At 71.7% G+C, this 54,202-nt stretch carries 46 protein-coding genes, 1 pseudogene and 1 riboswitch; of the genes and pseudogenes, 19 read left to right on the forward strand and 28 right to left on the reverse strand.

Going from position 1 to position 54,202, the window contains the following annotated elements; all coding sequences use genetic code 11:
* The 5 genes from QSK32_RS43165 to QSK32_RS43185 all read right to left on the reverse strand — a co-directional run.
* Positions 1–205 (reverse strand): hypothetical protein (locus tag QSK32_RS43165; RefSeq protein ID WP_285475308.1); only part of this gene is annotated, 205 nt, incomplete at its 3' end.
* A gap of 157 nt (positions 206–362) precedes the next feature.
* Positions 363–1,742 (reverse strand): AAA family ATPase, encoded by a 1,380-nt coding sequence (locus tag QSK32_RS43170; protein WP_285475309.1) that lies wholly within the window; start codon positions 1,740–1,742, stop codon positions 363–365.
* Positions 1,743–1,956: 214 nt separating this feature from the next.
* Positions 1,957–2,949 carry a C40 family peptidase gene (locus tag QSK32_RS43175; protein WP_052721318.1) on the reverse strand — a complete coding sequence of 331 codons (993 nt, stop codon included), beginning with the start codon at positions 2,947–2,949 and terminating at the stop codon, positions 1,957–1,959.
* A gap of 16 nt (positions 2,950–2,965) precedes the next feature.
* Positions 2,966–3,098, reverse strand: a riboswitch (cyclic di-AMP (ydaO/yuaA leader).
* Between the two features lie 119 nt (positions 3,099–3,217).
* The gene (locus tag QSK32_RS43180) at positions 3,218–4,126 is read right to left on the reverse strand and encodes a M56 family metallopeptidase (RefSeq protein WP_045748470.1); all 909 of its coding nucleotides are present in this window, start codon (positions 4,124–4,126) and stop codon (positions 3,218–3,220) included.
* Positions 4,123–4,479: a BlaI/MecI/CopY family transcriptional regulator gene (locus QSK32_RS43185; RefSeq protein WP_045748471.1), complete on the reverse strand. Its 357-nt coding sequence runs from the start codon at positions 4,477–4,479 to the stop codon at positions 4,123–4,125. Before QSK32_RS43185 ends, QSK32_RS43180 begins: the two co-directional genes overlap by 4 nt.
* 80 nt (positions 4,480–4,559) lie before the next feature.
* Here QSK32_RS43185 and QSK32_RS43190 point away from each other — a divergent pair, with 80 nt between their 5' ends.
* Positions 4,560–5,975, forward strand: coding sequence for a cytochrome ubiquinol oxidase subunit I (locus tag QSK32_RS43190; RefSeq protein WP_045748472.1), 1,416 nt, complete (start codon positions 4,560–4,562; stop codon positions 5,973–5,975).
* Between the two features lie 11 nt (positions 5,976–5,986).
* Positions 5,987–6,967: a cytochrome d ubiquinol oxidase subunit II gene (gene cydB, locus QSK32_RS43195; RefSeq protein WP_045748473.1), complete on the forward strand. Its 981-nt coding sequence runs from the start codon at positions 5,987–5,989 to the stop codon at positions 6,965–6,967.
* 163 nt (positions 6,968–7,130) lie between these two features.
* Here the strand turns inward: cydB and QSK32_RS43200 are convergent, their stop codons facing one another.
* Positions 7,131–7,307, reverse strand: a complete 177-nt coding sequence (locus tag QSK32_RS43200) for a hypothetical protein (protein ID WP_285475310.1) — start codon at positions 7,305–7,307, stop codon at positions 7,131–7,133.
* 31 nt (positions 7,308–7,338) lie between these two features.
* Between QSK32_RS43200 and cydC the strand changes: the two genes are divergently transcribed.
* The 5 genes and pseudogenes from cydC (at position 7,339) to QSK32_RS43220 (ending at position 13,772) form a co-directional block, all read left to right on the forward strand.
* Positions 7,339–10,695, forward strand: a complete 3,357-nt coding sequence (cydC, locus tag QSK32_RS43205) for a thiol reductant ABC exporter subunit CydC (RefSeq protein WP_285475311.1) — start codon at positions 7,339–7,341, stop codon at positions 10,693–10,695.
* A gap of 22 nt (positions 10,696–10,717) precedes the next feature.
* Complete coding sequence (locus QSK32_RS43210; protein WP_045748475.1) at positions 10,718–11,272, forward strand: TetR/AcrR family transcriptional regulator; 555 nt, start codon at positions 10,718–10,720, stop codon at positions 11,270–11,272.
* A gap of 212 nt (positions 11,273–11,484) precedes the next feature.
* Positions 11,485–12,432, forward strand: a pseudogene (locus QSK32_RS45800) (GAF domain-containing protein); the annotation flags it as partial.
* A gap of 75 nt (positions 12,433–12,507) precedes the next feature.
* Complete coding sequence (locus QSK32_RS45805) at positions 12,508–12,939, forward strand: methyl-accepting chemotaxis protein (RefSeq protein ID WP_425394702.1); 432 nt, start codon at positions 12,508–12,510, stop codon at positions 12,937–12,939.
* 152 nt (positions 12,940–13,091) lie between these two features.
* Complete coding sequence (locus QSK32_RS43220) at positions 13,092–13,772, forward strand: carbonic anhydrase (protein WP_281179164.1); 681 nt, start codon at positions 13,092–13,094, stop codon at positions 13,770–13,772.
* Positions 13,773–15,026: 1,254 nt separating this feature from the next.
* On the opposite strand, the gene QSK32_RS43225 is transcribed toward QSK32_RS43220, so the two are convergent.
* Together QSK32_RS43225 and QSK32_RS43230 are read right to left on the reverse strand one after the other, a co-directional pair.
* A complete protein-coding gene (locus QSK32_RS43225) occupies positions 15,027–16,193 on the reverse strand; it encodes a glycosyltransferase family 9 protein (RefSeq protein ID WP_285475312.1) in 1,167 nt (388 codons plus the stop codon).
* 77 nt (positions 16,194–16,270) lie between these two features.
* Positions 16,271–17,218, reverse strand: coding sequence for a TIGR03557 family F420-dependent LLM class oxidoreductase (locus QSK32_RS43230; RefSeq protein WP_045744817.1), 948 nt, complete (start codon positions 17,216–17,218; stop codon positions 16,271–16,273).
* A 124-nt stretch (positions 17,219–17,342) separates the two neighbouring features.
* Here QSK32_RS43230 and folP point away from each other — a divergent pair, with 124 nt between their 5' ends.
* The gene (gene folP / locus QSK32_RS43235) at positions 17,343–18,143 is read left to right on the forward strand and encodes a dihydropteroate synthase (protein WP_245674112.1); all 801 of its coding nucleotides are present in this window, start codon (positions 17,343–17,345) and stop codon (positions 18,141–18,143) included.
* A 3-nt stretch (positions 18,144–18,146) separates the two neighbouring features.
* Here folP and QSK32_RS43240 read toward each other — a convergent pair whose 3' ends face one another.
* The 3 genes from QSK32_RS43240 to QSK32_RS43250 all read right to left on the reverse strand — a co-directional run bounded on the left by QSK32_RS43240 (position 18,147) and on the right by QSK32_RS43250 (position 22,247).
* The gene (locus QSK32_RS43240; protein ID WP_245674111.1) at positions 18,147–19,946 is read right to left on the reverse strand and encodes a LamG domain-containing protein; all 1,800 of its coding nucleotides are present in this window, start codon (positions 19,944–19,946) and stop codon (positions 18,147–18,149) included.
* Positions 19,947–20,011: 65 nt separating this feature from the next.
* Positions 20,012–20,974, reverse strand: coding sequence for an NAD-dependent epimerase/dehydratase family protein (locus QSK32_RS43245; protein WP_045744815.1), 963 nt, complete (start codon positions 20,972–20,974; stop codon positions 20,012–20,014).
* A 13-nt stretch (positions 20,975–20,987) separates the two neighbouring features.
* Positions 20,988–22,247 (reverse strand): nucleotide sugar dehydrogenase, encoded by a 1,260-nt coding sequence (locus QSK32_RS43250; protein ID WP_045744814.1) that lies wholly within the window; start codon positions 22,245–22,247, stop codon positions 20,988–20,990.
* Positions 22,248–22,687: 440 nt separating this feature from the next.
* Here QSK32_RS43250 and QSK32_RS43255 point away from each other — a divergent pair, with 440 nt between their 5' ends.
* The 6 genes from QSK32_RS43255 (at position 22,688) to QSK32_RS43280 (ending at position 27,853) form a co-directional block, all read left to right on the forward strand.
* Entirely contained in the window at positions 22,688–24,259 is a 1,572-nt protein-coding gene (locus QSK32_RS43255) for an AMP-binding protein (RefSeq protein ID WP_285475313.1), read from the forward strand.
* Positions 24,240–24,518 (forward strand): phosphopantetheine-binding protein, encoded by a 279-nt coding sequence (locus QSK32_RS43260; protein ID WP_045744812.1) that lies wholly within the window; start codon positions 24,240–24,242, stop codon positions 24,516–24,518. The genes QSK32_RS43255 and QSK32_RS43260 overlap by 20 nt, the downstream gene beginning before the upstream one ends.
* Positions 24,508–25,332, forward strand: a complete 825-nt coding sequence (locus QSK32_RS43265) for a class I SAM-dependent methyltransferase (RefSeq protein WP_052720826.1) — start codon at positions 24,508–24,510, stop codon at positions 25,330–25,332. The genes QSK32_RS43260 and QSK32_RS43265 overlap by 11 nt, the downstream gene beginning before the upstream one ends.
* A gap of 11 nt (positions 25,333–25,343) precedes the next feature.
* Positions 25,344–26,351, forward strand: a complete 1,008-nt coding sequence (locus QSK32_RS43270; protein ID WP_285475314.1) for a hypothetical protein — start codon at positions 25,344–25,346, stop codon at positions 26,349–26,351.
* A 108-nt stretch (positions 26,352–26,459) separates the two neighbouring features.
* A complete protein-coding gene (locus QSK32_RS43275) occupies positions 26,460–27,149 on the forward strand; it encodes an ATP-binding cassette domain-containing protein (RefSeq protein ID WP_052720825.1) in 690 nt (229 codons plus the stop codon).
* On the forward strand, positions 27,146–27,853 hold the full coding sequence (locus QSK32_RS43280) for an ABC transporter permease (protein ID WP_045744810.1): 708 nt from the start codon (positions 27,146–27,148) through the stop codon (positions 27,851–27,853). Before QSK32_RS43275 ends, QSK32_RS43280 begins: the two co-directional genes overlap by 4 nt.
* A 33-nt stretch (positions 27,854–27,886) precedes the next feature.
* Here QSK32_RS43280 and QSK32_RS43285 read toward each other — a convergent pair whose 3' ends face one another.
* The 14 genes from QSK32_RS43285 to QSK32_RS43350 all read right to left on the reverse strand — a co-directional run bounded on the left by QSK32_RS43285 (position 27,887) and on the right by QSK32_RS43350 (position 45,408).
* Complete coding sequence (locus QSK32_RS43285) at positions 27,887–28,975, reverse strand: polyprenyl synthetase family protein (RefSeq protein WP_052720824.1); 1,089 nt, start codon at positions 28,973–28,975, stop codon at positions 27,887–27,889.
* A gap of 39 nt (positions 28,976–29,014) precedes the next feature.
* Positions 29,015–30,385, reverse strand: coding sequence for a glycosyltransferase (locus tag QSK32_RS43290; protein WP_285475315.1), 1,371 nt, complete (start codon positions 30,383–30,385; stop codon positions 29,015–29,017).
* The gene (locus tag QSK32_RS43295) at positions 30,385–31,164 is read right to left on the reverse strand and encodes a glycosyltransferase family 2 protein (protein ID WP_211275452.1); all 780 of its coding nucleotides are present in this window, start codon (positions 31,162–31,164) and stop codon (positions 30,385–30,387) included. Before QSK32_RS43295 ends, QSK32_RS43290 begins: the two co-directional genes overlap by 1 nt.
* The gene (gene asnB / locus QSK32_RS43300) at positions 31,158–33,083 is read right to left on the reverse strand and encodes an asparagine synthase (glutamine-hydrolyzing) (RefSeq protein ID WP_285475316.1); all 1,926 of its coding nucleotides are present in this window, start codon (positions 33,081–33,083) and stop codon (positions 31,158–31,160) included. The genes QSK32_RS43295 and asnB (QSK32_RS43300) overlap by 7 nt, the downstream gene beginning before the upstream one ends.
* Positions 33,083–33,955 carry a hypothetical protein gene (locus QSK32_RS43305; RefSeq protein ID WP_052720821.1) on the reverse strand — a complete coding sequence of 291 codons (873 nt, stop codon included), beginning with the start codon at positions 33,953–33,955 and terminating at the stop codon, positions 33,083–33,085. The genes asnB (QSK32_RS43300) and QSK32_RS43305 overlap by 1 nt, the downstream gene beginning before the upstream one ends.
* The gene (locus tag QSK32_RS43310) at positions 33,952–35,541 is read right to left on the reverse strand and encodes a carbamoyltransferase C-terminal domain-containing protein (protein WP_285475317.1); all 1,590 of its coding nucleotides are present in this window, start codon (positions 35,539–35,541) and stop codon (positions 33,952–33,954) included. The genes QSK32_RS43305 and QSK32_RS43310 overlap by 4 nt, the downstream gene beginning before the upstream one ends.
* Positions 35,538–36,704 (reverse strand): glycosyltransferase family 2 protein, encoded by a 1,167-nt coding sequence (locus QSK32_RS43315; RefSeq protein WP_285475318.1) that lies wholly within the window; start codon positions 36,702–36,704, stop codon positions 35,538–35,540. The genes QSK32_RS43310 and QSK32_RS43315 overlap by 4 nt, the downstream gene beginning before the upstream one ends.
* The gene (locus QSK32_RS43320; protein WP_285475319.1) at positions 36,691–37,866 is read right to left on the reverse strand and encodes a glycosyltransferase family protein; all 1,176 of its coding nucleotides are present in this window, start codon (positions 37,864–37,866) and stop codon (positions 36,691–36,693) included. Before QSK32_RS43320 ends, QSK32_RS43315 begins: the two co-directional genes overlap by 14 nt.
* A complete protein-coding gene (locus QSK32_RS43325) occupies positions 37,856–39,367 on the reverse strand; it encodes a B12-binding domain-containing radical SAM protein (protein ID WP_285475320.1) in 1,512 nt (503 codons plus the stop codon). The genes QSK32_RS43320 and QSK32_RS43325 overlap by 11 nt, the downstream gene beginning before the upstream one ends.
* Positions 39,368–39,377: 10 nt before the next feature.
* Positions 39,378–40,163: a geranylgeranylglyceryl/heptaprenylglyceryl phosphate synthase gene (locus tag QSK32_RS43330; protein ID WP_063775547.1), complete on the reverse strand. Its 786-nt coding sequence runs from the start codon at positions 40,161–40,163 to the stop codon at positions 39,378–39,380.
* On the reverse strand, positions 40,160–41,200 hold the full coding sequence (locus QSK32_RS43335) for a prenyltransferase/squalene oxidase repeat-containing protein (RefSeq protein WP_045744805.1): 1,041 nt from the start codon (positions 41,198–41,200) through the stop codon (positions 40,160–40,162). The genes QSK32_RS43330 and QSK32_RS43335 overlap by 4 nt, the downstream gene beginning before the upstream one ends.
* Positions 41,197–42,447, reverse strand: a complete 1,251-nt coding sequence (locus QSK32_RS43340) for a glycosyltransferase family 28 protein (protein WP_045744804.1) — start codon at positions 42,445–42,447, stop codon at positions 41,197–41,199. Before QSK32_RS43340 ends, QSK32_RS43335 begins: the two co-directional genes overlap by 4 nt.
* Entirely contained in the window at positions 42,444–44,372 is a 1,929-nt protein-coding gene (gene asnB, locus QSK32_RS43345; RefSeq protein ID WP_045744803.1) for an asparagine synthase (glutamine-hydrolyzing), read from the reverse strand. The genes QSK32_RS43340 and asnB (QSK32_RS43345) overlap by 4 nt, the downstream gene beginning before the upstream one ends.
* A gap of 91 nt (positions 44,373–44,463) precedes the next feature.
* On the reverse strand, positions 44,464–45,408 hold the full coding sequence (locus tag QSK32_RS43350) for an NAD-dependent epimerase/dehydratase family protein (protein WP_211275450.1): 945 nt from the start codon (positions 45,406–45,408) through the stop codon (positions 44,464–44,466).
* A 521-nt stretch (positions 45,409–45,929) separates the two neighbouring features.
* Between QSK32_RS43350 and QSK32_RS43355 the strand changes: the two genes are divergently transcribed.
* The gene (locus QSK32_RS43355) at positions 45,930–47,729 is read left to right on the forward strand and encodes an ABC transporter ATP-binding protein (RefSeq protein WP_052720820.1); all 1,800 of its coding nucleotides are present in this window, start codon (positions 45,930–45,932) and stop codon (positions 47,727–47,729) included.
* On the forward strand, positions 47,726–49,474 hold the full coding sequence (locus tag QSK32_RS43360) for an ABC transporter ATP-binding protein (protein ID WP_052720819.1): 1,749 nt from the start codon (positions 47,726–47,728) through the stop codon (positions 49,472–49,474). Before QSK32_RS43355 ends, QSK32_RS43360 begins: the two co-directional genes overlap by 4 nt.
* Here QSK32_RS43360 and QSK32_RS43365 read toward each other — a convergent pair.
* Genes QSK32_RS43365 through QSK32_RS43375 form a run of 3 tightly spaced genes read right to left on the reverse strand, consistent with a single transcriptional unit; the run spans position 49,453 to position 51,719 of the window.
* On the reverse strand, positions 49,453–50,211 hold the full coding sequence (locus tag QSK32_RS43365; RefSeq protein WP_083449287.1) for a polysaccharide deacetylase family protein: 759 nt from the start codon (positions 50,209–50,211) through the stop codon (positions 49,453–49,455). The two genes, QSK32_RS43360 and QSK32_RS43365, sit on opposite strands and share 22 nt — an antisense overlap.
* A gap of 36 nt (positions 50,212–50,247) precedes the next feature.
* On the reverse strand, positions 50,248–50,850 hold the full coding sequence (locus QSK32_RS43370) for a hypothetical protein (RefSeq protein WP_045744801.1): 603 nt from the start codon (positions 50,848–50,850) through the stop codon (positions 50,248–50,250).
* Positions 50,847–51,719, reverse strand: coding sequence for an ABC transporter ATP-binding protein (locus tag QSK32_RS43375; protein WP_045744830.1), 873 nt, complete (start codon positions 51,717–51,719; stop codon positions 50,847–50,849). The genes QSK32_RS43370 and QSK32_RS43375 overlap by 4 nt, the downstream gene beginning before the upstream one ends.
* 95 nt (positions 51,720–51,814) lie before the next feature.
* On the opposite strand from QSK32_RS43375, the gene QSK32_RS43380 reads away from it, so the two are divergent.
* The 3 genes from QSK32_RS43380 to QSK32_RS43390 all read left to right on the forward strand — a co-directional run bounded on the left by QSK32_RS43380 (position 51,815) and on the right by QSK32_RS43390 (position 54,081).
* On the forward strand, positions 51,815–52,474 hold the full coding sequence (locus QSK32_RS43380; protein ID WP_285475321.1) for a PIG-L deacetylase family protein: 660 nt from the start codon (positions 51,815–51,817) through the stop codon (positions 52,472–52,474).
* 29 nt (positions 52,475–52,503) lie between these two features.
* Positions 52,504–53,571 carry an NAD-dependent epimerase/dehydratase family protein gene (locus tag QSK32_RS43385; RefSeq protein ID WP_169792490.1) on the forward strand — a complete coding sequence of 356 codons (1,068 nt, stop codon included), beginning with the start codon at positions 52,504–52,506 and terminating at the stop codon, positions 53,569–53,571.
* Positions 53,572–53,664: 93 nt separating this feature from the next.
* Positions 53,665–54,081 carry a hypothetical protein gene (locus QSK32_RS43390; RefSeq protein ID WP_285475322.1) on the forward strand — a complete coding sequence of 139 codons (417 nt, stop codon included), beginning with the start codon at positions 53,665–53,667 and terminating at the stop codon, positions 54,079–54,081.
* Positions 54,082–54,202 lie beyond the last annotated feature (121 nt).

Genomic DNA, 54,202 nt, shown 5'->3' on the forward strand with positions numbered 1-54,202 from the left:
CACCGATGGGGGTGTGGTGAATACGGGCGCGCTGGACACCCCAATTCACCACACCGATGGGGGTGTGGTGAATACGGGCGCGCTGGACACCCCAATTCACCACACCGATGGGGGTGTGGTGAATACGGGCGCGCTGGACACCCCAATTCACCACACCGATGGGGGTGTGGTGAATACGGGTGGTCAGCGCGCCCGAAGTCACCACGCAGGCGGACCCTGACTGCGAATGTGGCTAGTCCGGTGTGCGCCGGCGTCTGCTGGGGCGGCTCGGCTGCCGGGCCGGCGGTGACGGTGGCGCCTGGCTCGGGCCGCATTGGTGGGCACCGGGCCGGGTCAACGGATTTTGCGCTTCTTCAAGCGGGTCAACGGATTTTGCGCTTCTTCAAGTAGGCGGCCAGGTCGTCGTATTCGCCGCTCTCGTTGGCGAACATGGCCACGTTGCGGGCGGTGGCGAACCAGCTGTCCGTGGACGGGCGGACCTCGCGGGCGGCGGCCAGCATGTCCGCCTGGCTGATCATGCGGACTTCGCCGGTGGCGATGGAGTCGCGCATGGCGTACTCGGCGGCGGTCTCGCACAGGTGGGCCAGGTCCGCGCCCGAGTAGTGGTCGGTGGCGGCGGCCACCGCGTCGAGGTCGATGCCGGCCACCGGGCGGTCCCGGAGGTGGTACTCCAGGATCGCGGCGCGGGCGGGGCCGTCCGGCGGCAGCACCAGCACGGTGCGGTCCAGGCGGCCGGGGCGGCGCAGGGCCGCGTCCACGTCCCATGGTGCGTTCGTCGCGGCCAGGACGAACACACCGTCGTTGCCGCCGTCCACGCCGTCGAGTTCGGTGAGGAGCTGATTCACCACGGTACGCATGGACGACTGCAACTGGCTGCGTTTGTGCCCGAGGGCGTCGATCTCGTCCAGGAACAGTACGCACGGGGCGTGGCCGCGCGCCGATTCGAACAGGTCGTGGAGGTTGCGTTCCGAACTGCCGATCCACATGTTCAGTACGTCGGTGATGCTCAGCGAAATGAACGAGGCGCCCATCTCGCCTGCCACCGCGCGCGCCAGGAACGTCTTGCCACAGCCGGGCGGGCCGTAGAGCAGCAGACCACCGCGCAGGCTCTTACCGAACAGGGTCCGCAGTTTCGGGTTCCGCAGCGGGCCGAGGAACGACACCTCGAGACGCTTCTTGACGTCGGCCATGCCGCCGACGTCGGCGAGGGTGACGCCGGAGCGTTCCACGTCGAAGGAACGGTCGGCGTGGCCGCGGACCGGGTCGACGCCATCACCGGACGACGAGCTTTCCGGCCGGGAGAAACGCGGCGGAACCACATCGCCGAACTGCTGTTCCATCGCCGCCCAGTCGATACCTGACGGCGGAATCGGACCACCGGGCCCGGAAGGAGATGCAGTCTCGGAAGGAGATGCGGTCTCGGAAGGGAATGCAGGCGCGGAGGGGGATGCAGGCGCGGAGGGGGATGCAGGCGCGGGAGGAGATGCAGGCGCGGAGGACGGAGCGGAAGGGGCTGTCGGCACGGGAGGCGACGGCGGGACGGGGTTGCCCAGTGCCCGGGCCATCAACTGCTGTGCTCCGACGTTCGCGGGATCCTGGGCCAGGGCCTGCGCGACGTGCCCGATCGCCTCGGCGCCACGGCCCGCGGCCACCAGCATCTCGGCCAGGTGCAACCGCAGTGGCAGGTCGTCCGGCTGGGCCTGCACCGCCGCGGCGAGGCTATTGATCAAGGCATCGCTCATGACAGGCGATTATGCCCGCGCCGGTGGCCGGCCTGCTCACGGCAAGCCGGGGCCGCGCTCGCTCGACGCCGGGTTGAGACCTGAAACACCGGATGGCGACGGTACGGGCTCAGGCCGTACCCCCGAGAAGGCCGGCCTGAAGGGGAGAGAAGGTGGAAGGCCGCCCACACCGAAGTGTGAGCGGCCTTCCGGAGAACAGCGGAACAGGAGCCGATCAGGCCGGCCGCCGGTATCCGGCGATCGAACCCGGACTTTCGATCTTCGCCATCCGCACGTAGTCGCCCGTGTGCGGGGCGTGCACCATCATGCCGCCGCCCACATAGATGGAGACGTGGTGCAGATCGGAGCCGTAGAAGATCAGGTCACCCGGCTGCAGTTCGCTGCGGCTGACCGACTTCGTGGTGCTCCACTGGGTCTTCGTGTAGTGGTAGAGACTGACGCCGACCGATCCCCACGCCTCTTTCGTCAGGCCGGAGCAGTCGTAGCTGCTCGGACCCTCCGCGCCGAAGACGTAGGGTTTGCCGATCAGGTCGCACGCCTTCTGGGCCGCGCGACCTCCCCGGTCGTTGGTGTAGTCGACCGGGCACGGACCGATCTTGAGTCCGCTCTTCGAGACCGTGGCGCTGCCGTAGGCTTCGATCCGGAGGTCCTGGAGCTCCTCGACCTTCGCCTCGATCGTCGTCTTCTTGGCCGAGAGGTCCTTGTCCCGGACGGCGATCTCGGCTGCCATCTTGTCGACGTCAGCCTTGTCGGCGGCGTACTTGTCCCGCAGTTTCGCCACTTCGGTGATGGACGCCTCCTGCCGGGAGGCGATCTGGTCGAGGAGTGTCAGCTTGTCCACCAGGCCGGTCGGCGAACCGGTCACCAGCATCGCGTTCATCGCGCTGGGTGGCCCCTGGATGTAGGCGTCCACCGCCAGGCCACGGACCTGCACCATGGCGGCATCGACCTTCTTCTGCAACGGCGCGAGGGTCGCGGCAAGCTCTTTCTGCTGTTTCTTCAGCTCTTTGAGCTTGCTGTGCACGTCGTTGTACTCCTCGATGACGGGCTCCAGCTTGTTCCACTGCTCGTCGATCTGATCTTCGATCTTCGAGGGGTTGGGTGCCGCGTGGGCGGCTGCCGGGCCCGTGACAACAACTCCGGCCGCCGCGACGGCACAGAGCACGATGCGCAGAAAACCGACGCGACGCGCGCCTATCCGCTTCACGTGGGTGTGTTGTCCTTTCTTCCTACTCAGCCGCCGACCGGGTTAGCTGACGGGTTCGAGCGGGAAGCACGCCCGGCCGCGTTTCCGCGGCTTCACCCCATGAACCTGGGTTCCCGGCTCGCACGAGGGCGATTAGGCGGTGGTCCGTCAGATCGGCCGGTTGGACGATGGGGGACTGCCGAACCGGGGACAACCGTACTCGGATCATGCGGGCAAATGAAGCGCGCATCGTACCGGAAACCCTGCGCACCTGCAGTAATACCGAGGGTTACCGAAATGGCCATGCGTCGAGGGCCCGAGCCAGCCAGGGCACCACGAGCACTACGGTCGGTAACACCAGCAGGCCGATCGCGGCGGCCGTGGCGAGCACGGTGAGGGGCCGCGACGAGCGTGCCGGGCCGGCCATCCGATCGAGCCTCCGCCGCGTCTCGGCGGCCGGGTCGGCGGGCGCCGCCTCACCGAGGGGCGCCGGGTGGGCGAGCCGGGACAACGCGGCCCGCAGCGGTTCCGGCCCGGTGCGGCGGCGTGCGGCGTCGTCCGCCACCATCTCCAGCAGCAGGTGTACGGCGTCAAGCGACGCCCGGCTGCGCAGTGGTGCCGGGACCGCCTGGTAGAACGCGGTGAACGACTCCATCACGAGTTCATGCCGGTGCCGCAGGTGGGCCCGTTCGTGGGCCAGCACGGCGTCGACCTGTTCCGGGTCCAGGACCTGCAGCACGGCCCCGCTGAGCACGACGCGCGGCGACCGTCCGGGCACGCAGTACGCCAGGGGCAGCGCGCCGTCCAGCACGCGCACCTCGGCGCCGCTGAAGGTGCGGCGCTGCTCGGCCCGGTCGAGCAGGTCGACGAGCATCCGGTGCCGCGCGCGCCGGGCCCGGGCGCGGTAGCTCACCCGGACCAGGGAGATCAGCAGCCGGATCACGATGAGGGCCGCGACCGCCAGCGAGAATCCGAGGGCCACCACCGTCTCCGGGTGCCGGGCGCCGGCCGCCCGGGACAGCTCCTCCGGGGCGGCGAGCACCACGCCGAGCGCGCAGAGGACGGCGGTCAGGGTCAGTGCCTGCCAGAGCAGCACGCCGGCGACCGGTGACCGGTCGGGCCAGCGGGCGTGGGCGAGGATGCCGGGTGCGATCAGCGACAGGGCCAGGCCGAGCGCACCGAGCGCCAGCGCGGTCACGACCGGGTCGTGGAGCGGGCCGCTTCGATCGCCGCGGCCAGGGCGTCCGGTGGGAGCTGCCCGACGAAGTACGCCAGGGCGGCGTCCCGGTCGGGGGTGGAACTCAGGGCGTCGAGCATCACCCCGGCGGTCATCTCCTCGCGGGTCTGCGCGGGGGCGTACCGGTAGGCGCGGTCGGAGCGTTGCTGCAGGACGAGACCCTTCTTCGCCAGCCGGTCGAGGACCGTCATGACGGTGGTGTAGGCCAGGTCACGGTCGCGGCTGAGCAGGTCGTGCACCTGTCGCACGGTCAGCGGTGCGGGCGCGTCCCACAGCTTCGTCATGACCTCCCGTTCGAGGTCGCCCATACCCATGTGGGGCAGTCTACGTCACCGCGTCGTACTACACGTCGTAGTATCTACTACGAAGCGTCGTAGAGGGGTGGGCCTGATCCATGGACGTGCTCGACTTGACCCGGCTGCAGTTCGCCGTGGTGACGATCTATCACTACCTGTTCGTGCCGCTGTCGATCTGTCTAGCGGTCACGGCGGCCGGTCTGCAAATCGCCTGGATGCGAACAAACAACGATAAATACTTACATCTCACGAAATTTGTGGGAAAGTTGCTGATTGTCACGTTCGCGGTCGGCGTGGTGACCGGTCTTGTGCAGGAATTCCAGTTCGGCTTGGGCTGGAGCGCCTTCGCCCGGTTCTACGGTGATGTGTTCGGCCCCACACTCGCCATCGAGGGCATGCTCGCCTTCTTCCTCGAGGCGACGTTCCTCGCCCTCTGGTACTTCGGCTGGGAGCGGCTCCCCCGTAGGGTGCACGCCGCCACCATCGTGGTCGTCGCCGTCGGCACCCTGCTCTCCGCGTACATCATCCTGGCCGCGAACTCGTTCATGCAGAACCCGATCGCGTACGCCCTGGATCCCGAGACCGGGCGCGCCCACCTGACCAGCTTCGCCGAACTGATGACCAACGAGGTCGTACTGGCCGCGTTCCCGCACACGATGGCCGGCGCGGCGATGGCCGGCGGCGGGGTGCTCCTGGCGATCGGCATGTGGCGGGCCCACGCCGACCCGGCGTTCACCACCCTCGGCCGGATCGGCGCGTGGACCACCCTGCTCGGCGGTCTCGGCACCGCGATCAGCGGCGACCACCTGGGCAAGGTGATGACCGCCGTGCAGCCGATGAAGATGGCCGCCGCCGAGGCGCTCTACGAGACCACCACCGGCGCGCCGTTCTCCGTCCTGGCGATCGGCGAGCTGGGCCACGACCGGCCGTTCTTCAGCATCGAGGTGCCGTACCTGCTGTCGTTCCTGGGTACCGGCTCGTTCGGCGGGACCGTCCAGGGCATCGACGACCTGCAGGCGCAGTACGTCGCGGAGTACGGCCCCGGCAGTTACGTCCCGATGATCCCGGTGGCGTTCTGGACGTTCCGCCTGATGATGGGCGCGGGCATCGCCGCGATGGCGTTCGCCGCCTTCTACCTGTGGAAGAACGCCGGCTTCACCAAGCGGATCCCGATGATGCCGGCACTCCTGCAGCCCGGCACCGGAACACCCCGCTGGTTCATGAAGCTCGTCCTGCTCGCCCCGATGCTGCCGGCCGCCGCCAACACCTTCGGCTGGATCTTCACCGAGACGGCCCGCCAGCCCTGGCTCGCGTTCGGCATCTCCACCACCGCCGAGGGCATCTCCCCCGGCCTGACCAGTGCCGAGGTGATCGCCTCGCTGGCCGGGTTCACCCTGGTCTACGGTCTGCTCGCGATCGCCTGGATCCGCCTGGTCGTGCACCTGTCCCGCAAACCGCTCCGCGAACCCGAGAAGACCACGGACGCGGATCCCGAGCCGGCCCCCGCCTACTAGGAGCACCCAGCATGATCACGTTCTGGTTCGCGGTCCTCGTCCTCGCCTGGGTGCTCTACTTCGTCCTGGAGGGCTTCGACTTCGGCGTCGGCATCCTCACCCCGATCCTCGGCCGCGACGAGCACGAGCGCGGAGCCGTCATCCGTACGGTCGGCCCGTTCTGGGACGGCAACGAGGTGTGGCTGGTCGCCGCGGTCGGCGTCACCTTCGCCGCCTTCCCCGACTGGTACGCCGCGTGGATGTCCGCCCTCTACCTGCCGCTGGTCGGCGTCCTGCTGCTACTGGCGGTCCGCGGCGTCGCCCTGGAGTTCCGCGGCAAGCACGACGCGCCGTCCTGGCGCCGCCGCAGCGACCACCTGCTGGCCTGGAGTTCCGGCGGCATCGTGCTGCTCTGGGGCGCGATCCTCGGCGTCCTGGTCGACGGTCTGGCCCTGCGCGCCGACGGTGAGGTCGCGGGCACCGGCCTGAGCCGCAGCCTCGGCCCGCTGTTCTCCCCCGCCGCCGGGCTCGGCGCGCTCGCCGCGCTGCTCGCGGCGATCCTGCTGGGCGCGACCTTCCTCTCCCTGCGCACCACCGGCCCGGTCCGCCGCCGGGCCCGCGACCTGGCCCGCCACACCGGCACGTTCGGCGCGGTCGCCCTTCTCGTCCTCGGCGTGAGTACGGGCAACAGCATGGCTCTCGCCGCCGCGGCGATCGTGTTCGTCGCCGGACTGCAGGCGCGCCGTGCCCGGGAGGCGACCGCTTTCGGCGCCGTCGTGGTGGCCGTGGCCGCCACCGTCGTTGCGATCTTCACCGTGCACGGTGACGTGGTCCTGCGCAGCACTCTGGACCCGGCGTGGTCGCTGACCCGCGAGTCGGCCGCCGCCGGCCCCGAAGCCCTGAAGATCATCACCGTGGCCGGGGTCCTGATCCTGCCCGGCGTGATCGTCTACCAGCTCTGGTCGTACTGGGTCTTCCGCCGCCGGGTCGCCAGCGAACGAGTCCCCTCGTGACACCCACACCCACAACCCCCGACTCCCCCGACTCCCCCGGCTCCCCCGGCTCCCCCGGCTCCCCCGCCTCCCCCGACTCCCCCGACTCCCCCGACTCCCCCGACTCCCCCGCCTCTCCCGCCTCTCCCGGCGATCTTGGTGCGGAAGCCACCCCCATCGGTGGTCAACGCACCAAGATCGCCAAAACGAGCGGCACGGCAATCGGCGCGACGAACGGCACGACGAACGGGGCGGCAAACGGCACGGCAAACGGCGCGACGAACGGCGCGGCAATCGGCACGGCGAGCGGCGCGACGAACGGCACGACGAACGGCACGACGAACGGCACGACGAACGGCACGGCGAGCGGCGCCAAGGTGTCGCGGGGGCCGGTGGATCCGCGGCTGCTGAGGCACGCGGCGGCCAGCCGGGCCGGCATCGGGGTGCTGACGCTGATCGGCGCCGGTCAGGCCGCCGCCACCCTCGCCGTCGCGGTCGCCCTGTGCCGGCTGGTCGCCGGGCCCCGGGACCACGCGGTGGTCCTGCTCGCCGGAGCGTTCGCCGTGCGCGGCCTGCTGGCCTGGCTGGAACAGACGGTGGCCCGCCGCACCGCGGCCCGGGTCACCGACGAACTGCGGCGCTCCCTGGTGACCGCCGTGCTCCGGCGCGGTCCCGCCTGGGTGGCCGCGTTCGGGGCGGGCCGCCTGACCACGGTGCTCGGCACCGGGCTCGACGCGCTCCGCCCCTGGTTCTCCGGTTACCTCCCCTCGCTGATCCTCGGTGTGCTCCTCCCGCCCGCGGTGGTCGTCACGATGGCCGTCGTCGACCCGGCCTCGGCCACCGTCGCGCTGCTCACCCTCCCGCTGATCCCGGTCCTGGGCGCGCTGATCGGCTGGGCCACCCAGGCCCGCGCGCAGCAGCGCTGGGCCGCCGACGCCCGGCTCGCCGGGCACTTCCTGGACGTCGTCCGGGGCCTGGCCACCCTGAAGGTCTTCGGCCGGGCCGAACGGCAGACCACCGTCATCGCCGGGCTCACCGACCAGCACCGGCGGGCCACCCTGCGGGTGCTGCGGGTCGCGTTCCTGTCGTCGACGGCACTGGACCTGGTCGGCACGCTCTCGGTCGGCCTGATCGCGGTGCAGGCCGGCCTGCGGGTCGCGGCCGGCGACATGGCCCTGGCCCCGGCGCTGCTGGTGATCCTGCTGGCGCCGGAGGCGTACCGGCCGCTACGCGAGATGGCGGCCCGGTACCACGCCTCCACCGACGCCGCCGCGGTGATCGCCGACGTCGACGAGATCCTCACCGAGCCGCCGGCCGGCGGGCAGGAGACCGGGGACGGCGAGGCGGCGACCGTACGCCGGGCGCTGGGCCCGGTCGCGGCCGGCCGCTGGGGTGTCCGCGCCGCCGCGCTGACCGCCCGTTATCCCGGCTCGGTCACCGACGCGGTCCGCCTGGACGAACTCTGGGTCCGCGGCGGTGAACTGGTCGCCCTGCGCGGGCCGTCCGGGTCCGGCAAGACCACCGCGCTGCGGGTGCTCGCCGGTCTCCAGCCCGCCACGACGGGCGCGATCGCCGTCGGGCGCGCCTTCTACCTGCCGCAGCACCCCAGCCTGCCGCACGCGCGGACCGTCGCCGAGGTCTTCCCGCCGGGCACCGCCGACGAGGAGATCCGCTACGCGCTGCGGACCACCGGACTGGACACCGAGGTCACCGGCGGGACGGCGCTGGGTGAGGCGGGCCGGGGTGTCTCCTCCGGCCAGCGTCAGCGTCTGGCACTGGCGGCGCTGCTGCACCGCGCCGAGCGGGCCCTGCTCGAGCAGCGGACCGGCGAGGCGACCGAGGCGGTGGTGACGCTGCTGCTCGACGAGCCGACCGCGCACCTGGACGCAGACGGCGAGGCCCGGATGATCGCCCGGCTGCGCGAGTTCACCGCCCGGGGCTGTGCCGTGCTGGTCGTCGCCCACCGCCCGGCCCTGCTGGAGGCCGCCGACCGCCAGGTCACCATCGAGGCGCCCGCGCCGGCGACGACGGTGGCTGCGACAGCGACGGTGGCGGCGACAGCTCCCGCGGCGCCGGCAGTGGTGCCGGCGAGAAGCCCCGGAACGCCACAGCCGCCGGCGAGTCCCGAGGCACCGCGGGAGGAGCGGTCCCGCTGGTGGGCACGTCCCGCCACGGCGGTCGTCCTCGGCGCGGGCTCCTCGCTCGCCGGCATCCTCCTCACCGGCGCCGCCGCCTGGCTGCTGGTGCGGGCCGCCACGCTCCCTCCGGTGCTCACGCTGTCCGCCGCGGTCGTCCTGGTCCGCGGCAGTGCCGTCGCCCGGCCGCTGCTGCGCTACCTCGAACGTCTGGTCGCGCACGACGTCGCCTTCGCCCGGCTGGGCGCCCGGCGGGCCGGCGTCTACGCCGACCTGATCCCGCGGGTGCCCGGGCCCCGGCTCAACCGGCGCGGTGACCTGCTGACCCGGCTGGTCGACGACGTCGACGCCCGGGTGGACGGCCTGCTGCGCGGTCGTCTGCCGCTGGCCGCGGCGATCGGGACCGTCACGGTGGCGGCGCTGGCGGCCGGTCTCGCCGATCCGCTGCTGGCGGCGCCTCTCGCGCTGGGGGTGCTGGTCGCCGGGGTGCTCGCCCCCGTGATCGCCGGACGACTGGCGGCCCGGCAGGAGGCGGCCACCGGCGAGGCGCGCGCCCGGCTGCGGGACGCGATGGTCGAAACGGTGGCCGGCGTCGAGGACCTCAGCAGCGGGAACGGTGCTTCGGACGTACCCCACCGGAGAAGCCGGAGGCTCGCGGAGCTGGAGGCGCGGGCGGCGCGCAACGCCGGTCTGGCCGCGGCGCTGGCCCACTGCGGGTGGGGTGCGGCAGCAACGGTGACCGCGATCGTGCTGGCGCGGTCCGGCCTGTCGGCGGAGTGGAGCGCGGTGGCCCTGCTCGGCATGATCACCCTGGGTGAGGCGGTGGTGACACTGCCCGAGGCCGCCATCGCCCGGCGCCAGGCCGCGGGCGCCGAGGACCGGGTGGCGAGCCTGGCCGCGGAGCCGATTCCCGCCGCCTCCCGGCCGGGAGACGGCGGCACCGTCACCACCGCTCCGGGGGTACGCGTGACCGCCCTCACCGCGGGCTGGGACCGTGACCGGGAACCGGCCTTCCGCGGCCTGGACCTGGACCTGCCGGCCGGCTCCCGGACCGCGGTCACCGGGGTCTCCGGCAGCGGCAAGTCCACCCTGGCAGCGGTGCTGGCGCGGCTGCTCGACCCGGTCGACGGCACGATCACGATCGACGGCCGGGACGCGGCCACCATCCCCGACGCGGAGTTCCGGCAGCGGGTGGCGCTGGTCGGCGACGAGACGGGGCACGTGTTCGCCTCGACGGTCCGGGAGAACCTGCGCCTCGCGGCACCCGGGGCGAGCGATCCGGAGCTGACCGCGGCGCTGGCCCGGGTCGGTCTCGGCGACTGGCACGCCGGCCTGCCGGACGGTCTCGGCACCTGGCTGGGTGCCGGCGGCAGCACCCTCTCCGGTGGTCAGCGGCGGCGGCTGGCGACCGCGCGGGCGCTGGTCGCCGAACCGGGCCTGCTGATCCTGGACGAGCCGACCGAGGGCATCGACGAGGCGGGCGCGAAGGAGCTGATGGCCGATCTGCTGGACGCGGCGTCCGGGCGTACCGTGCTGGTCTTCGCCCACCGGACGGACGGCCTGGACCTGGTCGACCGGATAGTTCCCTTCCCGCCCCATGTCCGGTTGGAGTAGTTAGTCCTTTACGCTGGCACGCATGGCACGCGCGCCGGCCCCGGGCACCCGCGACACGATCCTCACCGCGGCCGCCGGGCTCTTCTACGAGCACGGCGTCCGCGCCGTGGGCATGGCCCAGATCATCGACGTGGCCGGATGCGGCAAGAACCTGCTCTACCGGCACTTCGCCAGCAAGGCCGAACTGGCCGCCGCGTACCTGGAAACGGTCCGCCGCGAACGCGAACGCGCCGTCGCCGAAGCCCTGCGCTGGGCCGACACCCCCGCCGAACGGCTCCTCGCCCTGATCCGGGAGACCGCCGACACCATCGCCCGGCCCGGATACCGCGGCTGCGCCTTCCGCAACTATCTGACCGAGTTCCCCGGCGAGAACGACCGGCCCGCCCGGGTCGCCGCCACCTACCTCGCCGACTCCCGCACCCAGGTCGACCACCTGGTCCGGGCCCTCGGCACCCACGAACCGGACCTGCTCGCCGACCGCATCTGGCTGATCCTCGACGGCCTGCACTCCGGCACCCCCGCCCAGGCCCGCACCGCGGTGGGCTGGGTCGCCGAACTGGTCGGCCCGGCCGCCTGAATCGTTCGCCCCTTCCCGCCGGAGAAAGTCACGCGGATCCTCAACCCTCGCGGCCCGCTGCCGAATTGTCCCGCAACGAAGCGGCACACCGCCGCTTCACGGGGGGAGCCGGGTTGTTCAACAAGCGGAAGCAGCCGATGTCTGCACAGCTCAACGCGGAACTGGCCGAGGCCCGGCAGGACGTCCAAGCCGTCACCGCCACCGTGCGGGAGATGGAAAAGGCCAAGACCCCCGAAGAAGCCATCGGCAAGGCTCTCGCCCTCGTACGTGACCGCTTCGGCTGGGCGTACGCCTCCTACTGGCAGCTCGACAACACCGCCCAGGTGCTGCGATTCTCGCAGGAAAGCGGCAGCGTCACCGACGAGTTCCGCAAAGTCACCCTGGAAGCGAGCTTCGCCGAAGGCGTCGGCCTCTCCGGCCGGGCCTGGCGCAGCCGGGACCTGGTCTTCGTCAAGAACCTCGCCGACCTCACCGACTGCGTCCGGGCGCCCGCGGCGACCCGCGCCGGCGTCAAGAGCGGCGTCTGCCTGCCCCTCGTCGAGGACGGCAAAGTCGTCGGGACGATGGACTTCTTCGCCATGGAGGAACTCGACCCCACCGAGAGCCGCCTGAACGTGCTGCGCTCGGTCGGCGTGCTGGTCGGCGCCGCCCTGGGCCGCCTGCACGAGGAGGTCCGCCAGGAGAAGGCCACCCAGGACGTCGACGCCGTCTCCACCGTGATCCGGGAGATGACCCAGGCCACCAGCCGCGACCAGGCCCTGCGGTCCGCCCTGGAGACCATCCGCAAGGACTTCGACTGGCAGTACGGCTCGTTCTGGAAACTCGACGAGAACGACCAGGTGCTGCGCTTCGCCCTGGAATCCGGGGACGCCGGCGCCGAATTCCGCCGGGTCACCATGTCCGCCTCGTTCGCCAAGGGCGTCGGCCTCTCCGGCCGGGCCTGGGCCCGCGGCGACCTGGTGTTCGTCGAAGACCTCGGCGAACTGACCGACTGTGTACGCCGGCCGGCCGCGCAGGCCGCGGGCGTCAAGTCCGGTGTCTGCCTGCCGATCCGGATCAACGGCCAGATCGTCGGGACGATGGACTTCTTCGCCACCCGCACCCTGATCATGTACCCGGGACGGGAGAGCGCGCTGCGGAACACCGCATTCCTGGTCGGACAAGCCCTGGAACGTTTCTCCTCCACCGAACACCTGCACAGCGCCGGCCGCGAACTCCTCGACTCGATCGCCGAGGTGGAACGCAACGTCGGCTCGGCCTCGGCCGTCGCCGCCAAGAGCGAACAGCTCACCGTCGAGGCCAACGAGCAGGTCGCCGCCCTCGGCGAAGCCAGCGCCGAGATCAACAAGGTGGTGCAGACCATCCAGTCGATCGCCGCCCAGACCAACCTGCTCGCCCTCAACGCCACCATCGAGGCGGCCCGGGCCGGCGAATCCGGCAAGGGCTTCGCCGTCGTCGCCGGCGAGGTCAAGGAACTCGCCCGGGAGACCGCCGAGGCGACCACCGAGGTCAGCCAGCGTGTCGCCACCATCCAGTCGCGCGTTGATGAGGTCACCGCATCACTCGCCCAGATCCACACCGCCGTCGAACAGATCAACGAGACCCAGGAACTGATCGGCGGCGTCCTCAAGGAGCAGGTCGCCACCACCGGCGCCATCCTCAACTGAACCTCGTCGCCACCACCGGCGCCAACTTCAACTGACCCTCGTCGCCACCACCGGCGCCAACCTCGACTGAACCTCGTCACCACCACCGGCGCCAACCTCAACTGAACCTCGTCACCAGCGCCAACCTCAACTGATCCTCAAGGAGTCACATCGTGTCGAACTTCAAGCCGCACAGCGTCGACGCCGGCGCGGACGAGTGCCCCTGGGCGCGGCTGCAGGAGGGCAACACCCGCTGGGTGGAGGGCCGCAGCACCGCCGAGGCGCACCGCAGCGGCGCCCGCCGGGCCGAATTGCAGGGCTCCCAGTCCCCGTTCGCCCTGGTGCTGGGCTGCTCGGACTCCCGGGTACCCGCCGAGATCCTCTTCGACCAGGGCCTCGGCGACCTGTTCGTGGTCCGCACCGCCGGCCACGTCGTCGACGCGGCGGTCCTCGGCTCGGTCGAGTACGCGGTGGGCGTCCTCGGCGTCTCCCTGATCGTCGTCCTCGGCCACGACGAGTGTGGTGCCGTCGCCGCCGCCGGAAAGATCATCGACAACGCGAAGGTGCCGCCGGGCTACATCCGCGACGTCGCCGAGCGCATCGCCCCGAACGTGCTGCGCGCCCGCCACGCCGGCGCGGACAACCCGGCCGCGGTGACCGCTCTGCACTCGGCGTACACGCTGGAGCAGGTCCGCCAGCGCTCGTCGATGGTGGACGAGGCGATCCGCCGCGGCATGGTGGAGGCGGTGTCCGCCCGATACTGCTTCAAGACCGGCAAGGTGCAGGCAGTCGACCCGCGCACCGGCGAGGCGGAGACCCAGCACACCCGGCTCCCCCACGTCCTGGCCGCCTGACGGACTCCGGCCGCCACGCTCCTCGGTAGGCGGCCCGCCTCCCACCCGTTTGCACACACTGCCGACTGTTTCCCGTTGCCGCTTGACACGCTCCGAGGGGCCGGCCCGTTCCCGGGCCGGCCCCTCGCGTTTCCCGGACTGTCTGCCGCCTTCCCGCCGACCTATCTGCCCGCCGGCACGCTGGTCCGCCTGCCTGCCTGCCCGCCCGCCGGCACGCTGGTCCGCCCGCCCGCCGACACGCTGGTCCGCCCGCCCGCCGACACGCTGGTCCGCCCGCCCGCTGGTCCGCTGGTCCGCCTGCCCGCCTGCCCGCTGGTCCGCTGGTCCGCCTGCCCGACTGCCCGACTGCCCGCTGGTCCGCTGGTCCGCTGGTCCGACTGCCCGACTGCCCGACTGCATGCTGGTCTGCCTACCTGCCGGCCCACCGGACATCGCCCCACGCGGCAAGCGCCCCCGATCACGAGATCGGGTGCACCCACCCACCCTTCCAAGGCGGCAAGCACCCCCAACCCCTTGATCGGGTAGACCCACCACCCCACACGACGGCCACCGCTCCCAACCACGTGATCGGGTGCAACCACCGGTCCCCAGCAGGCGGGGTTGCACCCAACCGCTTGATCGGGTGCAACCACCGGTCCCAGCGCGACGGCGAGCGCACCCGATCACTTGATCGGGGACGGCTACTGCCCCACCCGCTCCCACACAACGTGCTCACCCACCCGGCCAGGCAACACACGCACCCGACCCCGGCAGGAACCGCACCCGATCAAGGGGTCGGGTGCACCCACCAGCAACCACGAGACGATAGGCGCACCCAACCGCTTGATCGGGTGCAACCACCGGTCCCAACGCGACGGCCAGCACACCCGATCACTTGACCGGGGACGCCCACCACCCCGCACGCCGGCCAGCGCACCCAACCGCCTGATCGGGTGCAGCCACCACCCCCCACGCCGGCCAGCGCACCCGATCATTTGATCGGGTGCGCTGGCCGGCCGCGTGGGACGGTGAGCGTACCCAGCGGCTTGATCGGGAGCGGTCACTGGAGATGGTCACGACGTGCGACCGCGATCATGCCGTCTACGGGGCCTCCAGCGCACCCAATTGCCGGGTCGGGGCCGCCAGCGCACCCAATTGCCGGGTGAGGGACGGCCAGCGCACCCAATTGCCAGGTGAGACGGCCACCGCACCCAATTGCCAGGTGAGAGACGGCCACCGCACCCGATTGGCTGTGCGGGGCGGGCGGCTGCGGATTCAGGGGGTGGCGGCGACGGGGCGGGCGGACAGGGCCGCGGCGGCTTCGGTCAGGACCTCGTCTTCGGTGATCTTCAGCAGGGCAGGGTGGGGTGGGCCGGGTAGGTCGCCTCGATCGTTTCGGGTGCCGTGCCACAAGGTTCGGTGGAACTGGCGGTCGGGTGGTGGGCCGCACAACGCCGGCGAGATCGGGCCGTAGAGGGTCACCGACGGGGTTCGGAACCCGACCGCCAGGGCGGCTGTTCCCGCGTCGCCGCTGATCACCAGGGCTGCACGGGCTACCAGGGACAGCAGGTCCTCCAGGTCGGGACAGTGGATCGTGTCGGGGTCGAATCGTGCGGCTACGGCTACCTGGGTACACAGGTCGCGGTCGGCGGGGGAACCGGTGATCAGGACGTGGTGGCCGTCCCGGCGCAGGCGGTCTGCGACCGTCGCGAACCGTCCGAGTGGCCAGCGGCGGCCGGGTGACGGTGCTCCCGGGTAGAGGAGCACGGGTCTCTCCGGGAGACTCGAGATGTCACTGCCGGGACCATGCCTGCTCGGCTCGGCGGCGTCCGCTCCGCGGCCCGAGACATCCGGCATGACCGGGCTTGCGCCGGGGCGGCCCGTGTCCGGGACATCGCTGCGCCTCGCGACGGGACTGCCCTGGGTGGCGGGGATGCCCCTCGTGACGGAACTGCCCTGGGTGTCGGAACTGCCCTGGGTCGCGGCGATGCCCCTCGCGGCGGAACTGCCCTGGGTGGCGGGGAGTGACAGGTCCAGGTCGGACTCGTCGCACGGGACGCCGTAGTAGCGGATCAGCCGGCACCAGCGGCGAACCTCATGTTCCTCGTCGTGCCAGCCGGGGCCGTCGTGGTGGCCGGCCGGGCGGCTGGCGAACGCCCACAGCTCGCCGGGGCGCAGCGCCTGCAGGCGGCGGTGGGAGCCGGGGCCGGAACCGTGCAGGTTCACCGCGATCCGGGGCATGGCCGGGGCGGCGTCCAGCGGTTCCAGTTCGCCGGCCGGGACGATCCGGTCGATGCCGCCGATCGCCGCCGCCAGCGGGGCCAGCCGGGCGGGCGCGGCCACCGCCAGCGTCTCGCCGGGGAAGGCGGCCCGCAGAGCGCGCAGGGCCGGCGCCGCCCGGGCGAGATCTCCGGCGCCCAGGGCGCGCAAGGCGAGGATCATGGGGTACGGGTCTCCGCCCTCGTGCCGGCCGGTCGTGCTGACCCGTCGGCGGCCGGCCGCTCCGGTTGAGACTTCGATCAGAAACGGTCGCGGATCTCCTTGGTGAAGAAGTCCAGGAAACCGTCCGGATCGGGACCGGCGTTCATCAGCACGACGTGATCGAATCCTGCGTCGATGTGGGTACGGATCGCGTCCGCGTACGCCGCGGGATCGGGACCGACCACGAACCGTGACCGGATGTCCTCGGGCCGCACCGTCGCCGAGGCCGCCTCGAAGTTCGCCGGGTTCGGCAGTTCGGACATCACCTTCCAGCCGGTGACCGCCCACCGCGTGGTCCGGTGTGCTTCGGCGACCGCAGCCTCCTCGTCCGGCGCCCACGCCACCGGGATCTCCACGTAGCGCGGACCGCGCCCACCGGCCGCGGTGAACGTCTCCACCAGGTCGGCGCGGGGTTCGGTCGCGAACAGTCCGCTGCCGTGGGTGGCCGCCAACTCCGCCGCGCGGGTGCCGCCCGCCGCGACCGCGATCGACGGCGGCGTGTCCGGCAGGTCGAAGATCCGGGCGTCCTCGAGGCGCAGGTGCCGGCCGCGGTACGACTGGTAGCCGCCCCGCCACAGCAGGTTGATGATCTCCAAGGCTTCGGTCAGGCGCTCGTGGCGGTCGGTCACGTCGCCGAAGCCCTGGCCGACCACGTGTTCGTTGAGGCGTTCGCCGGAGCCGACGCCCAGCGTGAACCGCCCGTCCGCGATGATCGCCAGGGTGGCGGCGGCCTGCGCGACGATCGCCGGGTGGTAGCGCACCGACGGGCAGGTCACGCCGGTGGCGAGGCCGAGGGTACGGGTCTGGACGGCGATCGCGCTGAGCACGTTCCACGCGAACGGCGAGTGTCCCTGCACGTCCAGCCACGGGTGGAAGTGGTCGCTGATCTCGACGAAGTCGAATCCGGCCTGTTCGGCGCGGACCGCCTGGCGGATCAGTTCCTTCGGCCCGAAAGCCTCCGCGGCCAGCTTGTATCCGAGTCTCATGTCCCTGCCGTTCCCCTGCCCGGGGCGGGTAAACGGCCTGTTAGGGTCCCGAGGCGTGAGCGTAGACAGCACCCCGCGGGTGATCGGCGGGCGGACCTTCGACTTCGCCCGCCGGGTCGCCGTGATGGCGATCGTGAACCGGACGCCCGACTCGTTCCACGACCGGGGACGCACGTTCGCGCTGGAGCGGGCCACCGAGGCGGTCCGGTCGGCGGCCGCCGACGGGGCGGACTGGATCGACATCGGTGGGGTGCCGTTCGCGCCGGGTCCCGAGGTGTCCGTGGCGCAGGAACTGGACCGGGTGCTGCCGGTCGTCGAGGCGGCACGGGACCTGGCGGTGGTGTCGGTGGACACGTTCCGGCCGGAGGTCGCCAAGGAGGTGATCGCGGCCGGGGCCAGCGTCGTCAACGACACGTCCGGTCTGCGGGATCCGGCGATGGCCGCGGCGGTCGCCGGCACCGACGCGCAGCTGGTGATCTGTCACAGTCTCGCCGCGCCGCGGACACTGCATCCGCGTCCGCAGTACGGCGATGTGACCGCCGAGGTGGGCGCCTTCCTGCGGCAGCGCGTCGCCCTGGCGCTGGAGCACGGCGTACGCCCGGATCAGATCATCATCGACCCGGGTCACGACCTGAACAAGAACACCCTGCACTCGCTGGAGATCACCCGGCGGCTGGACGAGATCGCCGGGATCGGGTTCCCGTTGCTCGCCGCGCTCAGCAACAAGGATTTCATCGGCGAGACCCTGGACCGCCCGCAGCAGGAGCGGATGCCCGGCACGCTGGCCGCGGTGGTGTTCTGCGTCCTGCGCGGCGCCCGGATCATGCGGGTGCACGACGTGCGCGCCGCCACCGACGCGATCCGGATGACCGAGGCGATGCTGGGGTGGCGGGAGCCGGCGTACACCCGGCACAACATGTCCTGACCGTCAGCCGATGTGCACCCACAGGTCGTCGAGGGTGCCGTGGAACTGGTCGCCGTCCAGGCCGGTGCCCTTGCCGCCCACGGTGAACGGCTGGTCGCTCTCCACGCTCAGCCCGGTCGGCACCGGCACGCTCGCCTCCAGACGGTCGTCCACGACGATCGCCAGGGTCGGTCCGGTGCGCCGGCATTCCAGCGTGTGCCATTGGCCGTCGCTCACCGAGGTGCGGCTGCGGGCGATGTGGACCGGCCCGCCGGACTTGTCGCTCATGCCGCAGCTCGGCTTGCCGGACAGGCCGTCGACCTGCAGCTTGTACTGGCCACCGCCGGTCGCATAGCCTTTCTGCAGGATGTTCTCGCCGCGTCCGGTCTCCGCCGGGGAGAGCAGGACACCCGCGCCGTACCGCAGCGGCCGCGTTCCCGGGTTCAAATCGGCCGTCGCCTCGGCCTGCAGGATCAGGCGCGGGCAGGAGACTCCCGCACACTGCGCTGGGAACTTCAGCGCCTGGCCGTTGCCGTGCGACACCAGATGGGGTACGCCTCCGTTGCGCGTCACGGCCCGCAGCAGATGGCCGTGGCCGGAGCCGTCGTCGAAGGTCCCGTCCGCGATCGTGGTGTCGAAGTTGTACGACGCCACATAGTCCGGCCCGTCCGCGACCGCCGACTCCTGGCGGATCTGGGTGCTGTAGAACTCCGCGTACCGTTTCCGGGTCGCGCCGCCGATCACGGTGAAGTCACCGACCGCACTGATCGCGCCGAGCGGTGTGCTGGACGCCAGCTGCCGGGTGCCGGCCACCCCGTTCGCCTGCGGCGCCCAGTCGAGCAGGTTGCCCTCCCGGTCCACGGCGGCGAGTTTGCCGCGGGGCACCGAGCCGTCCGTGCAGATGCCGCGCGCCCCGTTGTTCGAGGTGGTGCAGGCCTTGTCGAAGTGGCCGCCGACGTAGACGACGTCGTCGAGTTCGGTGATCGCCTGCGCGTCGCCGTCGAACACCCGGGTCCAGCGGGTCTCGCCGGAGCGGGTGTACGACACGGCCCGTCCGCCCTGGCCGCCCAGTGCCGCGTACACGCCGTCCGGGTGGGCGTGCACGGCGAACACCTGGGAGACCGGTTTGGCCACGAAGCCGCGGTCCAGCACGCCGGTGGCCGGGTCGACGGCGCTGAGGCGCAGCGTGTTCCGCACGTTGTTGGTCCGGTGGAAACTGCCGCCGAGGTAGACCCGGTCGGTGGTCACCGACAGGGCGTGCACGGTGTCGTCGGTGGTCGGCGCCCACGGGTCGAGGGCCCCGGTGGCCAGGCTGAACGCGGCCAGGTTCGCGCGCGGCACCCCGTCGACGGCGGTGATCCGGCCGCCCAGGTAGAGCCGTCCCGCACCGGCGGCGAGCGCGTTGGGCTGGCCGAGCACGGTGTGGCGCATCGGGGTGAGCACCCCGTCGGACGCCCCGATCCCGGCCACCGCATCCCGGGGTACGCCGTTGACCCGGTCGAAGTCGCCGGCCGCGTACACGGTCTCGCCGGCGATCGCCAGCGCCCGCACGTTGGCGTCGGCGGCCGGCTGCCAGTCGAGCAGGTCACCGGTCCGCGAGTTGAACGCGGCGAGCCGGGCCCGCGGCACGGTACGGCCCGCGACGACGGCACTGGTGAAGTTGCCGCCGACGTAGACGGTGTCGCCGCGGTACGCGACCGCGTACACCGAGCCGTTGAAGGACGGGGAGGTGACCGGGTCGGTCGTGACGATCTCGGCGAACGCGGCCCCGCCGAGGGCCACCAGGAACGTCGCCAGTCCGACGATCAGGGTACGGCGCAGCACCGACTTACCGTTTTTGGGGATTTCAGCCACGTTGGGCTAACTTCCGGCACTCCCAAAGGTGTCGCTCAGGAAGCCCGCTCGTCGATGACCGTTTTGATGATGTCGTCCAGCCGGTACTGCGGGGCGTAGCCGATCAGCCGGCCGGCCAGGGTCAGATCCGGCATGCGGCGTTCCATGTCCTCGAATCCGGGGCCATAGGCCTCCCGGTAGGGCACAAACCGGACATCGCTGGCGGAGCCGGTGAGCTCCCGCACCCGGTCGGCCAACTCGGCGATCGACGCCTCCTCCCGGCCGCCCAGGTTGACCGCGCGGCCATGCGCCTCCGGCTCCGCCATCAGCGCCGCCATCGCCGGGACCACGTCGTGCACCGAGCCGAAGCAGCGGCGCTGCCGGCCGGTGCCGTGGACGGTGATCGGCTCACCGTTGAGCGCCTGGCCGACGAACCGGGGGACGACCATGCCGTATCGCCCGGTCTGACGAGAGCCCACCACGTTGAACAGCCGGAAGATCACGCAGGGCACACCGCTCGCCCGGCTGTGCTCCATGGCCACCAGTTCGTCGAGCCCCTTCGCCGCGGCATACGACCACCGGCTCTTCAGCGGAGACCCGAGGATCCGGTCGGCGTCCTCGTCCAGCAGCTCGGCGTCGTTCTTGCCGTAGATCTCGCTGGTGGAGGCGATGGCGTACGGGACGCCGTGCCGGGCCGCGGCCTCCACCACGTTCTCCGTGCCGTAAAGGTTGACGTGCAGCGATGCCAGCGGCTTGTCGACGATGGTGTGCACTCCGACCGCGGCAGCCAGGTGGAACACCAGTCCGGCCTCGGCCACGAGCTCGTCCACCAGCGCCTTGTCCATGATCGATCCCTGGACGAACCGCATCGCCGGTGACGACCGCAGATGGGCGATGTTCGCCGCGGACCCGGTCGACAGATCGTCCAGGATCAGCACCTCGTGCCCGAGGGCGACGAGGTGGTCGCACAGGTGCGAGCCGATGAAGCCCGCACCGCCGGTGACCAGTGCCTTCGCCATGTGGTCCTCTCACCTAGAGCCGTACGACGTTTCCCCGGCGCTGCAGCACGCCACGCGTGTCCAGCACCAGGCGGGCCTCACGGCCGATCATCTCCAGATCGAAGGCGCTGTGACTCTGCAACAGGACGACCAGGTCGGCCTCGGCGACCGCGCTGTCGAGCACCTGCTCACCGGGGATCAGGTGCTGGTCCACGGACCAGTGCCGGACGAACGGATCGCCGTACCTGATCCGGGCCCCCAGCCGACGCAGCGAGCGGGCCAGTGGCAGCGCGGGAGTCCCCCGCGCGTCGGCGACGTCGGACTTGTAGGTGATGCCGAGCAGCAGGATCTGCGAGCCGTTGACCGGTTTGCCGGCCTGGTTGAGCGTGTGCTGGATCCGGGTGAGCACCCAGGACGGCATCGCGTCGTTGATCTCCTGGGCCAGTTCGGCCATCCGGAACGGATAGCCGTGCCGGCGGACGGCGTGGGACAGGTAGGACGGGTCGACGGGGATGCAGTGGCCGCCGACGCCGGGGCCGGGCAGGAACTTCTGAAACCCGAACGGCTTGGTGCCGGCCGCCTCGATGGAGTCCCAGATGTCGACGCCGAGGTCGGCGCAGAACGTGGCCATCTCGTTGACCAGCGCGATGTTGACGGCGCGATACGTGTTCTCGATCAGTTTGGCCATCTCCGCCTCGCGGAGCCCGCGGGTCGGCGCCACCCGGGGAACGATCTTCCCGTAGAAGGCGACCGCCCGGTCACGACAGGCCGGTGTCAGGCCGCCGACCACCTTCGGCGTGTTGGCCAGCCCGAACTCACCGTTTCCCGGGTCGATCCGTTCCGGCGAGTAGGCGAGGTGGAAATCCACTCCGGCGGTCAGACCGGAACGCTCCAGGAGCGGGCGGACGACGGAGTCGGTGGTGCCCGGCCAGGTGGTGGACTCCAGGACGACCAGAGTGCCCGGCGTCAGGTTCTCCGCGATATCGGTGATCGCCTGGACGACGGCGGTGAGATCGGGCTGGTAAGCCTCCGCCAATGGCGTGGGCACGCATACCACAATAGTGTCGCTGAACGCCAGTTCCGCCGGGTCGGCGACCACGCGGAATCCGCCGTCGAGCATCGCTCTCAACTCGCCGTCCGACAGGTCGCCGACAGGTGAGAAACCGGCATTAAGTGACGCCACCCGCTCGCTATCGGAATCCACCCCGAGAACACGCAACCCGCGGGTCGCCGCCTCTCGGGCGAGTGGCATTCCGACATAGCCCAGGCCGACCACCGCCAGGTCGAAAGACATTCGCGAGCCGGGCGGATCATGTGCCATGGTCTGGCTGCTCTCCCACCCGGCGGCATCGCCGCGCCGCCGGAGCGGCTCCGGTGGATCGGCACGGACGTCCGCCCGCCCCGGCGGATGCATGATCTTGTCGCGCAACGGTGCCCCCCGATGCCCCGTCGAATTGCGGATGGAAACCGCCGTGACGGCGGGGTGGAGACCGGGCCCTGATCGGGCACGAGAGCGAGCCACGCGAATTCCGGGCCTGCGCTTCCTGCGCCACCCGCCCGGGAATCCACTGTAATCAGGCACATCAGCGGCCGCAAGATCCGGGTTTCGGAACGTCCGGCAATACCGGAGGCTTTGATTACGGGCAATGGAAAATTGTACTAATTCCGGGTCGGACAAGATATTCCACAGTGGAGTACCATCCGGTCCATGCCCGACGCCCACGCCCCGGCTCCATGATCTCGCCGCTGGAGCGGGTGCTCACCAGTGTCCGCCGCTTTCCCGATCATCCGGCCGTCCACGACGACCGCGCGGTCAGCTACTCCGCTCTCCTGGCCCGCACCCGCCGCATCGCCGCGGCCCTGCCCGCCGCGGGGCCGGCGCCGGCGCTCGGCGCGGTCCTGGTGGCCCGGAACGCGACCGGTTACGCGGCGCTCCTCGCCACGATGTGGGCAGGCCGGGCCTATGTCCCCCTGAACCCGGACTACCCCGCCGGGCGCAACGCGGCGATGTTGCTCGCGTCGGGCGCCGACACCCTGATCGTGGACGAGCCGGCCGTCGCCGGACTGGGCCGGCTGACCGCCGCCCTCCCCCATCCGATCACCATCGTGCTGCTCGGCGGCGGCGACCCCGGGGTGGACGTGACCTCCCGGCACCATGTGGTCCGGGCCGACCCGGTCGACGGCGTGCCCACACGGCACGATCCGGCCGACCTGCCCGGCCCCGCCTACCTGCTGTTCACCTCCGGCACCACCGGCACACCCAGCGGGGTGCCGGTCAGCCCGGGGAACGTGGCGGCCTACCTCGACGCCGTGGCCGGCCGGCACGATCTCGGGCCGGGCGACCGCGCCTCGCAGACCTTCGAGCTGACGTTCGACCTGAGCGTGCACGACATGTTCGCCACCTGGCAGTCCGGCGCCTGCCTGCACCCGCTCTCCGCCCGGGCGCTGCTGCAACCGGCCGCCTTCATCCGCCGGCACCGGCTCACCACGTGGTTCAGCGTCCCCTCCGCCGCCGCCCGGGCGGGCGGTCTGGGTGTGCTGGGCCCGGGCGTCCTGCCGTCGCTGCGCTGGAGCCTGTTCTGCGGCGAACCGCTGATCAGCCGGGTGGCCGCCACGTGGCAGGCCGCGGCGCCGTCCGCCACGCTGGACAATCTCTACGGCCCGACCGAGGCGACGATCGCCATCACCGGCTACCAGCCGCCGGCGGAGTCGTGGCGCGACGACGACGGCAACGGTGTCCTGCCGATCGGGTGGCCCTTCCCCGGGCAGAGCACGATCGTGACGGCTGACGGCGAGGCCGTTGCACCCGGCGACACCGGCGAGCTGTGGTTGTCCGGGTCCCAGGTCACCAGCGGCTACTGGGCCGACCCCGGGCGCACTGCGGACCGTTTCGTGACCCGGGCGGACGGCCACTGGTTCCGCACCGGCGATCTGGTCCACCGGGACACCCACGGCGCGCTGCGCTTCCACGGCCGGGTCGACGACCAGATCAAGATCGGCGGGTTCCGGGTCGAGCTGCTCGAGGCCGACCACGTCCTGCGGACGGCCTGCGACTCGGCGGACGCGCTGACCGTGCCCTGGCCGGACGCCACCGCGCCGCGCTATCTGATCGCCGTGGTCACCCGCGGCGCCGGTCGCGGCCCGGACGCGATCCTCGAGGCCTGCGCCCGGACGCTGCCCCGCTACATGGTCCCGCGCCGGGTGGCCGTCCTCGACGAGATCCCCCGCAACCCGAACGGCAAGCTGGACCGCAAGGCGGCTGCCGCACTCCTCGAGAAGGGCCGACATGACGTCGTTCTCAGCTGACAGCCTCACCGCGGACGCCCTGCGGTGGGTGAACGAGCACCGCGTCGACCGGGAGACCGCCGACGTGCCGGTCCGCGCCGACACCGACCTGCTGGAGTTCGGTGTCCTCGACTCGCTGGGATTCATCCATCTGATGACGTTCCTGTCCGAGTCGTCCGGACGTACCGTCGATCTGGTCGACCTGGACGTCGACGACCTGGCCACCGTGGCCCGACTGTGCCGGGTCTACGCCGCCGCGGAGCCGGCCGATGCCCGCTGATCCGATCATCGACACCTACTCACGACGAGCTCACGACTATGCCGGCGCCGACAATCAGGCATCGTGCTGGGGGCTGGCGACCCGGGAGCTCTGGGCCCGGCTCGGCCCGCGCCCGCGTGACCGGACGATCGCCGACATCGGCTCCGGCGACGGCGCGGCGCTGCGCGAGATGCTCGGCCGGGCCGCCCCGCAGACCCGGCTGATCGGGGTGGAACCGGCTGCGGGCCTGCGGTCCATCGCCGCCGAACGCACCCGCGACCTGTCCGCGGTGGAGATCGTCGACGGCCGCTTCGAAGCGCTGCCGCTGCCGGCCGCGTCGGTCGACTACCTCTACAGCCTGATGGCGTTCCACTGGGTCACCGACCCGGCGGCCGGCGCCGCCGAGATCGGCCGGGTGCTGTCCCCGGACGGCCACGCCGACCTGTTCTTCATCGGACGGTTCAGTGGGCGCGAGTTCATCAAGGCCACCACCCCGGTCTTCCTGCGCCGGTTCGGTCCGGCACGGGTGTTCGCCGCGGCCGGGCTGCGCCGCCAGCTCACCCGGGAGGAGGCGGCCGCCGTCTTCACCGCGGCGATGCCGGACCGGCGTGTCACCGTCAGCGAGTGGTACGACACCCGCTACGACACCGTGGACGGGCACATGGCCTGGTGGGTCCGGATCGAGGGGCAGATGCTGGCGGCCGGCGGCGAGGACCGCGCGGACGCCGAGGCCGAGATCCGCTCCGCGATCGGCGGCCTCGCGACCCCCGCCGGCGTCCCCTACACGTTGCACCTGCTGCACGTCCGGGTCGAGGCGGAGAACGGGACGTCTTGACCATCCGGGTGGTGACCCACGAGGAGCGGTGGCGGCCCCTGGTGCGGGCCTTCAACGCCCGGATGACCGCGGCCGGGGCGACCGGTTTCTTCGAGGATCCGGTGCCGGACTGGCTCGCGCCGGCGCCGGGCAGCCCGACGCACCGGGAACTGTTCGTGGCGCTCGGTGCGGACGGCGAGGCGCACGGCGGATACGTCCTGCGCCACGAGCGGGTCCTCGTCGGCGGCGCGGAGCGGTCCGTCGGTTCGGTGCAGGGCCCCTACTCGGAGGGCGCTGCCGACAGCCGGCATGCCCGCACCTCGTTCTCGATCATCAAGGACATGATGCGCCGTCAGCCCCGGCTGTACGGCTGGGGGCTGGAGTCGCGACCGGAGATGCTCGACCTGTTCGGCATGTTCCGCTGGCGCTCGACGGCCGGACCGACCATGGTCTGGTGGGGCCCGCCCGCGCTGAGCCCCCGACGGCTCGCACCGGCCGGCGTCCGGACCAGCGTCGAACCGGACTTCGGCGACTGGACCGACACCCTGTGGACCCGGAACGCGCGGGAATACTCGTTCGTGGCCGGCCGGGACGCCGCCACCATGCGCGCGGTCTACCCGCCCGGTGATCACGGTTACCACCGCCTGGTGGTGCGCCGGGACGGCGAGGTGGCCGGCTGGGTGGTCACCGGGATCCGCCGCTTCCGCCGGCATCCGCGGTTCCGGTCGCTGCGGGTCGGCGTTCTCTGGGATGCATTCGCCGCCCCCTCGGACGCCGGGGCCGTCCTGTCCGCGGCGCACGCCTGGCTCGTCCGGGCCGGCGCGTCGGTGGTCCTCGCCTCGTTCATCGACGCACGCTGGAGTGAGCCGTTACGACAGCGAGGGTTCCGGCCCCGCGGCCGGGATCGCCACTTCCTGATGTCCCCCGCACTCGCCGCCGAGGTGGCGGAGGCAGGTTCGGAACGGGCCTTCCTGACCTTCGGGGACGCCGAGGGGCCCTGCGGCGCCCTCGGTCAGGAATTCTTCGCTATTGACCGGTAAATGTAGAATGTGTGTTTCTGCTTACGACCGAGCCACACCCGGAACCGGTGCTGTCACCAGACCGCCGGAACATGCTGCCCCCGCAGCGAAGGGAGCCCTGAGTCAGCAATGTGGACGAGCGAACACTCCGGTGAGGCGCCGGACCGGCGACCGCAGGCCGGCGGCCACATGATGTCGCCCCCGCGCCCGGTGCGGCTGCGCGCCACCGGAATCTCCAAGAAGTTCGGCCGCCGCCAGGTGCTGTCGAACGTGAATTTCGAGGTCCGTGCCGGCGAGGTGGCGGCCGTGATCGGCTCCAACGGCGCGGGCAAGTCGACCTTCCTCAACATCTGCGCCGGCCTGATCTCCCCCACCAGCGGCCAGGTCGAGGTGAACGGGTCCGTCGGTTACTGTCCGCAGGTCGGCGGCACCTTCGACTTCCTGCGGCCCAGCGAACACTTCGTCCTCTTCGGCCGCGGCGACGGGCTCAAACGCGGCGTCGCCCTGGCCCGGGGCAACGAGATGGCCGCCCTGCTCGGCTGGTCGCCGGACCCCAAGGTGCAGAGCCGCCACCTCTCCGGCGGCACCCGGCAGAAACTCAACGTCATCCTGTCGACTCTCGGTGGTCATGACATCCTGCTGCTCGACGAGCCCTATCAGGGATTCGACCGTGGCACCTACACCGACTTCTGGGAAGTCATCTGGCGGCTACGCGACTCCGGGCACACGATCGTCGTCATCACCCACATGCTCAACGCCATGGACAAGGTCGACCAGGTCCTGGACCTCACTCCGACCGGAAACGAGCGGAACCGATGACCAAGATGTTCACCGTCGCCGAGATGGTGCTGCGTGATCTGGCCCGCCGCCGGACCGTGCTGGGCCTGCTCTTCCTGTTGCCGCTCGGTTTCTATGCGGCCCGCCACGACCAGACCGGCCAGGCCATCCGGTTCGCCAGCCTGGGCCTGGGCTGGGGCGCCAGCACCGCCGGCCTCTTCTCCAGCAACTCGGCCAAATCCGTCGAGCCACGGCTGCGGCTGGTCGGTTACTCCTGGGTGACCCTGCTGGTGGGCCGGCTGGTCGCGCTGCTCCTGATCTCCTGGACGATCGCCGCTGCGTACTTCCTGCTCATCTACTTCGACCAGGACATCCAGCGCCCCGGCGCGCTGGCCGTCATGCTGGCCCTCACCGCGGCGATCGCGGTGCCGCTCGGCATGCTGATCGGCGCGCTGGTGCCGCGTGACCTGGAGGGCACCCTGGTGCTGATCGCCTTCGTCGGCGTCCAGATGGCGATCGACCCGGCGAAGGACTCGGCGAAGTACCTGCCCTTCTGGTCGTCCCGCGAGATCGGGACCTACATCGTCGACCCCGTGGGCGACGACTACCTGCAACGCGGTCTCCAGCACGGACTCGGCGTGACCGCCGGCCTGATCCTGTTCGCCGCCGTGGTGACCGCGATCCGGCTGCGCCGCCGCAAGCACATCCACGTGCTGACCCAGCCGGTCCCCGCGGGCACCCGCTGACCACACCACCCGGGGCCGCGTGCGGCACAGCGGTCATCGGGTCCGGTGCCCCAACGTCCAGGCCATCGTGGTGAGCGCCTGGCCCGCGTCGGCAGGCAGGCCGGCGTCGGCCAGGGCCGCCACCGACTCCTCGGTACGCTCGTCGATCACCCGCTCCACCTCGCGCAGGCTGCCGGTGTCCACGATCACCTGACGCAGTTCGGCCGCACCCGCATCGTCCAGATCCGGGTTGCCGTGCCAGCGGTCGAGCACCTCGAGCTGCGGGGCCGAGGCAGCCTGCCGGGTCATCGCCATCAGCACCGTCGACTTGCCGTCCCGCAGGTCGGTCATCGCCGACTTGCCGGTCTCCCCGTCGTCGCCGAAGACACCCAGGACGTCGTCCCGGAGCTGGAACGCGACACCGAGTGCGACACCGTACCGGGACAGGATGCCGAGGATCCTCTCATCGGCGCCGGCCAACCTCGCGCCGATCTGCAACGGCCGTTCCACCGTGTAGCGAGCGCTCTTCAACAGAAGGATCCGGTAACAGGCGGCCGGTTCGGCGACCACGGCCTCGCCACGGATGTCGAGGTACTGCCCGAGCAGCACCTCGGACCGCATCGCGCGGAAGGTCTCGAAGGCCGGCTGCATCCGTTCCGCCGGCAGTCCTGCGCTGTGGAAGAGCTGGTCGGCCCAGGTGAGACAGAGGTCGCCCCAGAGGATCGCGGCGCTGCGGCCGAACTGGGCCGCGTCGCCCCGCCAGCCGAGGCGATCGTGCTGCCCGGCCAGACTCACGTGCACCGTGGGCCGGCCCCGGCGGGTGTCGCTGCGGTCCATCACGTCGTCATGGATCAACGCGAATGCGTGGAACATCTCCAGAGCGGCCGCCACCGCGACGATGCCCGCGTCGGAGCCGCCCTCGGCGCTGCGCCAGCCCAGGTGGCAGAAGGTCGGCCGGACCCGTTTGCCGGAGCCGAGCAGAAACTCCTCCACCGTGTCCAGACCGTACCGCCAGCCCTCGTCGTCGCAGGTACGTCGGGCTCCCTCCAGGAAGCGGACGAAGACGTCGTCCACCTCCCGCCGGGCGACGTCCTGGCTGAGCACCAACGGGTCCGTGGCGACAGCTTCGTTCGTACTGGTCATTCCGTTCCTCCTCGTATGTCGCGGACCGGTGGCCGCTGGTCAGAAGTAGGCCGCGCGGTGCCGCAGGCTGCCCGCCGCGAAACCGGCCAGCCGCGCCGCGTACCGGATCCAGCGACGCCGCGGCATACCCCGGCGTGCCAGATCGGGCAGATGCCGGATCATCCAGAGCCAGCTCAGCAGCACCGCTCGCCACGGACGACGCCGGTAACCGGCGTTGCGGAAGGTGCGGTAGAGCAGCGCACCGGTCAAGCCGTAGGCCCACTTCTGCCGGGCCAAGCCGGGCAGGTCGGCCCGCAGGCGGTAGCCCATCCGGGCGGCCGGTGCGTAGACCAGCCGGTAGCCGGCGAGCTGCACCCGCCAGGACAGGTCGACGTCCTCGCCGGCCCCGCCGGCGAAGGTCTCGGCCCAGCCGCCCACCGCGGTCAGGACCGACCGGCGGATCCCGCAGTTCGCGCTGCGGGCGAAGGGGAGCGCCTCGCCCTGGTCCGGCAACTGGGCCGGCTCCTCACCGGCGAGGCCGGGATTGAGCACGGCGCACTCCACCCTGCCGCCGGCCATGTCGGCCTCGGCCAGGGCCGCGACCATCGCCGAGATCCAGCCGGGATCGGCGACGTCGTCCGCGTCACAGAACAGCACCAGAGCGCCGGCGCAGGCACGGACACCGGCATTGCGCGCGACTCCCGCGCTGCGGGCGCCGGGCGCGGCGATGGTACGCAGCGCCGGCAGCGACCGGCGCCGTTCCTCGACGACCGCCATGCTCCGGTCGGTGGATCCGTTGTCGACCACGACCAGTTCCCACCGTCCGGCGTAATCCTGGGCGGCCAGGGCGGCGAGTTGCTCGCCGAGGGTCGAGGCGGCGTCGCGAACCGGCAGCACCACGCTGACCAGGAGCGGATCGCCCGTCTCCGCCGATGCCGGAACGGAACCAGCCGGCCGGCGAGTCACCAGCAGACGGGCTATGCCGGTGGCGCCGGCATCCCGGGCGAGCCGGCCGTCGGTCAGCGCGGCACGGCGTACCGCGGTGCCGGGTCGCGGCCGTCTGCCGGCCGGTGCGGTGACCGGTGGCAGATCGACCCGCTCGACGATCCCATCGGCCCGTACCGTCAGCACGCCCCAGCCGATGACGTCCGGCCCCTCCCCCGGCGCCGTCCCGGCCGCCGCGGCGACGGCCTCGAGCCACCCCGGGCCGGGCCGGTCGAGGTCGTCGAGGAACGCCACGAACTCGGCACCGGCGGCGGCGATCCCCCGGCCGGGCCGCGCCGCGACGACGTCCTCCGGCAACCCGTCCGGCCCGGCGGCGGACTCCACGATGATCCGGCCGGGGGCACGGGTCTGGGCACGCAGCGCCGTGACGACCGGGCGCCAGCCGCCGCGCGATGACACGACCACGTCCACGGCGGGTGTCCCCATCAGACGGCCTCGAGATCGAACGCCACGTCGTTGGCCGGTGCCACCAGCAGGTCGAGCAGTTCGGAGCGGCTCCGGGCACGTTTGCGGCGCTCCTCCATGGCGAGCATCCGGGCCGTGTACTCACGCCGGGCCGGCGAGCCGAAACCGGTTTCCGACGCCGACGTCAGCCCCTGCGGCCACACCCGGTAGCGGTACAGCAGCCGGCGGGTGCTGCGAATCCGGTAAAGCCGGGCCAGGCGGAGCTGGAAGTCGGTGTCCGCACCGAACACCGCCGTGCCGTCGAACCCGCCCAGCCGGTCGAACACCGAGCGGCGCACCACGGTCGTCGGGTGGTGCACCACGGTGGAGCGGCCCATCCGTACCCAGAGGTTGCCGTGCCGTGGGAACCGCCGGATCCCCTGTTCCCGGCCCTCCTCGTCGATCTGCGTGTAACCACAGCCCACCAGGTCGGCACGGCCACGCTCGAGCATCGCCACCTGAACCAGGAACCGGTCCGGCTCGCTCTCGTCATCGGCGTCCTGGAAGCCGATGTACGGGCTCGTCACCCGGGGCAGCACGGCGTTCTTGATCCGGAGGTGGCCGACGTTGCGGCTGGTCCGCAGCACGGTGAGCCGGGGATCGCCGCGGAACGGCGCCAGCGCGCCGAGCCAGTCGTCCTCCGGGGAACAGTCGTCCACCACGATCAGCCGCAGGTCGCGGAACGACTGGGTGAGCACCGACCGTACCGCGGCGGGGAGATAGGCGGCACTGCGGAAATGCGGGACGATCACGGTCAGCACGGGCGTTCCTCCTCGATTCCGTAAGCACCGGTCCCGAGCCCGGCCGGTGGGCGCGGACGGTCGGCGTGCCGGCGGTACCAGGACTCCAGCTGGACCATGGCCCACACCCGGCGGCCGTGGCGCTGCCCGGCGTCGAGTTCGCCGAGGAGGCGGCGAACCGCGTCCGGGCGGAACACTCCACGCCGGCGGGCCGTCGCGTCGGTGAGCAGGTCCCAGGCCAGCGGGCGCAGCGGGCCGCGGAGCCAGTCGTCCATCGGGATGCCGAAGCCGGCCTTCGGGCGCTCGGCGGCCCCCTCCGGCAGCCAGTCCCGCACCGCATGCTTGAGCAGGCGTTTCCCCACCCCGTCGGCGACCTTGTAAGACGCCGGGAGGCCGTCCGCCCAGGCCATCAGATCCTGGTCCAGCAACGGCGACCGGGCCTCCACGCCGTGCGCCATGGTGGCCAGGTCCATCTTGGGCAACAGATCACCGGCGAGGTAGGTGCGCTGGTCGACGGTGAGCATCCGGTCGATCAGCGGACGGTCGGCGGCCTCCGTCCAAGCGGTCCGCAGATGCCGCATCGGGTCCAGGGCGCCGACCCGGCGAGCGAACTCCGGCGTGTAGAGACCGGCCAGCCGGAACGGCTCGAACGCCGACATCAGGGCGGCGTACCGGTCGGCCGGGTCACGGCCGGCCAGCTCCAGGAACCGTCCGGCACGCCGGACCCGGGCGCCGCGGGTGGACAGTCCCATCGCGGCGCCGGCCCGGACCGCCAGGGCGCCGACCGGAGCCGGCAGCCGGAGCCGGGCGCCGGCCGCCATCAGGGCGTACCTGTCGTACCCGCCGAAGCACTCGTCACCGCCGTCGCCGTTGAGCACCACCGTCACGTGCCGGCTCGCCATCCGGGCCAGATAGAAGGTGGCGATCGCGGACGAGTCGGCGAACGGTTCGTCGAACTGCGCGCCGAGGTCCTCCAACAGGGGCAGGACATCGGTTCCCAGCACCCACTCGTGGTGGTCGGTGCCGTACCGGCCGGCCACCGCCCGGGCGAAACGCCGCTCATCGGTGGCGGCGTCGTCGAAGCCGATCGTGAAGGTGGGCAGCGGGCCGTGCCCGGAGCGGACGGCCGCGGCGAGGACCGCGGAGGAGTCGACGCCACCGGAGAGCAGCAACCCGATCGGCCGTTCTCCGGTCAGCCGCATCCGGACCGCGGTCAGCAACCGGGTCCGCAGCTCCGCGGCCGCCTCGTCGAAGCCGACCGGTGACGGCCGCGCGACACCGAGCGTGTGGTAGCGGTGGTCGCGGATCAGCCCGCGTTCCCAGGTCAGCACCGAGCCGGGCGCCACCCGGCGCACATCACGCCAGACGGTGCCGGCGCCCGGGACGTACAGGCAGGCGAGGAAGCCGTGCACGGCCTCCGGGTCCACCTCGCGGGGGAAGGCCGGATCCGCGGCGAACGCCTTGAGCTCCGACGCGAACTGCAGTCCGCCCGGCACGCGGCGCCAGAACAGCGGCTTCTTGCCGACCCGGTCCCGGCCGAGCAGGAGCCGCCCGGCCACCGCGTCCCAGATCGCGAACGCGAACATCCCGTGCAGGTGGTGCACGAGAGCGTCGCCGTACTCCTCGTAGAGGTGGACCAGGCACTCGCCATCGCTGCCGGAGGCGAAGCGGTGGCCCCGAGCGGTCAGCTCGGCCCGGAGGCGCCCATGGTTGTAGATCTCGCCGTTGAGCACCGCCACCACGGCACGGTCCTCGCTGACCATCGGCTGGGCGCCGCCGGCCACGTCGACGATCGCGAGGCGCCGCATGCCCATCGCGATGCCGGCGCCCACATGCAGGCCGTCGCCGTCCGGGCCACGGTGCGCCAGCGCGGCCAGCATCGACCGGACGACGTCCGGATCGGGATCATCAGTCGTCGCCCACCCCGCTACACCGCACATCAGGGCTGTCCACCGGGCGGTGGTGGTCCGTCGTCCGGGAGCGCGAGCAGCACCGGCAGGCAACGGTCCAGCACGTCGTCGGCGTACCGGTCGATCATCGGGCGGACGTCGTGGGCGCACCAGAGCCCGGCGGGCGGGGTGGCGCGTTCCCGGGCCTCCTCGACCAGCGCGCGTAGCTCGGCCTCGGTCACCCGGCCGGTGCGCAGGAGATGGCCGAGGTTACCGGCCCGTTCCCCGTGCCTCTCGTAGTCGCGCAGGTCGTCCGCGATCGTGACGATCATGCCGAAGCCCCAGCCGAAGTCGGTCGCGGCGGCAGACGCGGCCGGGGTCCGGCCGGCCAGCGCGGCGAGGGTGCCGTAGAGGCTGAGGAAGCAGCCGCCGTAGGTCTCGGCGTGGGTGCGCCAGCTCGCCAGGCCGGCGGCCGGCTCACGTTTGGTCCTGAGCTGTCCCAGGCCGACAGTGACGAAGTTGGACTCCAGGACGGCGAGCACGGCGGCCGGGTCACCGGACCGTGCGGCGAGCCGGGACACCGCGCGTTGCTCCAGCAGCAGGCAGAGGCCCAGCTCGAAACGGTCGAAACCGCTGTCGTCGTCGAGGAGGTCGTCGAAGAGCTTCATCGCCGCGATGTGCATGCCGACCTCGACGGCGACCTCCCGGCGGAGGCGGTGCCCGGGCAGCCACATGGTCAGCAGGCTCGCGGCCCGCAGGTAGAGGCGGAGATCACCGACGTACCGGACCAGCTCCGGGGAGGCCTGGAACTCCCGCATGGTCTCCATCAGGACGCCACTCACGTAGCGGTGGCTGTCGTCGAGTTCCGCGGCCAGGTCGGCCGGCACGCCGGCGGGGACCCGGTAGGCGGCGGGGACACTCACCGCGCACGCGCCCGGTACGCCATCACGTCACCACTCACGAACAGGTCGACGTCCTGGCCGCCGAAATCGTCGATCATGTCCTGGCTGGACTGGGCGATCGCCTTGCCCGGCCCGTTGAGCGACGTATTGATCAACGCACCGACGCCGCTCATCTGATGGAACTCGCCGAGCAGGTCGTACAGGCGGGGGTGGTCGGCGGCGGTGAGCGTCTGCAACCGGCTGGTGCCGTCGACGTGCCGGGCCTCCGGGAACAGCCCCTCCCGCACGTCGTAGTTGAAAAGCATGTACGGCGAGGGGTGCTGACCGGGGAACAGCTCCGCGAACGTGTCGTCGCGGATCACCGCGCCGAGCGGGCGGAACCATTCACGGCGCTTGAGCTCCTCGCTGAGGCGCTTGCGCATGCCGTCGGCGCTCGGATCACCGAGCAGCGAACGGTGCCCCAGCGCCCGGGGCCCGACCTCGGCGGCGCCCTCCAGGAAGGCCACCACACCACCGGTGGCCAGGGTACGGGCGGCGGCGCTCCCGTCGTACGCGATCGGAGTGAGGCCGGCGGCGGTCAGAGCCGCCGCCGAATCGCCGGTGTCCTCCGGCCGGCCGTTGACGTAGACCCCGAACGGCGCCACGTGCTGCCCCAGGACGTACTTCATCGCGTAGACGCCCGCGCCGATCGAGTGCCCGCTGTCCCCGCAGGCCGGTGGGATCGCGATGTCCCGGCCCAGGCGGCTGCGCAGCTCGGCGTTGGCGACGATGTTCAGGGCGCACCCGCCGCCGAGGGCGACGTCCACTCCGGCCGGCACCCCGGTCCAGCGGCTCAGCAACTCGAAGACCCGTTCGGTGAACAGGTCTTGGAAGGTGGCGATGACGTCGGCCATGGTCTGGAAGTCCCGGGCGAACTGCGGCCGTCCGGCGAGGTCGAGCTGAACGGCACGGGCCGCGGCCGGATCGTCCATGACGTCACCCCGGACACCGAGCAGCAGTTCGCGTACGTCGTCCCGGGGCCGGCCGTAACCGCCGAGGGCCATCACCTTGCCGGCCACGCTGGGGCTCTTGCCGAAGCCGAACAGGTAACCCAGCGCGCTCCAGCCGAAGCCGTTGCCGTACCAGGGCAACGGATCCTTCTCCAGCCAGCGCAGCATCCCCTGCTCGATCCGGAACAGGGAACTGCGGGTGATCTGACCCCGGCCCTCGTTGACCAGGACGACGCACCCCTCGGTGTGCCCGGCGTAGTGCGCGGCGAGGGCGGCGTGCGAGACCTCGTGGGTGACGATCACGCAGTCCACCGGGTGTCCCAGCATCGTCGTGGTCGTCCGGAAGTGCGGGTTCCCGGCCTCGATCGAGGCGAGCGCCGCGTCGAGGTCGGGCAGGCCGAGCAGTGCGTGCGAGAACGGCGTGCTCACCGCTACCAGGTCGATGGCGGCCGGATCGATCGCCGCGGACCGCAACACGTACGCCAGGGCGTCGTCCACCCGGCCGTCGTGCTTGACCCGGCTGAGGCGTTCCGCCTCGATCGAGAAGCGCAGGACACCGTCCTCGAAGTAGGAGACGCCGGCGTCGTGGCCGAGTGAGTGGAGGGAGAGAACCTTCATGCTGACACCTCCGTCAGAGGGGAACCGGCGGCTCCCGGCGAGTCCGGTGCGACGTACTCGGCCCACTGCACCTGCCGTAGCGGGCAGCGGAACAGCCCGCGGAACCACAGCTCCGCGGCGGTACGGCCGAACCAGCAGAAATAGATCCACTTGATCGCGGACTTGGCCGCGCCGTGCCGCAGGCCGACGGAGCGGTCGAGATCGGTGAGCGGCCACATGCCGGAGAAGAGGATGCTCCGGAAGTAGTGGCGGGACACCGGGTAGGACCAGTCGGCCAGGTAGATGACATGGTTGAGCAGAAGCCGGCGGATGCGCCGGCCGGTCTGCCCGGCCGGGCCGGCCACCTCGTAGTGGCACCGGGCGTCGGGCACCAGCCGCAGGTGCCGCAGGGGGTCCGCGGCCTCCGGGTCGAGCAGCCGGAAGCAGACGTAGCCGTCGTCGCAGAGATAGCGATCGGGGATGCCGCCGCTGACCACCGCCCGTTCGACGAGCAGGCAACAGCCGTGCGGATAGTTGGTGGCGGTCGCGGTCAGCGCCTTGAGCCGGTGCAACAGGCGCGAGGTCGCGTACTTGCGGGCGTGCGGCACCTTGGTGCCGCCGACCGCACCCCGGCATCCGCCCCGGACGAAGTCCTCGATCATGGCGGCCAGACAGCCCGGCTCCAGGCGGATGTCGTCGTCGACCCAGCCGACCGCGGTGAGGTCGTACTCGTCGGCGACCGCGATGCCGGCGTTGAGCGTGGCGGGTTTACCCGGGCCGGGCAGGGACAGACCGATGAAGTGGACGGCATCGTGCCCCGCGGTCTCGGCGGCCAGCGACCGGAGGCGCCCGATCGCCTCGGCCTCCTCCTCCGGTCGCATCCACTGCATACCGACCATGACGATGACCTGCGCACCGGTCCCCACCGGCCCCGCGAACTGGGCCAGCACGTCGCGGAACCAGGAACGGTGGCCGGCCTCGTCGTACCGGCGCAGATGGGTGGGGAGGACGAAGGCGAAGCTCGGTGCGCCCGGCACGGCCACCGGCGGGGCGGGCGGACGGGCCGTGGCCGTGCCGTCGGCGCCGAGGTAGACCACCGGGCGGCGCCAGGTGCCGCTGGGACGGTAGCCCCGGGAGATCCCGCGGCGCAGGCCGCGGAGCAGCGCGGGCTCACGAACGGCCATCGGCGCCCCCTCCCGAGCCGGCCGTCGTGCCGTCCAGGGCGGTCCGGAAGTCGCCGTCAGTGCCCCAGCTCACGCTGCGCCGCGGCCGCCCGGCCAGGCCGCGGAACGCCAGCGAGGCGACCACGACGCAGAACCAGGCGAGGTAGAGGGCCTTGATCAGCCATCGGATCAGACCACGGGCGATACCCCGCCGGCCGTCCCACGGGGCCACCGGCCAGAGGCCGTAGAACAGACAGCGGGTGGCGTACCAGTGCGCGGCCCGTACCGGATAGTCGGCCATCAGGACCACGTGGCTGTACATCGACCGGCGCAGCCGGATCAGGGTGTCCCCCGCCCGGCCGATCCGGCAGAACCCGCAGCGGGCCTCGCCGAAGACCTCGAAGTCGGCGGGGCCGCCGTCGGGTGCCCGTTCGAGCAGCTCGAAGAGCACGAATCCGTCGTCGGTGAGACAGCGCGGCGAGATGCCGCCGGCCACCACGTCGGCAGCCACCAGCATGCAGCCGGCAGCGGGGTAATCGTAGGGCGGCGCGGTGTGCGCCGAGACGTTGTCCATCACCCGGGCCGACGGGGTGGTGCTGACCTGCGCCACCTCGCTGGCGCCCACCGCACCCGTGCCGCCGCGCTCGAAGAACCGGGTGACCAGCCGCTCCAGGCAGTCCGGCGCCAGCTCGACGTCGTCGTCGACCCAGAGCCACCCGATGTAGCCGAGGCCGGCGGTCACCCGCAGCACGGCGTTCGTGGTGATCAGCTTGCCCCGGCCGGCCAGCGCGACGCCGGCCACCGTCAGCCCGGCCGGCACCCGGAGGTGACCGAGCAGGGTGGTGACCCGCTCGATCGCCCGCGCATCGCCGTCCTCGGACTGCATGCCGATCCACACTGTCAGGGGCAACGCCGGATGCGCTGCCCGCACGGGCGCCAGCCGGTCCAGGACGTGCCGCACCGCGGCGGCCTGCTCTTCCGGGCCGCACCGGTTCACGTACGTGGGAAGCAGCACCCCGAGTCCGCCGTGCGGAAGGCCGTCCGGCACTCCCGTCGTGACCGTCCCGCGGTGGACGACGGTGACCGCCCCGGCGGGCGGCCGGGCCGGCTCGTACCCCCGGGCGACCAGCCGTTGCAGAGTGGTCCGCCGGTCCCGGCGGGCCGTGCCGGCCTCAGAAGTCACGGTCGGTGTTGTTGTCGGACTTGGCCAGGCTCATCACGCCGGACGCGGTGTTGCGCCACTGTCCCGTGGTCGCGGCGTGGCCGAGCAGCGGCTTCGCCATCTGCCAGCGCAGGAAGAAGGAGCGGTACGCGTACCGTGCCCGCGCCTCGGCGTCCGGCACCAGGTGGTTGAGCCGGACGTTGAACTCACCCTTCACGAACCGGTCCCAGTAGTCGGCCGGGATGGCCCCCTCGGCGACGCACTCCTTGTGCAGCTGTGTCCCGGGCAGCGGGGTCGCGGTGTAGAAGCTCGCGTAGTCCAACGGAAGCCGGCACGCGAGGTCCACGGTGGACTGCAGCTGCTGCCTCGTCTCGCCGAGCCAGCCCACGATGAAGTAGCCGAAACCCTTGATCCCGGCGTCGAAGGCGGAGGTCACCGCCTTCTCGATCTTGCCGACGTTGCTCTCCTTGTTCATCCGCTGCAGGATCTCGCTGTCACCGTGCTCGATGCCGAACCGGAGCCGCTTGCAACCGGCGCCGGCCATGGCGGCGAGGAGTTTGTCCGGCACCAGGTCGACGCGGGTCGGCGCCTCCCAGCGGACCTTGAGCCCGGTCGACCTGATCAGCTCGCAGATCTCGTAGACCCGGCCGCGGTGGAGTGTGAACACGTCGTCGTAGAACATGATCTCGCGAACGCCGTACCGGTCGCGGAGCAGCGTCATCTCCCCGACGACGTCCTCCGGGCTGCGGTACATCGACTTCTTGTCGACCGCCTGCTTGAAGCAGAAGCTGCACTTGAACGGGCATCCCCGGCTGGAGATCATGGTGGCGAACGGCCGCGGCGCCATGATCGAGTAGTAGTTGTCCATCGGCAGGCCCTCGCGCTCCGGCCAGCCGACGTCCTCCAGGTTCACCATCGGGGCCGCGCCGCCGTCGAAGGTGCGGGTGACCAGCCCGCGGATGCCGTCCGGGTCGTCACCCTTCTCCAGTGCCTCGGCGAGATCGACCATGATGGTGATGCCCTCGCCGACGCCCACGTAGTCGAGGGACTCGTGGTAGAGGTTCTCCATGGCGTACACCTCGGTGTGCGGTCCGCCGAGGATCACCTTCGCGCCCGTGCTCTTCGCGGCCTCGGCCGCCTCCAGCGCGCCGGGCAGCCCTGGAGTGGTGGTGCTGATCCCGACCAGGTCGGGCTGGAAATCGGCGAGCAGCTTGCGGAGCCCCTCACCGTCCAGGCCGAGGGCCGGGGTGTCGACCTGGATGACGTTGTGGAAACCCGCGCTCTTGAGCGCGGTGTGGATGTAGCCGAGGCCGAGGTGCGGCAGGACGCCGGCCCGGCGCTGGATCTGGCTGATCTGCCGGGTGTTGAGACAGAGGTCGTGGTGGCGTACCAGAGCGATGCGCAGCTTCCGCTTGCGCCATCGGGGTGTCGCCGACCGCTCCGGTGCCGCCGCGACCGCGCCCGTGCCGCAGGAGGCCCCGGTCGCCTGAGGATTGTTGAGGACCACGAGTTGTCTAGGCATGCTGATCCGTTCAGGTGAGGGTGAGTGTGCGGCCCGGAAGGCGGCCGGCCGAGCGGATCCGGTCGAGGGCCGCACGCCAGTCCGGGGTCTCGAGTGCGCCCGCGAAGATCACGTAGTCGGCGCCGGCCCCCAGGTAGGCATCCACCTGTTCCGGGGTCCGCACGCCGCCGCTGGCGAAGAGCAACTGTTCGGGCGCCAGCACCTCGCGGAAGATCTCGCAGGTTCGCGGGGTCACCCGGTCGTGGCGGGAGTAGAGGTAGACCATGTCGAAGCCGAAGTGACGGGCCTGCTCGGCGCAGGCCGTGACGGACTGCTCGTCCTGGGCGATCGGCCGGGTGCCCATCCGGGAGTAGGAGCGGTCGTCCGAGCCGAAGGTCAGCGCCGCGGACAGCAGCGGCTGGGGCGCCGGGGGCGCCGCGTTGCCCAGGGCGTACGTCTCCAGCAGGCTCTTCCACACGTAGTAGGGGTCGTCGGAGCCGAGCAGCGCTGGCAGCATGACACTGTCCGCCTCCGCCACGACCGGGAAGCCATGGCCGGGCGCCGGGGGGAAGTGCAGGATCGTCGGGATGTCCGTCGCGGCGCGCACCGCCGCCACGTACGCCGGCATGCGGGTGGCGAAGTCCTGGTAATCGGTGCTGGCCAGCAACAGCGCCGGCAGGCCCGCCGCGGTGACCGCGCGGGTCTTCTCGACCGCCTCCGCCACGTCGATCTTGAAAGGATCGATGACGTGGATGACATGGCCGCGGTGCGCCCGCAGATGCGCCAGCACATCCCGCCGGTACGCCCCGGCGGTCACGATCCGGCCCTGTCGGCGGCCACCTGAAGCGCCCGCAGGACCGTCGCCGTGGTGTGCAGCCCGAACGTGTCCCGGGCGATGGTGCCCAGGCAGGCTCGGCCGACGCCGTCGAACGACCAGTCCTCGTACGAGTCCGGATCGGTCTCCCAGGGCAGCACCATCCGCAACCGTGCCGACGGCTCCCAGGAGCCGTCCGGCCGCTGATGGCGGGCCAGCCACTCCGCGGCGGCCCGGATCCGGTCACCGCCGAAGCCGGGATCTCCCGCGGCGACGGTACGCAGAGCCAGGGCCGTGGCGAACGGCGAGCCCTCCGGGTGCAGGTGGTTCGTCACCGCGCCGTCCGGCCCGATACGGTCCGCCGCCCAGCGGGCCGCCTCCGCCCGGACCTGCTCGGTGCCCGGGACCGAGGCGAGGGACTCGACGGCCAGAGCGGTGCTCAGCTCGGCGTCGATCCACCAGTAGGCGGGCCAGTGACCGTCCGGAAGCCGGGCGGCGAGCAGCCCGGCGACCACGCGATCGCGTTCCGGCAGACGCTCGATCCCGGCGACGGCGGCGGTCACGCAGATGTGCCCGCCGCACCAGCCGTCCCAGGACGGCACGACCGGGTACCGGCCGAACGCGGCGACGGCCAGATCGAACACGTACGTCGAGACCAGTCCGTCGTCGTGCACGTGGGCGCTGAGGAACTCGCGGCCCCGTACCGCCCACGGCTCGTCCGCCCGGCCGGTGAGCTCGGCCAGGTGGAGGACCCATCCGGTGCTGTCGGCGTCCTCCGGAGCGACCTCGCTGTAGTTCCATCCGCCGTTGTCGTGCTGCTCGGGCACCAACAGGTCGACCGCCCGGCGCCCGGCGCGGACCGCCTCCTCGTCCGGCAGCCGGACGAGGACGCTCGCCACGTATGCGGTGATCCAGTCGTCGCTCGGGCCGAGCAGGTCGTAGTCGACCCACCGGCCGTCCGCCTCGCGGCGCCCGAGCAGGAAGTCGAGGCCGCGCCGGACCGCGGTCCCCTCGGCGATGTCGACGGTACTCTCCGTCACGATTGATTCCTCTCCTGTGCGCCGGCCGTCACCGTCAGGCCCCGCCGGTCCAGTAGTTGCCGCATGACGTTCTCGAGGCGCTCGACGGTGGCGTCCTGGTTCAGCACGGTCGAGGCGAAGGTCCGGGCGGCTCGCTTGCCGGCGGTGATCCGCGCCCGGTCGCCGAGCCACTCGTCCAGGTCGGCGATGAGCTCACCCGCGGTGGCCCGGCAGCGGCCCAGCCCGTACTCGTGGATCAGGCCGCCCACCCAGCCCTCCATGGGCAGACCGGATTCGAGCATCAGCACCGGGATGCCGAAGTGGGCCGCTTCCAGGGTGGTGTTCGGGCCGGCCTTCGAGATGAGCAGGGCGTGCTCGGCGGCGGCGGCACCCTCGATGTAGGCGAAGTACTCCCGCTGGGTGAGCCTGGTGTGGAAGCGCCACCGGGCCGCGTCGACGTTCCCCCTCACCTTGTCGATCAGGGCGGGGTCGTTGTAACCCACGAACACGACGTCGACGGCGGGGTGCCGTGCGGCCAGATGGTGCAGGATCCGGACGTAGTCGTCCCCACCCCGGTTGCTGAACACCACGATCTTGGGGCGAGGTTCCGGGCCGGCCGGCGCCGGCCAGCCGGACCGCTCGGCGGAGTCCGGTTCGGCGCTGACGAACGCGCCGAGATCGTGCCGGGCCACCAGGGGGCCGACCACGTGCACGGTGGCCGGGTCGGCGCCGCTCTCCGCGCAGAACCGCTCGCGGGTCCAGTCGAACGGAACCGTCATCGCGTCCAGGTCGACGCTGCGGTGGATGGGCAGGTCCAGCAGGCCGGGGTTGGTCACGTAGCTGACCACCGGGGCGTCCACAGCGGCCCCGGCCAGGGCGGCCTTGCAGAGCCGGGCGACGAACCCCTTGGTGCCGATGACCAGATCCGGCCGGGCCTGTTCGAGGGCGGCCCGCAGCCCGGCGACCCGGCCGGCCACCGGGCCGGACGGGCCGGCCTCGAACCGGGCCGGGTATGCCGCCTCGATCTCGGCCATCAGGGCGAGGTACCGCCGGCTGCGGGTCGCCGTGTCCGGTGAGTCCGCGGTGATCGCGGCGATCCGCGCGCCGTACTCGCCGATCCAGGGCAGAGTGGTCTCGGCCTCCCAGACGTCCACCCGATGACCGGGCAGACGTTCCCGCAGCACCCCGCCGAGCCGGGTGGCGGCCAGGAAATTGCCGAACTGGCCCCAGGTTCGCGGCGACACGATGACGATCCGTGGATCGGTCATGACACTTCCTCCATGATGGTGACGCGCATGTCCGGACGGGCGCCGGCCGCCGGGCCGGGAACCGCGTCCTGCCAGATCTGGAAGCAGAGCAGCGCCCACAGCTTCCGGGCGTGATCCGACCGGCCGCTCAGGTGCTCGCCGATCAGCCCCGCTACGGTGTCCGCGCGGAACAGCCCGTGCCGGTCGAGCCGCTCCCGGCTGAGCGTCTCCAGCAGCAGCGGGCGCAACTCGCCGATCAGCAGCGTGCCGATCGGCGCCCGGAACCCGGTCTTCGGCCCGTACGCGACGGCGGCCGGCAGCATCCGGGCGGCGATCCGGCGCAGCGGGTGCTTGCCGGTGAACCGGCGCATCTTGCGGCCGGCCGGCAGACTCGCGCAGAAGTCCACGACCGCCTCGTCCAGGAACGGCGACCGCGCCTCGATCGAGACGAGCATCGACGCGCGGTCCACCTTGGTGAGGATCACGTCGCTCAGGAAGTGCGCAATGATGCCGAGCTGGCTGCGTTCGAGCGAGCCCAGCCCCGGATGCCCGGCCACCGCCGCGTCGACCCGGGCGAACGGCCGGCCGGTCACCGGCACGGTGAGGATCCGTGCCGTCTCACTCGGCGCGAACGGCGCCCCGGCCAGCAGGAACCGTCGCTGCGGCGGGCAGCCCAGGGCCTGGCCGAGCCGCCGGGCCACGGTCGTCGCCGGCAGGTTCCCGTGCCGTACCGGCAGGCGGCCCAGAGCGGCGGCCGGCCAGGCGGCCATGGGACCGGGCAGGGAGTCCAGCAGGCCCAGGAGCCTCTCGGCCTGGAAGTAGCGGTAACCGAGAAGCACCTCGTCGGCGCCGTCGCCGGTGAGCACCCCGCGTACCTGACGGCCGGCGAGCTGACAGGCGAGCACGGTCGGCAGCAGTGACGAGTCGGCCAGCGGTTCGTCGACCCGGTCGTACCAGGTGGTCAGCCCGTCCACCAGGTCCGCGGGGCCGAGCCGCCGATGGTGGTGCTCGGTGCCGAGGTGGCGGGCGACGGCCGCCGCGGCGTCGCTCTCGTCGAAGGCCGGATCGGTGAACCCGACCGAGAAGGTGGCCGGGGCACGCCCGGTGACCTGCTTGGCCAGCGCCGCCACCACGCTCGAGTCGAGACCGCCGCTGAGCAGGACACCGAACGGTGACGTGGTGTTCTCGACGCGCCGGGCGACCGCGGCGCGCAACACGGCCTCCAGGCCGGTCTCGGCACCGGCGGCCGAGCGCCGGTCCCTCTCGGCGGGCAGCGTGGGCTTCCAGAAGACGACGGTACGGGCGGAGCCCGCGGACCATTCCAGGTAGGTGCCCGGAGGAACCTTGCGCACGCCGGCCAGCACCGTGGACGGCGCCGGGAACGCCTGCAGGACGAGGTAGTCGGCGACCGCCTGATGATCCAGGCCGGTGGGACACCGCGGGTGCCGGCGCAGCGCCCCGAGCTCGGAGGCGAACACCAGACCGGCGCCGTCCGGGAAGTAGTAGAGCGGTTTCTTGCCGAGCGGGTCGCGGGCCAGCAGGATCCTGCCGTCGCGCCGGTCGTGGACGGCGAACGCGTACATCCCGCGGATCCGTCGCAGCGCGCCGGCGCCCTCGCGTTCCAGCAGTTCGGCGAGGACCTCGGTGTCGGAGCCGGTCCGGAGGGCAACTCCCGCGGCCAGCAGTTCCCGGCGCAGCTCGGCGACGTTGTAGATCTCCCCGTTGAACACCAGCGCGGTGTGGCCGGAGATGGTGATCATCGGCTGCCGTCCACCGGCCGGATCGGTGAACGGCAGAGCGCAGTGCCCCAGCACGACCGCGCCGTGCCTGCCGATCGCCGCACCGTCCGGTCCGCGGTGACGCAGCGCCGAGAGCATCTCCCGGGCGAGGTCCTGCCCCTGCCGAACGCCGAAACCGACGTGGCTGAATCCTGCGAATCCACACATGCCGCGTCCTTGATCTGAGCGGTTCCACCGGTGCGGCGGCGCCGGGCCGGCCCTGTTCCCTGGCTGGTCGTGGAAATCGGTCGTGACGTGGTCAGGCGCCGATCTCGGCCAGCTGCCGACGGCGGGCCTCGATGCTCCGGCGCAGACCCTCGGCGAGATCGGTCGTCGCCCGGAATCCGAGCGAGTCGGCGGTCCGGCTGACATCGGCCAGGGTGAAGCCGACGTCACCGGCCTTGCGGTCCTGGTGGACCACCTGTGGAGCGCTGCCCGCCAGCGTCGAGACCAGGGAGATCAGCTCACCGACCGAGACGTTGCGACCGGTGCCCAGGTTGAACGTGCCGCTGTCGACCGGCGCGTCCATGGCCCGGCTGACCGCCCGCACCACGTCGTCGACGTAGATGAAGTCGCGGCGCGCCCCGCCATCGCCGTAGATGGCGATCTCGGATCCGGTGAGCGCCGCGGTGATCAGGCGATGGATCAGCATGTCCGGCCGTTGGCCAGGCCCGTAGACCGTGAAGAAGCGCAGGGCGACGGTGGAGAGTCGGCTGCCGGGACGACGCGCGTAGGCCAGCGCCAGTTGCTCGGCGGCCAGCTTGGTGACCGCGTACGGCGAGGCCGGCGCGGGTGTCCTGCTCTCCGCCATGGGCAGCCCGGCGACCTCGCCGTAGACCGACGACGACGAAGCGATCACCAGGCGCGCCACACCCGCGGCGTGGCAGGCCTCCAGGAGCCGGCGGGTGACCAGCAGATTGCATTCGACATAGTCGTCGAACTCCCGCCAGGAGGGCCGCACGCCCGGGATCGCCGCCAGGTGGACCACCGTCGAGACGCCCTCGAGCAGGGGGGCGAGGGGGATCGAGCGAAGATCGCCGACGACCTGACGGACCCGGGCGCCGTGGTCGGCGACGGCTGGATCGCGCCGGTCGACCCCGGTCACCCGCCGACCGCCGGCCGCCAGGTGACCCAGCAGATGACTGCCGATGAAACCCGCCGATCCGGTGACCAGCACTCCTCCGGCGACCTGTGGATCCGCCATGACACACGTCCCCTCCCCGCTCATTGCGGAGCGTCTCGGAGGGCAGGCATGACCGGTCGACCGGCGCGCTGACAATCGCAGCCACATTGACCTGGATTAATTCGATGGAGATGAAACATCTCCCTGCCCCGTGTAGAGATGATCTATTGCTTGTCTACAGTAGAAGACCGTGTTGCGTCTACCCTGATTCGCCGAGAAAAGCGCATTGGCACTGATCGGAGAGCCGACGAAGAGCGTCGCGGGACGCTATTGATCCACAACGGAGGGTGCCCCCCACGGTGACGGCAACCGTGATACGGTCGGAACCGCCAGGGCGCCTCCAACCATCATGAGCTGCTAAGGCTTGCGAATTTCCGAGACTACGAGGGCACTGACGGCGCAGCGGCAACGAGGCCGCGACTCCGGGACAGCGCTCCCGACCTTCTCGATCAACGGGCAGCGAGCCGGCATTTTCAGGAATCTGAGATGTTGCTGAATCCAGATATTGCGCGCTCCGGCGCCTCTCTTCTGAAATAGGTGACGTGAAGCAGAGATCATCTACTTCGGCGCACCGCTCGGCCTCCGCTCCATTCTTTCGCGATCATTTCCGGATCAACCGCGGGCAGATCTTCCTGCTCGGCCTTCTCCTACCGTTCGACATCGCCCGGCAGCTGCTCACGCCGGAGATCCTGCGCCGCTTCATCGACGCGGGCGCCACCGGCCGGGCCGGGCACCTGGTGATGATCTATTTCGCCCTCGTGCTGATCGGCCTGGGCACCACGGTGCTGCTGACGAACGTGAGCACCCGGCTGGCGTGGACGTCGACGAACGCCCTCCGGGACCGGATGATCCACGGGATGCTGCGCCGCCCGGCGTCGTTCTTCCAGAGAGCCGCCCCGGGCGAGCTGGTCGACCGGATGGACAACGACGCCACCCGGCTCGGGTCGATGCTCTCCCATCTCCTGCTCGACCTCGCCGCACAGACGCTGCTCGCCGCCGGGGTCGTGGCGGCGATGTTCCACCTGGACTGGCGATTCGGCGCCCTCTTCCTCCCGTTCGCGGTGGCCATGATCGTCCTGCTCCGCCGGCAGACCGGCCGGGTGCTGCCCTTCCTCGACGCCCAGCGGGACACCGAGGCACACATCCTGGCCACCGTCGACGAGTGGTCCGCCGGGGCCGAGGACCTGCGGGCCGCCGGCGCGACTCGGCACGTCCGCCGGATCCTCTGGCAGCTCGCCCGCCGGGAACACCGCACCGGCCGGCAGGCCGCCGCCGCCGGCACCCGCTGGCCCGCGACCGTGCAGGCCCTCTCCGTCATCAGCATCCTGCTCGCGCTGGCACTGGGAGTCGGCCTGCACCGGTCCGGCGCCGCCACGGTCGGCACCGTCTTCGCCGCCCTCAGCTACGCCACGCTCATCCGGTTCCCGCTGGCCCAGATCGCCTCCCGGATACAGGAGGCGCAGGCCGCCGTCGTCAGCCTGCGCCGGGTCCGGGAGATGCTCCACGACGATCCGGGACCCGGCACGCTTGCGGAGGGCGGCACGCTCAGCCCGGAAGGCCGGCACGACCTGGTCTTCGACCAGGTCACCTTCGCCTACGACGACGGCCCCGTGGTCCTGGACGACGTCTCCTTCCGGCTGCCGGCCGGCGCCACGCTGGGCCTGGTCGGGCGGACCGGAAGCGGCAAGTCGACGCTCGTCGGCCTCGCCTTCCGCAGCTTCGACCCGGCACACGGCCGGGTGCTGATCGGCGGGCACGACCTGCGGTCCCTCGACCGGGCCGCGCTGCGCCGCTCGGTGGCGTACATCCCTCAGGGCATCACTCTCTTCGGCGCCACCCTGCGCGACAACCTCACGTTGTTCGCCCCCGGTCACGCCGACGACGTGCTCCTGAACGCGCTGCGCGAGGCCGGGCTCGGCACCCTGGCCGAGACGTTGCCGGACGGTCTGGACACCAGGCTCGACGCGTCGTGGACCGGCCTCTCCACCGGGCAGGGACAGATGCTCAACCTGGCCCGCGCCTTCCTGACCGACCCGGCCGTCGTCCTGCTGGACGAACCGTCCTCGCAGATCGACCCACACACCGAGCAGGCGCTGCGTACGGCCCTGACCCGCTTCGCTCGCGACCGCACCGCGATCATCGTGACACACCGGCTGGAGACCCTGGACGAGGCCGACCACATCCTGGTCCTCGACGAGGGCCGGGTCCTCGAATACGGCCGCCGGGCCGACCTGCTCGCCGCAACCGGCTCGGTGTTCGCCGGGCTGTCCGCCGAGGCGCCCGCCGGATCGTCGCCCGAACCGCTCACCGGGCCCGCCGCCGACGGAAGGCCCGGCACGTGACGACGCTGCGGCGCTTCACCCGGCTGATGCGCGGGCAGATGCGGGACTACCTGCTGCTGACCGGCGGCTGGTCGTTGCTGCGCGTCGGCACTCTCGTCGTGGGCCTGCTGTTGCAGCGCACCTTCGACGTGATCTCCGGGGAGAGCACGGCCGGGCTGAACGCCTGGAGCCTGATCGCCGCGATCGGCGGGGTGGAGGCGGCCCGCCAGCTCCTGCAGTTCACCACGGTCATCTCCCGGTGGGAGCCGGACATCGTGTTCCGGACCCGCGCCCTGCTGCGCGACCGGCTGCTGACCGGGCGGCTCCGGTCCCCGGCCGGCGAGGACCAGGTCCTCACCACCATGGGCACCGACGTCGAGGAGGTGAGCACGTTCGCCGCGTGGTCGCCGGCGAACCTCGCCCGATGGTTGTTCGCCGTCGTCGCGATCGCGATCCTGATGTCCGTCGACGTCGTTCTGGCCTCGTCCGTGCTCGGGCTCCTGCTGCTGCTCTCCGTGGCGGTCCGCCTCCTGCACGGCCGGTACCGCCGGTACCGGCTGGACGCCGTGAAGGCGGCCGCCGCGGTCCGCGACGCCCTCCGGGACGCCGTCGCCGGCGCGGCGGTGATCCAGGCCGCTCACGCGGAAGACCACGTCGGCACCCATCTGCACCGGCTCGGGGAGGCACGGCGCCGGGCTGTCGTGGCCGAGGAGACGTACGCGTCGCTGCAACAGAGCACCATCGCGAACGTGGCGCCGCTCGGCACCGGCCTCGTGCTCCTGGCCGCCTCCCGAGGGCTGGCCGACGGCACCCTCACCGTCGGTGACATCGCGCTCTTCGGTTACTACCTGCAGATGCTCACCGAGGCTCTGGCGTCGCTCGGCCTGCTCGTGGTCCGGCTGCAACGGCTGGGCATCGCGCTGGACCGGATGCACCGGAACAACCCACACGGCATCACCGGCCACCGGGTCCGGCTCGACGACGACGAGCCGCCCGCGTCGCCCGGCGCCACCGAAGACGACGTGGACAGCCACGGACCGGAGGAGTTGCGCTCGTTGTCCGTACGATCGCTGTCTCTGCGGCCCGGCGCCGGGACACCCGGAGTGAGCCGGGTGTCCTTCGAGGTACGCCCCGGGTCGCTGACCGTGATCACCGGCCGGGTCGGCGCCGGGAAGACCACGCTGATCCGTGCGGTTCTCGGACTGGCGGGCCCGGTCGACGGGGAGATCCGGTGGAACGGCGCGGTGGTCCCCGCCGGTGTCCTGGCACCGCCCCGGTGCGCCTACGTGCCGCAGGTGCCCCGGCTGTTCCGCGGCACTCTGCGGGAGAACATCCTGCTCGGCGCGGACGCCACCGAACAGGGGCTGGTGGAGGCCGTCCGTCTCGCCCGGCTGGAGGCGGACCTGCGGACCATGCCGGACGGCCTCGGCACGGCGGTCGGCGCCGGAGGGCTGAGGCTGTCCGGCGGGCAGGTGCAGCGGGTGGCGATCGCCCGGGCCCTCGTCCGCCGGCCCGCCGTGCTCGTCCTCGACGACGGCTCCAGCTCTCTCGACGCCCGTACGGAACGCGAGCTCTTCGACGAGGTACGCCGGGACGGCCTCACCGTGATCGCGGTGTCGCACCGCCGGCATCTGCTCGAGTCGGCCGACCTGATCGTGGTTCTCGGCGAGGGACGGATGACCGGCGCGGGCTCTCTGACCGAGCTGCTGACGAGCAACGCCGAGATGCGCGAGCTGTGGGCCGCCTATGCCGGGCGGGGCACCTGACCGGAGTGTTCCCGTCCCGCTCCGGCCAGCAGCTCGGAGACGGTGACCAGGGTGAACCCGCGCTCCAGGAGCCCGTCCACGATGGCCGGCAGGGCGGCGCGGGCGGCGGTGTTGGCCGAGTCCATCGGATGCAGCAGGATGATCGAGCCGGGCCGCGCTCCGGCCAGGGCGCGTTCCACGATCGTCGCCGCGTCCGTGGTCGCCGCCGGGTATGTCTCCGGTTCGACGTCCCAGGTGATCATCGGACGGCCGGTCCGGTGCAGGAGGCGGGGCAGGCCGAACAGTTTCGCGCAGCACGGCGGCCGGAACAGGACCGGGCCGGTCTGCCCGGCCCGGCGGAGGGCCTCGTCGGTGCGCTCGACCTCGGCCCTGATCGCCGCCCCCCGCATGAAGACCAGCCGCCGATGGGTGTAACCGTGGTTGGCCAGCTCGTGCCCGCCGGCCCGGATCGCGGCGACGAGATCGGGATGGGCGTCGACGTCCCGGCCGACGAGGAAGAAGGTCGCCGGCGCCCGCCGCTGTTCGAGGATCTGGAGGATCTCCCGGCAGTGCTGCGGGTAGGGGCCGTCGTCCAGCGTCAGGGCGACCACCGGGCGGGTGGTGGGGACTCGGCGCACGGCCCGGCCGAACAGGTGCCACCGGCGCGACTTCACCAGCTCCCGGAACGCACCGGCGGCGACCGCCGCACCACCCAGGACCACGATCACGGCAAGGAGGATTGTCGCTGCGATCCGCATGCCCCGACGGTATTCCATGATGGACGGACGGTGGGGTCAGTCGCCGGCCAGATCGCGGCGGATGAACCACGCGGCGGCCAGGAGCGCCACCACCGTCCAGGCGGCCAGCACCACCAGGCCCTGGGAGTCACCGGAGGCAGCCCGCAGGGCGCCGGAGAAGGGCAGCGGCCCCTCCAGCTTGCCGAGCAGTCCCTCGACGAACAGCAGCCACCCCGCATAACCGGCCAGGAGCCAGAGCGGGCGCCGGACGACCGTCGCGTTGGCGACCCCGAAGGTGGCCAGGAGCGGGATCGCCGCCAGCGTGGCCGGAAAGTGCGATATCTCGCCCCCGAGAAACACCGCGACACCGCTCACCGCGGTGAGCGCCAGTCCGAGGAGCGCCGCCGTCACGCACTGCGCCGCCAGCACACGCCCTCGGTGCGGCTCGCCGAGGAACAGCAGGACCGAGGTGCGGTGCTGGTAATGCTGGCCGGTGCTGAGAACCGCCACCCCGAAGGCGCCCAGACACGAGAACAGGGCCCAGAAGTCCTGGCTCAGCAGACCCATCCCGGCGCCCAGGACCGTGGCGGCCGCCATCGACATCCAGGAGGACCGAATGGTCAGGTTGCGGTGCAGCTCACTGCGCAGGACGGCTATCACCGGGCACCCGCCACCTGCAGGAAGATCTCCTCGAGCCGGGGCCGCTCGATGGTCAGCTCGAAGACCGGGACCTGCGCGTGCAGGGCGATGCCGCCGGCGTCCTCAGGGCTGAGTCCCTCCACGAGCAACGCCGTCCCGTCGGTCGTGACCCGGGCGCCGTGCCGCTCGAACGCGTGCCACAACCGGCGTGGATCACCACCACGGATCCGCAGGCGGCCGGCGCCGGAGAGTTCGGCGAGCGGCGCGGCCAGGCGGACCTCACCGAGCGCGATGATCACCACGTCGACGACCAGCTGCTGCAACTCGGCGAGGAGGTGACTGGAGATGAGCACCGTTCCGCCGGCCGCGGCCCGGCGCCACAGCAGATCACGCAGCCAGGCCATGCCGGACGGGTCCAGGCCGTTCGCCGGCTCGTCGAGCACCAGGATCCCCGGGTCGCCGAGCAGCGCGGTCGCCACCGCGAGGCGCTGACGCATGCCGAGCGAGTAGTCGCCGGTACGCCTGCCCGCCGCGTCGGCGAGGCCGACCTCCTCGATCAGCTGGGCGGCCCGCCGCCGGGACGCCCCACACAGCAGCGCATGGGTGACCAGGTGCTGGTAACCGGTCTGACCGGGGTTGCTCAGACCCTGCTCCAGCACCGCGCCGACCTGTCGCACCGGGTGGACGAGGTCGCGGTAGGGCACTCCGTTGAGGAGGGCCGACCCGCTGGTGGGCCGGGTCAGCCCGAGCAGCATCCGCAGTGTGGTGGTCTTGCCCGAGCCGTTGAGGCCGAGCAGGCCGGTGATCCGGCCCGGAGCGGCGCTGAACGTCACGTCGCGGACCGCGTCGATCCGGCCGTAGGTCTTCGTCAGGTTCTCCACTCGGATCATCGGCATCCATTATCCCCGAATCCGCTCCGGCGGTGGGGGCCGATGCCGCTGACCGGCCTTGACAAGATCCCCCGCACACCGTCCACAATGGCGCGATGCAGAGCCTGCTCGCCGGCGCCCGCCTCCTCGCGGTGGTGGCGCACTACGACGACGAGGCCCTGTTCTGCGGCGGCCTGCTGACCACCCTCCGCCCGTCCCTCCGCGAGCTGACGGTCGCCGTGGTCACCGGCATCGAGACGACGAGCGCCCCTCGCGAGGTCCCGCCGGTTCCCAGCCCGGCGGAGGCCGAGCGGCGCCGATTGCGCCTGGACGCCTTCGCCGCAGTGTGCGCCCGGCTGGCGGCCACGCCCGTCGAGCTGCGCCTGCCGAACCTGACGCAATCCGCTCGGCGCGACGACCCCGCCTACCGGCGACGCGTCTCCGAGATCGGCGACGCGCTGGAGCGGGCCGGCCTCACCCGGAACGGCGACACTGTTCTCACCCACGGCCGGGACGGGGAGTACGGGCACCCGCAACACTCCTGCACCCACGACGCGGTCGCCGCGGCCGTCCCCTCGTCCTCGTGGCGGACCGTTCTGACGTTCGGCGGCCCGCACCGCCACGACCACGAGTTCCACTTCGACACCACCGGCAAGACGAAACTGATCGATCTCTATCGAGACCAGGGGTTCCGTGGGCGCTGGGAGCCCGAACGGGACGCGCGCCTGCGGACCTGGACGGCCGGGACCGAGTGGTTCTGCCGCCTGCCGGTCTGACCCGTTCCCCGATCGAGGAGTGCCACGTCGTGGAAGAGACCCCGGACGACACCGTGCGCTGTCGCCCCACCGTCGACACATCGGTCCGCTACCTGGTGACGGGTGTCGCGGGCTTCATCGGTTCGCAACTGCTGCAACGGCTGCTCGCCGCCGGCGCCGAGGTGGTCGGGCTGGACGACCTCAGCACCGGAAAGATGTCCAACCTCGACGAGGTCCGCGCCCTGTCCGGGACGAACTGGAGCAACTTCCGCCTGGTCCGCGGCGACATCCGGTCGGCGGCCGATCGGGCGGAGGCGTTCCGCGACGTCCAGGTGGTCCTGCACCAGGCCGCGCTGAACTCCGTTCCCCGGTCTCTGGTGACCCCGGTGGAGGTCGCCGACGTCAACACCATGGGAACGCTGGGCATGCTGCGGTCGGCGGCCGAGGCGGAGGTACAGAGCTTCGTCTACGCCAGTTCCAGCTCCGTCTACGGCGACGTGTCCGATCCGCTGCGCATCGAGTCGGAGCTGGGACGGCCGCTGTCGCCGTACGCCGCCAGCAAGCGGTCCGCCGAGGCCTTCGCCGGGAGCTTCGCCTCCCTGGGAAAGATGTCCATCACCGGACTGAGGTACTTCAACGTCTACGGCGCCCGGCAGAACGCGGCCGGCCCCTACTCGGCGGTCATCCCCCGCTGGATCGCCCGGCTCGCCGGCGGCGGCCGGCCCGACATATACGGCACGGGTCTGCAGGCCCGCGACTTCACCCATGTCGACGATGTGGTGGACGCCAACCTCCGTGCCGCCGCCGCGTCCTTCGCCACCCCGTTGGCCCTCAACGTCGCCACCGGCGCCATGACCACGATCACGGACTTGTTCGGCCTACTCAGAGAGCTGGTCGCCGAGGTTCGAGAGGATCCGCTCATCCGGAACGTCCAGCCGAACCACCTGCCGGCCCGTGACGGTGACGTGCTGTCCGCGGTCGCGTCCCTGACCCTGAGCCACGAGAAGATCGGGTACGCGCCCCGGGTCGCCCTGGCCGACGGGCTCCGGCAGGTCGTGCCGTGGCACGTGGCCGAATACGATCGCCGCTCCCGGGAACCGGACGGCGTCTCCGCCTGAGCGGTCTCCGTCGCCGATGCGCCAGGTGTCGGATGAGCCGGGTGGTGGGCACTATGCTCCGCGCGTACCCATCGATCGATGAAGGGGAATCCCGTGCCGGAGCCTCGCCGCACCGCCCTGGCCACCGCGTTGTTCGCGGCCCTGACCCTGTCCGCGGGGTGCGAGGTCGACATCGATCCCGGCGCGATCCCGGTGCCGGTGAGCATCGCGCCGATCCCGTCCGCGTCGGCGGGCCAGCCGAAGTACGTGTGCACCGCCATCTACAAGATCCTCACCGACGGCGCGGTCCGCCTCGCCACCGACGACAGGGACCGCCTGCGCGACGCCTTCACCACCATGTCCACCGCGGTCGCCGCCGCCGGCCGGGTCAGCACCGAGCCGGCCCAGCGCGACGCCGCCACCGCGATCAGCGAAAGCCTGTCCCGCGGCGCGCAGAGCGCCGACCCGGTGGCCTACCGCGACGGCGAGTTCGCGACGATCGGCCAGAGGCTGGACGACACCTGCGTCTAGACACAACGCCGTTCAGTTAGGCGGATGGCTCATGCGTCAAGGCTCGTCGGTGACGACGTTGATGCTGGTGGTGGCCTTGTAGGTGTGGCGGTCGATGTTCGGTCCGCGGGCCTGGTATTTG

It is taken from the genome of Actinoplanes sp. NBRC 101535 (assembly GCF_030269225.1).
In the GTDB taxonomy this organism is placed as follows: domain Bacteria; phylum Actinomycetota; class Actinomycetes; order Mycobacteriales; family Micromonosporaceae; genus Actinoplanes; species Actinoplanes rectilineatus.

Coding starts and splice junctions, on each gene's coding strand:
- QSK32_RS43310 (WP_285475317.1), bottom strand. CDS start 35,541: ATGAAGGTTCTCTCCCTCCACTCACTCGGCCACGACGCCGGCGTCTCC.
- QSK32_RS43340 (WP_045744804.1), bottom strand. CDS start 42,447: ATGACCGATCCACGGATCGTCATCGTGTCGCCGCGAACCTGGGGCCAG.
- QSK32_RS43185 (WP_045748471.1), bottom strand. CDS start 4,479: ATGGGTATGGGCGACCTCGAACGGGAGGTCATGACGAAGCTGTGGGAC.
- QSK32_RS43265 (WP_052720826.1), top strand. CDS start 24,508: ATGCCCGCTGATCCGATCATCGACACCTACTCACGACGAGCTCACGAC.
- QSK32_RS43375 (WP_045744830.1), bottom strand. CDS start 51,719: ATGATCCGAGTGGAGAACCTGACGAAGACCTACGGCCGGATCGACGCG.
- QSK32_RS43260 (WP_045744812.1), top strand. CDS start 24,240: ATGACGTCGTTCTCAGCTGACAGCCTCACCGCGGACGCCCTGCGGTGG.
- QSK32_RS43280 (WP_045744810.1), top strand. CDS start 27,146: ATGACCAAGATGTTCACCGTCGCCGAGATGGTGCTGCGTGATCTGGCC.
- cydB (WP_045748473.1), top strand. CDS start 5,987: ATGATCACGTTCTGGTTCGCGGTCCTCGTCCTCGCCTGGGTGCTCTAC.
- QSK32_RS43365 (WP_083449287.1), bottom strand. CDS start 50,211: ATGCGGATCGCAGCGACAATCCTCCTTGCCGTGATCGTGGTCCTGGGT.
- QSK32_RS43325 (WP_285475320.1), bottom strand. CDS start 39,367: ATGCCTAGACAACTCGTGGTCCTCAACAATCCTCAGGCGACCGGGGCC.
- QSK32_RS43245 (WP_045744815.1), bottom strand. CDS start 20,974: ATGGCGAAGGCACTGGTCACCGGCGGTGCGGGCTTCATCGGCTCGCAC.
- QSK32_RS43225 (WP_285475312.1), bottom strand. CDS start 16,193: ATGATCCTCGCCTTGCGCGCCCTGGGCGCCGGAGATCTCGCCCGGGCG.
- QSK32_RS43315 (WP_285475318.1), bottom strand. CDS start 36,704: ATGGCCGTTCGTGAGCCCGCGCTGCTCCGCGGCCTGCGCCGCGGGATC.
- QSK32_RS43290 (WP_285475315.1), bottom strand. CDS start 30,385: ATGGGGACACCCGCCGTGGACGTGGTCGTGTCATCGCGCGGCGGCTGG.
- QSK32_RS43190 (WP_045748472.1), top strand. CDS start 4,560: ATGGACGTGCTCGACTTGACCCGGCTGCAGTTCGCCGTGGTGACGATC.
- QSK32_RS43210 (WP_045748475.1), top strand. CDS start 10,718: ATGGCACGCGCGCCGGCCCCGGGCACCCGCGACACGATCCTCACCGCG.
- QSK32_RS43285 (WP_052720824.1), bottom strand. CDS start 28,975: ATGACCAGTACGAACGAAGCTGTCGCCACGGACCCGTTGGTGCTCAGC.
- QSK32_RS43250 (WP_045744814.1), bottom strand. CDS start 22,247: ATGTCTTTCGACCTGGCGGTGGTCGGCCTGGGCTATGTCGGAATGCCA.
- QSK32_RS43275 (WP_052720825.1), top strand. CDS start 26,460: ATGTGGACGAGCGAACACTCCGGTGAGGCGCCGGACCGGCGACCGCAG.
- QSK32_RS43380 (WP_285475321.1), top strand. CDS start 51,815: ATGCAGAGCCTGCTCGCCGGCGCCCGCCTCCTCGCGGTGGTGGCGCAC.
- asnB (WP_045744803.1), bottom strand. CDS start 44,372: ATGTGTGGATTCGCAGGATTCAGCCACGTCGGTTTCGGCGTTCGGCAG.
- QSK32_RS43350 (WP_211275450.1), bottom strand. CDS start 45,408: ATGGCGGATCCACAGGTCGCCGGAGGAGTGCTGGTCACCGGATCGGCG.
- QSK32_RS43230 (WP_045744817.1), bottom strand. CDS start 17,218: ATGAGACTCGGATACAAGCTGGCCGCGGAGGCTTTCGGGCCGAAGGAA.
- QSK32_RS43170 (WP_285475309.1), bottom strand. CDS start 1,742: ATGAGCGATGCCTTGATCAATAGCCTCGCCGCGGCGGTGCAGGCCCAG.
- asnB (WP_285475316.1), bottom strand. CDS start 33,083: ATGTGCGGTGTAGCGGGGTGGGCGACGACTGATGATCCCGATCCGGAC.
- QSK32_RS43255 (WP_285475313.1), top strand. CDS start 22,688: ATGATCTCGCCGCTGGAGCGGGTGCTCACCAGTGTCCGCCGCTTTCCC.
- folP (WP_245674112.1), top strand. CDS start 17,343: ATGGCGATCGTGAACCGGACGCCCGACTCGTTCCACGACCGGGGACGC.